This window comes from Thauera humireducens (assembly GCF_001051995.2).
In the GTDB taxonomy this organism is placed as follows: domain Bacteria; phylum Pseudomonadota; class Gammaproteobacteria; order Burkholderiales; family Rhodocyclaceae; genus Thauera; species Thauera humireducens.
Genome location: NZ_CP014646.1, coordinates 285,929 through 342,490 on the forward strand (window position 1 = coordinate 285,929; position 56,562 = coordinate 342,490).

Here is a 56,562-nt window from a genome sequence, read left to right on the forward strand (position 1 = left end):
CTGCCGAGGTCGCTGCCGAGGCAGTCGTTGACTCGACCTTCAGCAGCACCGCGCCCTCGGCGACCTTGTCGCCGACCGCGACCAGCACTTCCTTGACCACGCCGGCGGCCGAGGACGGCACGTCCATCGTCGCCTTGTCGGATTCGAGCGTGCAGATCGCGTCGTCTACATTGATGCTGTCGCCGACCTTTACGAACAGCTCGATGACCGGCACGGAATCGAAATCGCCGATGTCCGGAACCTTCACTTCAACTAGGCTCATGGCGATCTCCTTACAGCATCACGCGGCGGAAATCCGCCAGCAGTTGCGCGAGGTACACGTTGAAGCGGGTGGCCAGCGCGCCGTCGATGACGCGGTGGTCCGCCGTCAGCGACATCGGCAGCGTCAGGCGCGGCACGAATTGCTTGCCGTCCCACACCGGCTTCATCACCGACTTGTTGACGCCCAGGATGGCGACTTCCGGCGCATTGACGATCGGGGCGAAGTAGGTGCCACCGATGCCGCCCAGCGAGCTGATCGTGAAGCAGGCGCCGGACATGTCGGCCGGGCCGAGCTTGCCGTCGCGCGCCTTTTTGGCCAGCGCGCCGGTCTCAGAAGCGATCTCGAACACGCTCTTCTTGTCGGCGTCCTTCACCACCGGCACGACCAGGCCGTTCGGGGTGTCGGCCGCGAAGGCGATGTTGAAGTACTTCTTGTAGACCAGATTGTCGCCGTCGAGCGAGGTGTTGAACTCGGGGAACTCCTGCAGCGCACGCACCGAGGCCTTGATGATGAAGGCGAGCATGGTGAGCTTCTTGCCCGACTTCTCGTACTCCTTGTTCATCTGCACCCGGAAGGCTTCCAGGTCGGTGATGTCGGCATCCTCGTGGTAGGTCACCGCCGGGATCATCACCCAGTTGCGGGCGAGGTTCTGGCCGGAGATCTTCTTGATGCGCGACAGCGGCTTGACCTCGACCTCGCCGAACTTGGCGAAATCGACCTTGGGCCACGGCAACAGATCAAGGCCTCCGCCCAGGCTTGCGCCGGCGGCCGCAGCCGGGGTCTTGCCCGGGACCACGCCGGTCGTCATCGCGCCCTTGATGAAGGCGGCGACGTCTTCCTTGAGGATGCGACCCTTCGGACCGGTGGCCCTGACCTGACCGAGATCGACGCCCAGCTCGCGGGCGAAGGCGCGCACCGAGGGGCTGGCGTGCACCTTGCCGCCGACCTTGACGGCGGACGGCGCGGCAGCCGGCATCGCCGCCGGGGCGCTGGCAGCGGGGCTGCCGTCGGCCAGTGGGGCGGGCGAGGGTGCGGCAGCCGGGGCTGCTGCGGCGGCAACAGGGGCGACCGGAACGGCGGCAACGGCGGCGCCTGCGGTCTCGACCTTCAGCAGCACGCTGCCTTCGCCGACCTTGTCGCCGACCTTGACCAGCACTTCCTTGACCACACCAGCAGCCGACGAGGGCACGTCCATCGTGGCCTTGTCCGATTCCAGCGTGGCGATGGCGTCATCCACCTTGATGGTGTCGCCGACCTTCACGAACAGTTCGATGACGGGTACGGCGTCGAAGTCGCCGATGTCCGGCACCTTCACGTCGACCACGCCACCGGCGGCGGCCGGGGCCGCAGGGGCAGGCGCTGGGGCAGCTGCGGCGGCAACCGCAGGCGCCGTGGCTGGCGCAGGCGCGGCCGCGACCGGTGCCGGGGCTGCGGCGGCAGCACCCGACGCCTCGACCTTGATCAGCACGGTGCCTTCGGCAACCTTGTCGCCGATGCCGACCAGGATCTCCTTGACCACGCCGGCGGCGGACGAGGGCACGTCCATCGTCGCCTTGTCCGATTCCAGCGTCGCGATCGCGTCATCGACGGCGATGGTGTCGCCGACCTTCACGAACAGCTCGATCACCGGCACGGCGTCGAAGTCGCCGATGTCCGGAACCTTCACTTCAATGAGTTGGCTCATGTTCTTGTCTCCTTGCCTGCTCAGACCGACATCGGGTTCGGCTTGGCCGGGTCGAGGTTGTACTTGACCATCGCCGCGGCGACCTTGTCGCGGCCGATCACGCCGTCATCGGCCAGCGCCTTCAGTGCGGCCAGCGTGACCCATTGGCGATCCACCTCGAAGAAGTGGCGCAGCTGCTCGCGGGTGTCGGAGCGGCCGAAACCGTCGGTGCCCAGCGTGACGTAAGTGCGGTCGAGCTGCGAGCGGATCTGCTCGGGGAACATGCGGATGTAGTCGGTGGCGGCAACGATCGGACCTTCGAAGCCGGCCAGCTTCTGCTGCACGTGGGTCTTCTTCGGCTCTTCCATCGGGTGCAGCAGGTTCCAGCGCTCGATGTCGTGGCCGTTGCGGGCCAGTTCGTTGAAGCTGGGCGCGCCCCAGATGTCGGCCTCGACGCCCCAGTCGGCCTTCAGCAGTTCGGCGGCGGCGATCACTTCGCGGAAGATCGTGCCCGAGCCCATCAGCTGCACGCGCGGGGCCTTGGCCTCGGCGCCCTTGCGGAACAGGTACAGGCCCTTGAGGATGTCGCTCTCGGCCCCGGCCGGCATCTCGGGATGTTCGTAGTTCTCGTTCATCACCGTGATGTAGTAGTAGATGTCCTCCTGCTCGGCGAACATCCGGCGCATGCCGTCCTGCACGATCACCGCGACTTCGTACTGGAAGGTCGGGTCGTAGCTGACGCAGTTCGGGATCATGTTGGCCATCAGCAGGCTGTGGCCGTCCTCGTGCTGCAGGCCTTCGCCGTTCAGCGTGGTGCGGCCGGCGGTGCCGCCGATCATGAAGCCACGGGTGCGCTGGTCGGCTGCCGCCCAGCACAGGTCCATGGTGCGCTGCAGGCCGAACATCGAATAGAAGATGTAGAACGGCACCATCTGCACGCCATGCACGCTGTAGGCCGTGCCGGCGGCGATCCAGTCGGCCATCGCGCCGGCTTCGTTGATGCCTTCCTGCAGCACCTGGCCGGTCTGGCTTTCCTTGTAGAACATGAGCTGGTCATGGTCTTCCGGTACGTACTTCTGGCCTTCCTGGTTCCAGATGCCGTACTGGCGGAACATGCCTTCCATGCCGAAGGTGCGGCTCTCGTCCGGCACGATCGGCACGATGTGCTTGCCGATCTGCTTGTCCTTCAGCAGCGTGTTCATGATGCGCACGATGGCCATCGTCGTCGACAGCTCGCGACCCTCGCCCGAGGCCTTGAGCAGCGCGGCAAAGGCGTCCAGCGCGGGCACGGCCAGCGGCTCGGCCTTGGTGCGGCGCTGCGGCAGGAAGCCGCCCAGGTCCATGCGGCGCTGCATCATGTACTTGTATTCGGCCGAGCCTTCCTCGAACTTCAGGTAGGGCAGATCCTCCAGCTTGTCGTCCGGCACCGGCAGGCCGAAGCGGTCGCGGAAGCGGCGGATCGCGTCGACATCCATCTTCTTCTGCTGGTGCGAGATGTTCATCGCCTCGCCGGCCTGACCCATGCCGAAGCCCTTGATCGTCTTGGCGAGGATCAGCGTGGGCTGGCCCTTGTGCTCGGAGGCGGCCTTGTAGGCGGCGAAGATCTTGAACAGGTCGTGGCCGCCGCGGTTGAGCTGCCACACCTGGTCGTCGGTCCAGTCGGCCACCAGCGCCTTGAGTTCGGGCGTGTTGAAGAAGTGCTCGCGCACATAGGCGCCGTCCTTGGCCTTGAAGGTCTGGTACTCGCCGTCGCAGGCTTCCATCATGCGGCGCTTGAGGATGCCCTTCTTGTCGCGAGCGAACAGCGCGTCCCAGGCCGTACCCCAGATGACCTTGATGACGTTCCAGCCCGCGCCGCGGAACTCGGACTCGAGCTCCTGGATGATCTTGCCGTTGCCGCGCACCGGGCCGTCCAGGCGCTGCAGGTTGCAGTTGATGACGAAGACCAGGTTGTCGAGCTTTTCGCGCGCGGCCATGCCGATGGCGCCCAGCGATTCGACCTCGTCGGTCTCGCCGTCACCGAGGAAGGCCCACACCTTGCGCTTCTCGGCGCGGGCGGCGTCGATCATGCCGCGGCTGGCCATGTACTTCATGAAGCGCGCCTGGTAGATGGCGCACAGCGGGCCCAGGCCCATCGACACGGTGGGGAACTGCCAGAAGTCGGGCATCAGCCAGGGGTGCGGGTAGGACGAGATGCCCTTGCCGCCCACTTCCTGGCGGAAGTTGTCCATCTGCGCTTCGGTCAGGCGGCCCAGCATGAAGGCGCGGGCATAGACGCCAGGCACCGAGTGGCCCTGGAAATAGATCATGTCGCCGTCGTGCTGCTCGGAGGGCGCGTGCCAGAAGTGCGAGAAGCCGACGTCGTACAGGGCAGCCGCCGAGGCGAACGAGGCGATGTGGCCGCCGACGTTGGTGTTCTTGTTCGCGCGCACCACCATCGCCATCGCGTTCCAGCGGATGTAGGAGTGCAGCTTGATTTCCATGTCAGCGTCGCCGGGGTAGGGCGGCTGCTGTTCGGCCGGAATCGTGTTGATGTACTCGGTGGTGGCCGAGTAGGGGATGTTCACCCCTTCCTGGCGGGCGGTCGCGATCAGGGTCTCGATCAGGTAGTGGGCACGCTGCGGGCCTTCGTGTTCGACGACGGCCGCGAGTGCTTCGATCCATTCCTTCGTTTCCTGCGCATCCGTGTCGGTTTGCGGGAGAACGTTGCTGATTCCGGTCATGGTTTGTCTCCTCATGACGTTCGGTTGGCGAACCCTGCCTGGTGGGCAGGACACTGTTTGGTACGGACGCAGCCCTCCCGACAACCGGATGGCTGATTTTTCGAACTATAAAACGCCTTTTCGCTATGTGCAATATCTAAATCAGGGAGGTGCACGCGGACGGCGCAACGGGGCGTTCGCGGCGGCGCCGTGGAATGGAACAGAAACGGCGCGCTCACATGGATGAGGGCGCCGTCGTTTGGGCAGGGTCAGGACTTGGGAAAAGGATCGGCCGGGGGCGAGGGAGGGAGGGAGAGTCCCCCGGCCGATCAGGCAAACGTGGAAACCAGGGCCGTTCATGGCCACATCGCGCGCTGGCGGTCGGCCTCGTAGGCAAACACGACCTGGCCGTTGCGCACTTCGCCGACGTGGATCTGATGAGGCGAAGTGAGCGTCTCGTGCTGGTCGCGCAAGTAGGGACGCGCATAGGTCATGATGACGCCTCTCACCGGTTCGCGCAGATCCTCGAGCGCTGCGCGAATGCGGTCACCCTCGAGGCTGTTCGCCTGGCGGATGGCCGCCGCGAGCAGAAGCGCAGAATCATACCCCTGTGCGGCGGCAGGGGGGACGGGAATGCGCTGGGTGCCGGTCGCACGCTGCCAGGCGTCGAGGAAATTGCGCGCGGCGGGGGTGGCCGGGTCGGGGATGAAGGTCTGCGGCATGCGTGCGCCTTCTGCATTGGGGCCGGCGTTGTCGATGAAGTTGGACATCGCCAGGGTCCAGCTGCCGATGATCGGCACGCGCCAGTTGAGTCGTGCCAGCGTGTTGGCGATCTGCGCGAGCTCCGGGCCGATGCCGTAGGTGAGCACGGCCTCGGCGCCGGCATCGCGCGCGTGTTGCAGCGGCGCGGTCATGTCGGCCTGACGCAGCTGGAAGCGCTCGACCGCTACGGGCGAGATCCGGCTCCGCCGCAAGGCCTCGATGAGATCCTCGCTGCCCAGCACGCCGTAGTTGGTGGCGTCGTGAAAAATGGCGAGCCGTTGCAGGCCGCGGCGCGTCACCGCCTCGTCCACGATCACCTGGGCCTGCACGCTGTCGTTGGCGGACACGCGGAAGATGTAGTTGTCGGCGAACTCGGGGGGCAGGAACTGGCGCGTGATCAGGGTGCCGGTGGCCACCGAAGTGATCATCGGGATGCGCGCCAGTTGATAGTGGCGCTGGCTGGCCAGCGCGACGCCGGTGTTGACGATGCCGAGCGCGGCGACGATGCCCTCGCGCTGGATCAGCTCCTGTGCGATCTGCGCCCCGCGCTCGTTGCGCGCCTCGTCGTCGCGTTCGATCAACTGTATCGGGCGGTCGAGCAGCCCACCGGCGGCGTTGATCTGGCTGGCTGCAATGCGGATGCCTTCGCGCATCGAGATCCCCATCGGGCTCGAGCCGCCGGTGAAGGGGCCGCAGACGCCGATGCGGATGGGCTCGATGTCGGCGGCGCGGACCGAAACCGCGCGTCCGCCGAGTGCGCAGGCGGCGAGAAGGGGAAGGGCGGCAAGCACGCGGCGCCGGGTGGCGGAAGGCATCATGGTTCGACTGTAGGGGTTGGCAAGGGCGCTGAAATATTGGCGAAAACCCGACTGGCGGCGTACGGGTTAAACCGGATGACGGGCGGACAGGGGCTCGCCGACAATCGGTGGCCCGATATTGCGCCGCGTCATCAATCCACATCAGCGACCTGACTGGCCGTCATTTTCCCATGTCCGAACCTGCGTCCGCGCGCGGCAGTCCGCCGCGCTGGTATTGGGCCGCCCCTTATGTGGCGGTGGTGTTCTTCGCCCTGAGCATGCTGGCCCTGGTCTGGCTGCTGCAGCAGCGCGAACTCGAGACCGAGCGCGGCGCCATCGTGCGCGACCTGCAATGGGCCGAGCAGACCATGCGCCGGCAGATGCTGGGCACGGAGGAGTTCCTTGGCCAGCTCGCGCGCGATGTCGCTGCCGACGCGCTGGATCACGACGGCTTTCAGCTGCGGGCCAACCAGCACATCGCCAACAACAGCGAACTGGCGAACATCGCCTGGGTGGGGGCGGACCAGATCGTGCGCTGGACCGCGCCGTTCGACACCACCGACTGGCTCAGCGGCGAAGCGCTGGCCGGCGAGCAGATCCGCCTCATCGAACGGGCGCGCACTTCCGGCCGGCTTGCCTATGGCGACGCCTACCGCACGGCGCGCGGCGACACGGTGCTGGAGGTCTACACCCCGGTGCTGCGCGGCGGCGAGTTCCGCGGCGCGGTGGTGGGCGCCTATTCGGTCGAACGCATGGTGCGCCACCTGGTGCCGGCCTGGTTCGCGGACAAGTACCGCCTGGCGCTGCGCAGCGCACGCGGCGAGGTGCTGGCGGTCAGCTCGACGCTGCAGGCCATCGACGAGTCGCTGTCCTTCGAGCTCGCGCTCGATCCGCCCGGCAACGGACTCGCCCTGCGCGCTACCGCGCTGCGCACTGGCGGCGACCTGCCCAAGGCGCTGCCGGCGGTACTGATCCTTGGCCTGTCGGTACTGGTGCTGTGGAGCCTGTGGTCGCTGCGCATCCACGTGATGCGGCGCGTGCAGGTGGAGAAGGAGCGCGACCGGCTGTTCAACCTGTCGCTCGACATGCTGTGCGTGGTCGGCATCGACGGCACGTTCCGCCGCTGCAATCCGGCCTTCGAGCGCATCCTGGGTCATGCCCCCGACAGCCTGCCCGGCCAGTCACTGATCGATTTCGTGCATGCCGAGGACGTGGGGGCGACGCTCGAGGAGCTGCGCCGCCTGGCGGGCGGTGAGCCGGTGAAGTTCGAGAACCGCTGCCGCTGTGTCGACGGCAGCTACAAGTGGCTGGTGTGGAGCATCAACCCGGTGCGCGAGGAGCGTCTCGTGTATGCGGTCGCCCACGACATCACCGGACGCAAGGCCGCCGAGGAGGCGCTGCGCGCCGAGTCCGCCTTCCGCAAGGCGATGGAGGATTCGGTGCTCACCGGCCTGCGCGTCATCGACCTGACTGGCCGCATCGTCTATGTGAACTCCGCGTTCTGCCGCATGGTGGGCTGGAGCGAGGACGAGCTGGTCGGCATGACCGCGCCCTTCCCCTACTGGCCGCAGGAGACGCGGGCGGTGTGCGAGCGCAACCTGCATCTCACGCTGACCGGGCAGGCGCCGGCGAGCGGTTTCGAGATGCGCATCCAGCGCAAGAACGGCGAGTGCTTCGATGCACGCTTCTACCTGTCGCCGCTGATCGACACCAGCGGTCGCCAGACCGGCTGGATGGCGTCCATCACCGACATCACCGAACCCAAGCGCGTGCGCGCGGCGCTGGAGGCGGCGCACGAGCGCTTCGAGGCCGTGCTGGACGGGCTGGACGCCGCGGTGTTCGTGGCCGATGCGCGGACCGACGAGATCCTGTTCGCCAACCGCGCCTTCAAGCGCATCCACGGTTTCGATGCCGTCGGACGAACGGTGCGGGGTGTGGCCGTGCCCCAGCCCGAACGCGGCGACTACCGTGTCGACCCGCGCGGTCTGGCGCCGGCCGACCTGCCGCGCGAACTCTTCGACGGCGAACTGCAGCACCCGCTGTCGGGCCGCTGGTACCACGTGCGCGAGCAGGCTACGCGCTGGGTCGATGGGCGCGTGGTGCGCATGGGCATCGCCACCGACATCACCGACCGCAAGCAGACGGCCGAGGTGTCGCGTCAGCAGGAAGAGCGCCTGCAGCGCACCTCGCGCCTGATCACGATGGGCGAGATGGCCTCCACCCTGGCACATGAACTCAACCAGCCGCTGTCGGCCATCGCCAACTACTGCGCGGGGTGCGTGACGCGCATGCAGAGCGGCAAGTGGAAACCCGAGGACGTCCTGGCGGCGATGCAGAAAGCCAGCTTCCAGGCTGATCGTGCCGGCAAGATCATCCGCCGCGTGCGGGAGTTCGTGAAGAAGAGCGAGCCGCGCCGCAGTGCCGTCAGGCTCACCGACATCCTCGACGACGCGCTGGGCTTCGCCGACATCGACGCCCGCCGCACCGGCATCAAGCTGGTGGCCGACGTCGAGCCCGAGCTGCCGCCGGTGTTCGCCGATCGCATCATGATCGAGCAGGTCTTGCTGAACCTGATCCGCAACGGCCTCGACGCCATGGCCGAGACGCTGCCCGAGCAGCGGCTGCTGGTCGTGCGCGCACGCAGCTTCGGCGACGATGCGGTGGAAGTGGCGGTGATCGACCGCGGCCATGGCATCAGCGAGGAGGGGCGCCAGCGCCTGTTCACGCCCTTCTACACGACCAAGACCGAAGGCATGGGCATGGGGCTCAACATCTGCCGCTCGATCATCGAGTTCCACGATGGGCGACTGATCGTCGACGAGAACCCCGAAGGGGGTACCATATTCTCGTTTACCTTGCCGACGGAGTTTGCCAGTGAGCGAGTTGCCCGCAGCGCCTGATCAGACCATCCATGTCGTCGATGACGACGAAGCCCTGCGCGACTCCATGACCTGGATGCTCGAGGGCAATGGCTACCACGTGGCCGCATACGACTCCGCCGAGGCCTTTCTGGCCGTGTGCCGCCCCGACATGGCGGGGTGCGTGGTGCTGGATGTGCGCATGCCGGGCATGAGCGGGCTGGAACTGTTCGAGGAGCTGGGGCGCCGCCGCTGCAGCCTGCCGGTGGTCTTCATCACCGGCCATGGCGACGTGCCGATGGCCGTGTCGGCGCTGAAGAAGGGGGCGGTGGATTTCATCGAGAAACCGTTCAGCGAGCGCGACATGCTGCGCCTGATCGAGCAGTGCCTGCAGCTCGAGCGCGAGAATCGCGACAAGCGGCGGCTGGAGGCCGATACCGCACGCCGGCTGGAGCATCTCACCCAGCGCGAGCGCGAGGTGCTCGATCTCATCATCGTCGGCAAGCTCAACAAGCAGATCGCCGACGTGCTTGGCATCAGCATCAAGACCGTCGAGGTGCATCGCGCGCGCGTCATGGAGAAGATGGGCGCCAATTCGCTGGCCGAACTGGTGCAGCACGTGGTGACCGTGGAGCCGGGCGCGCTGCTCAGGTAGCCCCCCTCGGGCGTCCGTGCCCTGCCGATTCCGATGCCGTTTTTCCCGGAATGGGTTCGCTTGATTGGATCGATTCCGGGAATCGTGCAGTGTGATAATTTCCGGCAATGACCGGAATCAACGCACTCTTTCTCCTTGTGGGCCTGCTGCTGTTCATCAGCGTGCTGGCCAGCACCATCTCGGCCCGGCTTGGCCTGCCGCTGCTGCTGCTCTTTCTCGGCGTCGGCATGCTGGCGGGCGAGGACGGGCCGGGCGGCATCGTCTTCAACGACTATTTCATCGCGACCCTGATCAGCCAGCTGGCGCTGGCGGTGATCCTGCTCGACGGTGGTCTGCGCACGCGGGTGGCGAGCTTTCGCGTGGCGCTGAAACCCGCGGCGGTGCTGGCAACCTGGGGCGTGATCGGTACGGCCGGCCTGCTCGGCATCTTCGCGACCTGGCTGCTGGACGTTGACTGGCGGCTGGGCATGCTGCTGGCGGCCATCGTCGGCTCGACCGACGCCGCGGCGGTGTTCGCGCTGCTGCGCAACAGCGGGGTGAAGCTCAACGAGCGCGTGCAGGCGACGCTGGAGATCGAGTCGGGCGCCAACGACCCGATGGCGATCCTGCTGGTGGTTGCGCTGGTCGAGATGCTGCTGCACCCCGAGAAGGCGAGCGCGGCCGGCGTTGCCTGGATGCTGGTGAGCCAGATGGGGCTGGGGGCGCTGATCGGTCTCATCGCCGGATGGGTGCTGTCGCGCCTGATGGCCAGGCTGAGCCTGGCCGAAGGCCTGTATGCGCTGCTGATCCTGTCGGGCGGGCTGCTCATCTTCGCTGCAACCAACCTCCTGAATGGCAGTGGCTTCCTCGCGGTCTACCTGGCCGGCGTCGTGGTCGGCAACCGCCGCAGCCATGCCACCGAGCATGTGTTGCGCGTGATGGATGGACTGGCCTGGCTGTCGCAGGCGGTGATGTTCGTCGTACTGGGCCTGCTGGTGTCGCCGACCAACATGCTGGCCCATGCGTGGGAGGCGATGGCAATGGCGGTCTTCCTGACGCTGGTGGCCCGCCCGATCGCGGTGGCCATCGGCCTGTGGCCGTTCAACTACAAGCGCAACGAGCTGGCCTACGTCAGCTGGGTGGGGCTGCGGGGTGCGGTGCCGGTCACGCTGGCGATCTTTCCGGTGATGATGGGGGTGCCCGACTCGGACCTGCTGTTCAACGTGGCCTTCGCGGTCGTGTTGCTGTCGCTGCTGGTGCAGGGCGCGACGGTGCCGGTGGCGGCGCGCTGGCTCAAGGTCGATGTGCCGCCGCGGCCCGAACCCGTCGATATGCGCGAAGTGTGGGTGGGGGACAAGGCCGCGCTCGATCTGCTGGAGTATCGCGTCGAGGCGGGTTCGCGCGCGGAAGGTCGCCACCCCGACGATGTCGCCGCCGAAGCGGGCGGCATCAGCGTGCGCTGCGTGGCCCTGGTGCGTCGTGGCAAGCTGCAGCGAATGGGGCTCAACACGCGCATGCTGCCGGGGGATTCGCTGTGGCTGGTGGCGCCGGACGAGGTGTCGGGGGAGATCGCGCGCCTCTTCACCAGCAGCGGCGACGAACTGACGGCCAATGCCAGCTTCTTCGGCGAGTTCGTGGTCGATCCGTCGGCGCTCGCAGGTGATCTGGCGCTGACCTACGGCCTGAGCCTGGAGGACGACGAGCTTCGCATGTCGGTACGCGACATGATGCGGCGCAGGCTGGGGCGTCCGGCAGTGGTCGGTGATCGCCTGGTGGCGGGCGCTTTCGTGTTGACCGTGCGCGAGATGGGACCGGGTGGCGTGATCGCTGCCGTCGGCCTGAAGTGCCCGTCGCTGGCCGCACCCAGGCGCGACTAGGTCACGTGCCCGCGACGAGGGCGCGCTCCCGCGAGCCGGGGCGATGAATCAGGGCAGTACGCTGCCGGGGCGCCTTGCTGTAAAATCGTGCGCTTTTTCGAGGCTCTACCGATGACCGCTCGCATCATCGACGGCAACGCGCTTTCCGCGCAGGTCCGTGGCGAAATCGCTGGGCGCGCCGCAGCATTGACGGCGCGTGGAGTGCAACCCTGCCTGGCGGTCATCCTGGTCGGTGGGGATCCGGCGTCGGCGGTCTACGTGCGCAACAAGGTCGCCGGTTGCGAGAAGGCGGGCATCCGCTCGCTGCGCTTCGACTATCCGGAAAGCGCCACCCAGGACGAGGTGATGGCTAGGCTCGCCGAGCTCAACGCCGACCCCGCGGTGCACGGCATTCTGGTGCAGTTGCCGCTGCCGAAGCACCTCGACGAAACCGCGGTGCTCGAGGCCATCGACATCAAGAAGGACGTCGACGGCTTCCACGCCGAGAACGTCGGTCGCCTGTCGCAGGGCCGTGAAGCCTTCATTCCCTGCACGCCGCATGGCGTCATGAAGATGCTCGAGAGCACCGGCACGCCGGTGCAGGGCGCCGAGGCCGTGGTGATCGGCCGCTCGAACATCGTCGGCAAGCCGATGGCGATGCTGCTGACGAACGCCGGTGCCACCGTCACCGTGTGCCATTCGAAGACGAAGGACCTGGCCTTCCATACCCGCCGCGCCGACATCCTGGTGGCGGCCATCGGCAAGCCGCGCTTCGTCACCGGTGACATGGTCAAGCCGGGCGCCACCGTCATCGACGTGGGCATCAACCGGCTGCAGGATGGCCCCGACGCCGGCAAGCTGTGCGGTGACGTGGATTTCGAATCGGCCAAGGCCGTGGCCGGCGCCATCACCCCGGTGCCGGGTGGCGTGGGGCCGATGACCATCACCATGCTGCTCGAGAACACCGTGATTTCCGCCGAGCGCGCGGCGCGCGCCTGCGGCAAGTAAGGACAGCGAGATGAGCGAAACCAAACCCGTCGTCGGCATCATCATGGGCTCCAACTCCGACTGGCCCACGATGAAGGCGGCCGCGAAGATGCTGGAAGACTTCGGCGTGCCCTTCGAGGCCAAGGTCGTCTCCGCCCACCGCACGCCCGATCTGATGTTCGAGTACGCCGAGGCCGCGCGCGGCCGCGGGCTCAAGGCCATCATCGCCGGCGCGGGCGGCGCGGCGCATCTGCCGGGCATGGTCGCGGCCAAGACCACGCTGCCGGTGCTGGGGGTGCCGGTGCAGTCCAAGGCGCTGTCGGGGCAGGATTCGCTGCTGTCCATCGTGCAGATGCCCAAGGGCATTCCGGTCGCCACCTTCGCCATCGGCGAGGCGGGCGCGGCCAATGCCGGCCTGTTCGCGGTGGCGCTGCTGGCCACCGAGGATGCTGCGCTGGCGCAAAAGCTCGCCGACTTCCGTGCCCGCCAGACCCAGGCGGTGCTCGACATGACCCTGGATTGAGAGTCGCATCATGATCCTCCCGCCTGCCACCCTTGGCATGCTCGGCGGCGGCCAGCTCGGCCGCTTTTTCGTTTCGGCCGCACACGAGATGGGCTACAAGGTCTGGGTGCTCGATCCCGACCCGCACAGCCCCGCCGGCCTGATCGCCGACCGCCACCTGGTTGCTGCCTACGACGACTACGCCGCGCTCGATACGCTGGGCAACGGATGTGCCGCAGTGACGACCGAGTTCGAGAACGTCCCTGCAGACACGCTCGACTACCTCGCCAAGTTCATCCCGGTGCATCCGGCGGCGAGCGCGGTCGCGGTATGTCAGAACCGCATCGCGGAGAAGAGCTTCCTCGCCGACAACGGCCTGCCGCACGGTCCCTTCGCCGCCATCCGCAGCGAGGACGACGTGCGCAACGCCAACGCCGGCCTGTTCCCGGCCGTGCTCAAGGTGGCGCGCTTCGGCTACGACGGCAAGGGTCAGGCCCGCGTCGCCGACCGCGACGAGGCGGTGGCCGCCTTCCAGCACTTCAAGGGCGAGCCCTGCGTGCTGGAGAAGATGCTGACGCTGGACTACGAGGTGTCCGTGGTGCTGGCGCGCGACGAGGCGGGTAACGTGCGCTGTTTCCCGACCGGCGAGAACCGTCACCGCAACGGCATCCTCGACGTCACCATCGCGCCGGCGCAGGCTTCGGCCTGTCTGAGGGACAACGCGCAGGAGATTGCCGAGCGCATCGCCGACAAGCTCGGCTACGTCGGCACGCTGGGCGTGGAGTTCTTCGTCTGCCGCGGCGAGCTGTTCGTCAACGAGATGGCGCCGCGTCCGCACAACAGCGGTCATCACACCATCGACGCCTGCGACGTCAGCCAGTACGAACAGCAGGTGAGGGCGCTGTGCGGCCTGCCGCTGCCCACGCCGCGCCAGCATTCCGCCGCGGTCATGGTCAATCTGCTCGGCGAACTGTGGTACGAGGACGGAAAGGGTCACGGCGCCTACCGCGAGCCGGACTGGTCGCTGCTGCACGCCGTGCCCGGGCTGCGGCTGCACCTGTACGGCAAGCATCACGCCCGCCCGGGTCGCAAGATGGGCCACTTCGTGGTGACTGGCGACGATGCTGCCGCGGTGCTGGAGCACGCGCTGGCTGCGCGTGCCGCGATCGGCATCCGCGACGCGTGAGCGCACGGCGATGAGCGACACCGGGATCAAGCCGCGCGGCCGCATCGAACCGCCCACACTGGTCGCCATCCGCGAGGCGGCCGATCTGCTGCGCGCCGGCGACATCGTCGGCATGCCGACCGAAACGGTGTATGGCCTCGCCGCCGATGCGCTGAACCCAGAAGCGGTCCGCAAGATCTTTGCCGCAAAGGGGCGGCCGGCCGATCATCCGCTCATCGTCCATCTGCCCTCGGCCGACCACCTGCCACGCTGGGCGGCCAGCATCCCCAAGGACGCCATCGCGCTCGCGCGCGCCTTCTGGCCCGGCCCGCTGACACTGATCCTGAAGCGCACGCCCGAGGTGCCCCTTGAGGTCACCGGCGGCCAGGACACGGTCGGCCTGCGTGTGCCTTCGCATTCCATCGCGCTGGCCATGTTGCAGGTGTTCGATTCCGGCATCGCTGCGCCCAGCGCGAATCGCTTCGGCCGCATCAGCCCGACCTCCGCCGTGCATGTCCAGGAGGAACTGGGCGAGCGCGTGGCGATGATCGTCGACGGCGGCGCGTGCGCGGTCGGCATCGAATCGACCATCCTCGACTTCTCGCGCGATGTGCCGGAGATCCTGCGCCCCGGCGCGATCACGCCCGACGACATTGCCCGCGTCATCGGTCGCCGTCCGCGCGTGCGCGGCGAAACCGAGCCCGCAGCGGCCACCGAAGGCGCTGCCGCACCAGCGCCGCGCGTCTCGGGCGCGCTGGCGGCGCATTACGCCCCGCGCACGCCGCTGCGCCTGGTCGAGCCCGCGCTGCTCGCCGACGAGGCCGCCACGCTGGCGGGCGAGGGTAGCCGCGTCGCCGTGCTTGCGCACGCCACGCCCAATCCGCACGACGCCCGCCTCATCTGGCAGGCGATGCCGGCCGATCCCGCCGCCTACGCGCACGAGCTCTACGCCAACCTGCGCGCCGCGGACGCCCTCGACGCCGACTTCATCCTCATCGAAGCCCTGCCGGGCGGGCCCGGCTGGGCCGCCGTGGCCGACCGCCTCGGGCGCGCCGCGGTGGGCTCCGGCGCGGAGGACGATTGAGGTTGATCATGGCTGCGCCGAAGCGGAAAGGGGCTTCCCTTTCGCGCGCCGGCTCACTATAATTCGCGCTCTTTCAGGGCCGATAGCTCAGCTGGGAGAGCGCCGCGTTCGCAATGCGGAGGTCGAGGGTTCGATCCCCTTTCGGTCCACCATATGCAAGGGCTCGGATTTTCTCCGGGCCCTTTCCTTTTGGTGAGACCCCCGCGTGGCGCGGGGTTCCGACGACCCGTCCTGCGGGTGCTCGAGCGCCGAAACGCCTGCAACGGGCTACTTTCTCGGCCAGCGCCGTCTCTTTTCTCCGTTTGTCCTGCGGGTAGGCGCAAGGCGCGGCCTCGAAGAATCAGAGACTTACGCGCGGCAGTTCATCGTCAACCAAGGCTATCGGTCGGACGTTCAAACCGCCATGCTGGCTTGACGGGAACCTATACGTTACCATCAAGTCCATGAGCTACCAGATCAAAGAACTACTGCTGGACGATGGCGACAGCCCCTTTGCGCAGTGGTTCGGGTCGCTGGAGGCCGTTGCTGCTGCCAAGGTGCGGGTGGCCGTAAGCCGGATGGAGCAGGGCAACCTGTCCAACGTCGAGTGGTTTCGTGGCATTGGTGAGTACAAGATCGACTGGGGGCCGGGGTTGCGCATCTACCTGGCCAAGGACGGTCTGAAGATCATCATCCTGATCGGTGGCGGCACCAAGAAGCGCCAGCAGCAGGACATCGAGCAGGCTGTGGCGCTGTGGGAAGACTACAAGCGCCGCAAAGCATCAACCTCCAAGGGAGCGAAGTGAGATGGCACTGACCCGTGACTTCAAAGAGACCGTGGCCGCGCGTGTGCAAAGCGATCCAGCCTTTGCGCAGGCGCTTCTGGACGAGGCCATCACCCTGTTCGTCAACGGCGAACCGGAGTCGGCCAAGCTGATCCTGCGTGACCTGGTCAACGCCACGGTGGGTTTCGAGGCGCTGGCCGAGGAGATTCACAAACCTGCCAAGAGCCTGCACCGCATGTTGTCAAGGTCGGGCAACCCGACCATGAGCAACATTTCGGCCGTATTTGCCGCCATCAAGCGCGCGCTCAAGGTCGAGGTGCATACCCGGATCGTGATGGCCTGATCTCAAGCATCGAACCCTGCGAGCACCTCCCGCTGCGCTATCCAGTCACGCGGCAGCGGGTTGTGCTGGAACCACAGCAGGCTCATGCACCGGGGCTGTTTCCCGGCCAGGATGCGCTGGATGATAGCGGGCTCCAGCAGCGTCAGCCGGAGCAGTTCGTTGACCGTGGAGTGGTGCAGGCCCTCGCGCTTGGCGATCTCATTGCCGCTGCCGAGCACGCCGTCGTCGAGTAACTGCTGCCAGTAGAAGGCCCGGGTCAGCGCCACCATCAAGGGCGCGTCGTGCTGGATGTCTGCCGTGCCCGGTGTGGCGACGTCCCCATCTGGCCGCACCACCACCCTGCGGGCGCCACGCTTGCGAATCTTCAACGGGATGAAGGTCGACAGCTTGACCTCCCCACCGTTGCGGCGCTCGCGGGCGATCGGGGCACCCGTCGTCGTGATCCTGGGTTTCATAGGGATGCCTCCAGTTCCTGCAACTCGGCACCGATGGTTCCGGGCGCCAACTCGGCCGCCAAGTCCGGCCAGCCTTGATCCCGCCAGAAGACCTCCAAGCCGCCGTCGGCGATTACCACCCGCTCGATGAGCAGTTGCGCCAGCCGGCACTGCTCGGCGGGGAACAACTGCGGCCACATCGTGGCCAGCCGGCGCATGGGCAGCACCACCTCGGCTTCGGACATCTCCGGGTGGGTTTCCCGAATCCGATCCCACACCGACTGCACCACGTGCGGCGCTGACAGTGCGGCAACGATCTGTTCGACGACCAGCGCCTCTATCGGTCCAGCGGGCAAGGAGCCATGTTGGCTGGCCCAAGAGCCGAACCGACGGTGCTTGACCGGGGTGTAGTAGCGATAGGTCTTGTCCCGCTTGACCGTGTAACTGGGCACCAGCCGTTCGCCATCGGGCGTGAACAGCAGTCCGCGCAGCAGCACTGGCTCGCGCATCCGGGCATTGGTCTCGCGCCGCCGCTCGACGCCGTCGGTGGCGATCAGCGCATGCACCGCGTCCCACTGTGCCGGCGTGATGATGGCTGGGTGCTGGCCGGTGAAGCTCTGCCCTTTGTGAACGATCTCTCCGAGGTACACCCGGTTGTTCAGCATCTTGTAGATCGTCTGCTTGGTGAAGGACTTCCCACGCTTGGTTACCACGCCTTCCGAAGCGTAGGCCTTGACCATCAGCGTGGCCGAACGCATCGCGACGAAGTCCCCGAAGATGCGGCGCACCAAGGCCGCCTCGGTCTCGTTCACCACCAGCATCCGGTCGCGGACGTCGTAACCGAGTGGCAGCGGTCCGCCCATCCACATCCCCTTGGCCTTGCTCGCCGCGATCTTGTCCCGGATCCGCTCGCTGGTGACCTCGCGCTCGAACTGTGCGAAGGAGAGCAGGACGTTGAGCATCAGGCGGCCCATCGAGGTCGCCGAGTTGATCTGCTGGGTGACGGCGCTGAAGCTGACGCGGTGGCGATCGAAGACATCGACCATCCGCGCGAAATCGGCCAGCGAGCGACTGAGGCGGTCGATCTTGTAGACGACGATGATGTCGATCTTGCCCACTTGGATATCGGCCATCAGGCGACGCAGGGCGGGCCGCTCCATGTTGCCGCCGGAGTAACCGCCGTCGTCGTAGTCGTCGGTAACGGCAATCCAGCCCTCATGGCCCTGGCTCTTGATGAAGGCGTGGCCCGCTTCCTTCTGCGCATCGATGGAGTTGAAGGACTGGTCCAGTCGTTCGTCGCTGGAAACGCGGCAATACACCGCGCAGCGTCTCGGTGGAACCTGCAGGGGCGCATTCATTGCTCACTCCCCTTGCAGTCGCGCAGGCCGAAGAACTTCGGCCCATTCCAACGCGTGCCCGTGATGTGGCGTGCCGCCGCCGACAGGCTCTTGAAGAGGTGACCATCGAGGGCGTAGAGCCCCTCCGGGGTGACCGTCACGCGATACTCGCGCTCCTCCCATTCGCGGATCAGCGTCGTGCCGGGCATCAGCAGCGTCTGCGTGCCGCGCCCGACGTGGGTCTTGATCTTGGAGTGCTTGGCGCCGGCCTCGACCAGCATCTTGCGCACGTTGGTCGGCAGCGCCCCGTAGGCCTGTTCCTGGATGCGGTACGCCAGGCGCGACTCGACGTAGTTGCGATTGTGGTGGCTGGGCCGCCGCGGGAAGTGCTGATCCCACAGTGCCCAGAGCTCCGTCATCCGCATGGAGGGCAGGGCCGCCAACTGCGCCGCGATGGTGTGTTGCGGATCCGTCATGATCTCAGTCCTCCCACACGGCGGTGCCGCCCAGCGTGATCCACAGGCGCTCCTCGTTGGCGGTTGCCATCTCGCGCGTGGCCACGCCGCTGGCGCAGTGCGTGCCGGATTTGCCGGTGAACCAGTACGTGCGCCCGTCGTGCACCACGCGATAGGGGCCGATGTGATCGAAGTCGGCTTGGATGGTCATCACGCCGCGGGGACGGTGGTTGGTGTCGGTGACCTGTACGCGCAGGGCTTGGTGGGTGCTCATTGCTTTCTCCGAGAGTGGTTTGCGGACCTCCATGAACGCGCTGTGCCGAGCAGAAGCCAAGTCAAACCAGGCTCTGCCCGGCGAGTTTGGAACGCCGTCAGTTGTGGATCGTGACCACGGTCGCCGCAGCGAAAGGGATCTCCTGCGGGCGCTTGCTCGGCGGATTCGGATCGGGTGCGTAGATCGGGCGCTCGTCACTCGCAGCGCCGGGGTGATAGACGTACAGCACTCCGGGTGAAATGCCGTATTCCTTCAGGCGCTGCGAGATCTGCCGTGCCAACGCGTCGTCCAGTCCGTGGTACTGCCGGTTCAGATCGGCCAGATCCGAGAACGCGAGCCCCTCGATCAGGTTGGGCAGCAGATCCCCCTGGTTGGGCTTGCCGATCAGGGTCATGTCGTAACCCGTGTTGCGGTCACCCTGAATGCTGTAATGGGCCAGACGCAGGGAGCCTTTCAGCGTCGACTCGACGGTCCTCATCTCCTGCCAGGCCTGAACGAAGGCACGTGCCGCCGTCAGCATCCGTTCTGCGCTGGGCTGGAATACGCGCTTCATCTCCTCGTGGATGAAGACCTCATCGACGTCGCGGGCCATCTCGGCGGCAAGGTCGACGATGTACCCCTCCAGGGCCTTCGCGCGTGCCGGCGCCTCCAGTACGAGTTGGGCAGCGGCCCGGCGCTCTGCCTGCTCAGCAGCGATCTTCTCTGCATGCTCTTGGTCGAACTGCGCCAAGGCCTCACGGTCCCCCATGGCTTCGAGCACCTCGCGGCGTACCGACCAGATCAGCTCCGGCTCGGGCTTGGGGTCCCAACCATTGACGACGCGACGGGCGGCAATCAGCGCGTTGATCGCGGTTTGGTACTGCTGGTTGCGCGCTTGCAGTTGCTGCAGCATGGCCGCCAGCGCATCCAGATCTCGAATGTCGTCGGCGGGACTGGCCGGCACCGCAGGCACGTCTGGCACGGTCGGCGCGGGCGGTTCGGTGGCCGGCGCGGCGGGCTTGGCCGTCTTCTTGGAGGCGGTTTTGAGTTGAGAAATCAGATTCATGATGGCTCCAGGGGGGTGAGGTTTCAGGCTTGCAAGTCAGCGGGGTAGCGGGGGTCACCGGGGCGAACGGTCGTGCTGACCCAGATCTGCGGCCCGAGCTGCTTCCTGATCGTGACGGGGGCGCCGGGACGTGGATTGAGCGCACGGATGACGTGCCAACCGTCCGACGCCGCCGATGGGGCGACGGCGGTGGTAGCCGGTTGCGGCGTCTCGGCCGCAGGTTGGGGGTTCAGCCCGAGGGCCTTGCTCCAGACGGGGTGGAGGTTGTGATTACTCACGCGGGTCTCCGTAGCGAATGCCGCGCTCTGCGCCGCGCGGCGTGGCGTTGGGGGTCAAGTCGAAAACGGGCCGGGCAGGCGTGCCGGCGCACGCATCCCCCGCGCGCCGGGCGTTCGGCCGCGCAGAACCCTCGGTCGTCGGGGCCGATGAATGGAGCGGGGGGTTTGGTGGCGTAGGGGGGGTTATTCCCCCTTCCTCTCTATGTTTGGCAACTGCGAAATCGCTCGCGTAAGGCGTGGCAAACCCACCTTCTGCACCAAACCCCCCTACGGTCGGCTTCACTTGCCACTTCGAGACGCCGTGTGCGCGTCCACCCCGCTCGATGCGAAGCCCCTCGCAGATCCGCCCGGCCATGCGCTCGATCCAGCGCCCCAAGCGTCGCGAGTTGATGCGCCCGTGTTCGCCGGCGATCTCCATCAGCACGTCCTGCAGCCGCCCCCGGTCGCTGTCCGCGGGGATGCGGCCGCTGACCACCGGGTCGGTCGCGAGCGTGATCGCCTCAGCCACCGACTTCGGCTTGTCGCCGAAGAGGGCGTGCCAGCAACTCAGCAGGCTGCCGAGCTTGCGCGTCTCTGGATCCTCCTCGTAGGAGGAGTCGATGGCGTCGCACGGATCAGCAACATCGAGCAGTCCCGCCTGGCCCACCCAGAGCACCGTCTGGCGGACCAGGTCCGACCAGTCCTCGAAGCTGGCAGTCCGATCGGGTGTGATCGGTGTGCCCGTGCTGAGATAGCCGCACACGAGGACCAGCGCGTGACGCACGAGCGTCTGGCGGTGCTCGCGTACATAGCGCTCCGGGTCGAGGGCAAAGGCGCGGCGGTAGGGCTTGTCGCTGTGCGGATCGATGCGACAGGCGAGCAGGCGGCGATTGAGGTCGCCGACCAGCGCGACGTTGTTGCCCGTGGCCAGAAACAGCCCGGTTGCCGGCACCGAGATCGTCACCGAGGCCCCCAGCACGCGGTCGCCGTATTCGCGTGCGGTCAGGTAGGCGCACAGCGCGGCGCTATCGAGCTGGCCAGCGATGTTGTCGAAGATGAGTGCCGGTTTGCCTTCGCGTAGCGCGGCCAACAGCCGCTTGCGCAGTTCTTCTTCCTCCAAGGTGGGGGGCATCAGCGAGGCCGGATCCGCGCCGGCCAGAATCGACAGGCAGGTCGCCAGCAGCGACTTGCCGCTGCCCGCGCTCGGTGCAGTAAAGAGAAACCCCGGCGCGGTCGGCAGCACCGCACGCAGCGTGGCGGTGAGCAGGGCTGCGAGCATCACCCCGCGATCGATCGGCCCGACGAACGGAAAGTCCTTGAACGGAAACCAGAGCGCGTCGATGGCTGCGCGCAGTTGCTCGACGCTCGGGTGCAAGGGGATCGCGGGCTGCTCGGGCTCGTTCAGGATCAGCAGCAGCCCGGTTTGTGGGTCATGACCGTCGCGATCGAGCACGCGGGCATCGAGGGTCAGGACCGGCGCGGTCAGCACCGCCCGCAGCTTGGGGAGCCCGTAGCTGCCGCGCATCGCCAGCACGCGCTTGGCCAGATCCAGCGGGCAGTCGACGGCGTACCAGTTGCGGGCTCGCTGGCTCAGCCGCTCGAAGTTGATCAGCGCGCTCAGATGCACGGTCAGCCATTCGGCGGTCACCGGATAGACCGCGCCGCGCGCACTCACATGCACGAGCTCGCCGCCACGATCGAACACAGTACCGTCGAGCCGCATCAGGTCGAGCACGCTGCGCACCAACCGGTGCAACTCGCCGCCGACCAGGCGCAGGGTGCGCGCAGGACGGTGTAGGGTGTAGCGCGTGCCGCCGTGTGCGTGACTATAGATATAGGGGCGACCGGCATTGCGCAGGTTGATCCACGCGATGCGCGCATCGCGCTGGTAGTCGGGCTCCAGCGGATCGGCGCAGCGGCGGTTGTGATAGCGCTCCGGATCGTCGAGCATCGCGCCGACACTGACGCGCTCGCCGTCATCGAGCACAAGATCGAAGTCGCCCATCAGGCGCTTGTCGCGCACCGCGCGCAGTAGAAGCTTGCGACCGCTCTCGACATCCGCTTCCGGATGGCGGCTCTGCCAGCTCGTTAGACGTTCCTCGACCCAGGCTGCATGGGCAAGGCTCACTTCATTCTGAAGATCGGGCTCCTGTTGCAGGGCGTGCTTGCGCGCTGCGAGTTGGGCTTGCTCGGCAGCGCTGAGCTCGGCCAGGGTGGCGACCGTATCGATCGGCGATGCGTCATCGTTGAAGATCACCGGATCACACAGGCGCTGCACCAGGGGCGGTTCGCACTGCGCACCGCCGCAGAAGTCCAGCCGTTCGGGTTGCCACACGGCTGCATCGACGACGGTGCGTTCGAGCAAGGCGCCCGAGCGCGAGACATCGAAGCGGCCGTGACCCGCGAGCCACAGTCGATCGACCAGCACCTGGCCAGCGCGGGGGATGTCGGTCGCGTCGGCGACGACGATGTAGAGGCGTTGACCCGTGGTCCCGCGCAGGACTTCGCCCGTCTCGATGTTCTCGATGCACGACGACGCCGAAGGACGCCACAGGTGGGGCGCGAGTTGCAGTTGCGGCCACACGGCGTACAGGACCTCGCGCCACGCCTGCGGGGCGAGTGCTTCGCAGCCGGGGGCAGGGTCGTAATCGAGCATCATCAGGCCCGGGCTGGCAGGCCAGTCAAAGTGTTCGCGGGTGCGAGAGACGATCGGCTGCTCGGAAGGGCGATGGATGAGATTCGGGTGATGGGCCTCGCGCTTGGGGACGATGCGAACGGTTGCGAATCGGGTGATGCCGAAGGCTGCGGCGTTGGCAGGGGTGAGTGCAGTCAGGACCGAGGCGAGCTCGGCCAGGCGCGTCACCGCCACTTGCTGCGCCCGTCCGCTGACCAACACGCCACCCGACTCACAGGTCAGCGTGCCGTCAGCGGCGAGGCGAAAGGCCTTCGATAGCCGCCGCGGTTGCTGCGCGTGAAACACGGTGAAGCGGATCGGCTGTGCGCTCGGGACGGTCATGAGCACTCCTCGTCGGAGAGCCGCGCCTTGAACCAGTCGCCGGTAATCTGGATGCAGTAATACTCGCGCCCCGGTCCGGATGCGTTGCGATCGGGCACGATCCAGAGTTTCTCGACGGGGTCGTAGGTCCAGGCGCCGACGCCAAAGAGCGCATCCAGGAACCGCGGCATACCCCCGTTGGCCAGCGCGCGTTGTACCTCGCGCTTGAAGTACCGTACGCGACGACGAGAGGGGGAAGCGGGGCCGCTCACGAACGGGCCTCCTGATGCGTCCGCGCGACGAGCCCCTGGGCTTCGCACGCCTGGACGGCTTCGAGCGGATACAGCACGCGGCCGACGACGCGCAGGAAGCGCGGTCCAGTACCCCGGCGGCGCCAGCGCTCCAGGGTCTTCTCGCTGATCTGCCAGCGGGCCGCGAGCTGTTGCGGGGTGAGATGCATTGCTGTCCTCCTGAGGGCGGTGACCACTGATCGACCGGTCCCTCGATGGGGCTCGGCGATCCGTCGTGATGCTCATGGAGTGACAGTATGGGAGATTGAAAATCGAGGAAAAGGTCGCGTATTCAATGGATTGGTGCTGATGGGCGACCTTCTCCGCTGACCTCCGCTAAAACGCGTTATTTCTCGATCGGGCCCGAGCTCGGTGCTTGCATGCGTAGCGCGAGCCCCTTTCGTGTTCGCCTTCGCAGCCCGGCTCAAGGGTGGGTTTGTAGGATTAGGGGGGTGTTTCCATCCTTACGCGAGCGATTTGGCAGATGGCATTTATATAGAGCAAGGGGAAGTAAACCCACTTATTCCACCAAACCCACCTTGCGCGCTGGATGTAGGGATCTTCAGGTGCCGGCGAGCGACGCCCGCCACCCCACCCAGGCAAAAGGGGTCCTTCCTGGCCGAATCGCCATGCGGGGGCGCGAGCGCAGCATTTCGCCACCGTCCGACCAGAAAACAAGGTTTGCAGGGTTTGCGGTTCGCACCTGGCTGTGTGGGCCAGCGGGCCGAAAGCCCAGTCATTGCGGGTCTGTGCGGGATGGCGGCAACGCAGAAGGTGCGAACCTGGGTGCGTGCCCGGTTTGCAGGTTTGCACCCCGGCCGCACGAAAACCGCCAGGGTCGAAAACTCAATGCTGACGCGGGTTTGCAGCCGATTCGCTGGCTGGGTTGCAGAAATCGGCCCACGAGCCTTTGCGCACCGTCTGACGCATCAGACACAGGTTGTCGTAAATTTCCGTGAGGCGCGCACACGCGCACGCGTATGGAGAGTTACGTGGAGCTGTGTCCGATGCGTCAGACGCGCCGGTGTATCCGCAGGGCCTCAAGAAACTGGACACCCTTGGCGGCAGATCACACCACCCTGTACACCCGTTCGCCGCTGTCGTTGTGCGCCAGCACCACGTTCAGGCCGAGCTTCTTGCGCAGCATCCCGGAAATCGCCCCACGCACGGTGTGTGGCTGCCAGCCGGTGGCAAGCATCAGTTGGAGGCTGGTCGCCCCCTGCGGGCGGCGCAGCGCCATCACCAGCGCGGCCAGCTTGGTGCCAGGGCGAACCGGGATGCCCTCCAGGAGCTGGAGATCACCGATGGTGTCCACGGACTGGACGTCATCCTGCGGCACGGGAAGCTGTTGGCCGATGGCCGCGTAGCCTGCGTCGGTCATAACGTGGCCGCCGTCGGCAGGCTCAACCCACCCGCGCTGCAGCAGTGAGGTCAGCACCTTGACCCGTGCGCCGCCACGCAGGGTGCCTGGCGGGATCACTCGCCCATCAGGACGGCGGGCGGCAGTGCGGAGCAGCAGGCTTTGAGCCGGGGAGAGTTTGAGCAGGGTCTCCATGATGGCCTCCGTCACTTGGCCTGGCCGTCGAAGATCGCCAGCAGGGCATCCAGCGCCTGATCGACCCTACCGAGGTCACCCACGTGGCCCCAGTGGATGGCGTCATGGTCATGGCCGAAGTGGTCGTCGGCCAGCTGCTGCAGCCGGTCCAATTTGGCGTGAATGGCGGCGGTGCGGGCGAGGTAGGCGTCGAGGGCGGTGGGCTTGGTGTTCATCGCGGGGCTCCTTGATTGGTGGATGACGCCATCATTCACGCGCTGAACGATCAGGAAGCCAAGAAAAGATGATGCCCACGGCATCGAAAGATCGTCTGGCGGCCTTCAACCTGATAAATTGCAGCTTTTACGATTGAAACCGACTTTATGCCACCCGAACCCCTGCTGCCGGAGCGCTGCTATGACCGCTGAACCATGGGTGTCCGTAGATCAGATCGCCGAGCATCTGGGTGTCACGCGCGATTCGATCTACCGCTGGATCGGCCGCAAGGGCCTGCCCGCGCATCGTGTGGGGCGGTTGTGGAAATTCCAGTTGTCCGAGGTGGATGAATGGGTGCGCGCGGGCGGCGCGGATGACACCACGGGCAACGGGCCCCCAAATGCAGCCTCGTGATCGGCTAACCATAACAAGACACAGGACAAGAACTAATGCTGACACAAGACAATTTGGCGGATCTGCTCAATGCCCTCGGTTTCGAAAAGAAGGGCGCGATACATCGCAAGCTGTTCGGCGCAGCCATCCTCGAGGTGAACTTCACCAAGAAGGAAATCACATATCCCGAAGCTGCGGGCCTAGTCATCAATGAACGGCAAACCTGCAACTTCGAAGCCAACGAAAATTTCGTTGTGCTCGAATGTGTACACCGACTGCTGGAAAAGGGCTACAAACCTGAGCACATCGAACTGGAGCCCAAGTGGAAACTCGGGCGCGGTGCCAGTGGCGGGCGCGCCGACATCCTTATCAAGGACAACGATGGTCGCCCCTTGCTGATCATCGAATGCAAGACAGCCGGGACCGAGTTCAAGCGTGCTTGGAACAAAACCCTGCAGGACGGCGATCAATTATTCAGCTACGCGCAGCAAATCAGCGAAACCCAGTTCCTGTGCCTGTATACCTCGGACCTGGATGCAAGCACGGTCAGCTACACCAGCCACATCATTGCGCACCGCGACAACGAAAAATACCTGGCTGACAATCCGCTGTTCAAAAGCTTCAAGTCAGTTACCGATGTGAAAGAACGTCATGCCGTCTGGCGTGACACCTACAAGCTCGATTACACAACCAAGGGCATATTTGAAGAAAACATTCAGCCCTATCACATCGGCAAAGACAAATATTCGTTGGCCGATTTGCACGCCATCTCTGCAACCGACCAGCAGAAGAAGTACCACGAGTTCGCCACCATCCTGCGCCAGCACAACGTGTCGGGCCGTGAAAACGCCTTCGACAAGCTGGTCAACCTGTTTCTTTGCAAGCTGGTGGATGAAATTGAAAACCCATCCGACCTGAAGTTTTACTGGAAGGGTGTGGCCTACGACACCCATTTCGATCTGATGGACCGCCTGCAGCAGTTGTACCAAGCGGGTATGGGCAAGTTTCTCGGCGAAGACATCACCTACATCAACCAGGGTGACGTCAACAACGCACTTCGATTTATCAAGCAGAACCCGGATGCCACGCAGCGGGCGGTGTGGAATCTGTTCATTCAGCAGAAGTTTTTCACCAACAACGATTTCTCGCTGATCGATGTTCACAACGAAAAGTTGTTCTACCAGAACGCCGAGGTGCTACTGAAGATTCTGCAAATGTGGCAGGACATTCGCCTGACCGACCCGCATGGCCACAACCAGTTCCTGGGCGATATGTTCGAGGGCTTCCTCGACCAGGGCGTCAAGCAGAGCGAGGGGCAGTTCTTCACGCCCATGCCGATCTGCCGCTTCATCATGATGAGCCTGCCGCTGGCCTCACTCGTCCAGCGCAGCGCCACACCGCCCAAAGCCATCGATTACGCCTGCGGCGCGGGCCACTTTCTCACAGAGCTGGCCTTGCAGCTCAAGCCCCTGGTAGAAACGCATCAGCCAGCGGCAGACCTCGCGGCGTACCACAAGGCCATGTATGGCATCGAGAAGGAGTACCGCCTCTCCAAGGTCGCCAAGGTGTCGGCCTTCATGTACGGCCAGCAGGGGATCAACATCTGCTACGGCGACGGCCTGATCAACCAACACGAGGCATTTCCGGAGATCAAGGACGGAAGTTTTGACCTGCTGGTCGCCAACCCGCCTTACAGCGTGCGCGGCTTTCTGGAAACGCTGCCCGAAGAAGAACGCAAGGCCTACACCCTCACCGAGACCATCAACGATCTCGAAACCTCCAACAGCATCGAAACCTTTTTCATCGAGCGTGCCAAGCAGCTGCTGCGCGCCGACGGCGTCGCCGCGATCATCCTGCCGTCCAGCATCCTGTCCAACGGCGGCAGCGCCTACATCCGCACCCGCGAAATCCTGATCCAGTATTTCGACATCGTCGCCATTGCCGAATTCGGCAGCGGCACCTTCGGCAAAACGGGCACCAACACCGTCACTCTGTTCCTGCGCCGCAAGAAGACCGCGCCGGACACCGCCGCGCACTACCGCGAGCGCGTGGCGGAATGGTTCAAGGGCTGCGATGCCAGCAAGCGCAAGCAGGTCATCTACAAGGACGAGCATCTGATCGCCCGCTACGCGGCACACATCAATGTGCCGCTGGAGGACTACAAAACCCTGCTCAAAGGCGACCCTAACGGCGCATGGACCGCGCACCTGGAGGCGGTCTACCTCGAAAAATTCAACAGCAGCACCGAGGTCGCCAATCTCTACAAGGCCAAGTGGTTCAAGACGTTGAAGCCTGCAGAGCAGGACGCCGAAGTCGAAAAACGCTACCTGACTTTCGTCCAGGCCATCGAGCGCGACAAGCTCTACCACTTCGTGATGGCCTGCGACCAGCCCAACCCGGTTCTGATCATTCGCAGCCCGACAGAGACCAAGGCCATCAAGCAGTTCCTCGGCTACGAATGGAGTTCCGCCAAGGGCGACGAGGGCATCAAGCTGATCAAGGATGCCCACGGTCGGCACCTCACGCCGTTGTACGACGAAACCAATCGGGACAACGCAACGAAGTTGAATTACAGCATTGCGGCGAATTTCAACGGCACGCTGGCGGCCATACCGTCGGCATTGCTGGACGTGGCGCGAACCGCTCCGTTGGTGGAGATGCTGGATTTCTCTCGGGCCGTATTCGAAAAGCAGATCAACTTGGCGAACAAGGGCGGCGCAAAAATCGTATCCAAGTGGCCAATTTCCCCATTGAGTAGCGTGGCTGAAATACGAAAAGGCACATCAATTACCCAGAAAAAGGCTATCCCCGGCGTTTATAAAGTCATTGCGGGTGGTATGACTCACGCTTACACGCACAATGCTTTCAACCGCCCTGCTAACACGATCACCGTCAGTGCCTCAGGTGCCAGTGCAGGCTATGTGGCGTTCTGGAAGGAACCAATTTTCGCATCCGATTGCACCACGGTGCGTGGAGCAGATGATGGGCATACGGAATACCTCTTCCATGTATTAAAAAGTCGGCAAGCCGAAATTCAGGCGGCTTCAAGTGGTGCGGCGCAGCCTCATGTTTATCCGAAGGATCTTGAGGCTCTACAGATTCCACAGCCTGACCCAGCCACACTGAAGAAAATTGTTTCTGAATGCAGGTCGATTGACGAAGAGGTCCAATCCTCGCGCGACGGACTTGAGAATGCTTTGGCCCGCATTGACGCGGAAGTCGCCAATATTTATGGGTCTTCAGCTGCACATTCAGAAATCGAAAAAATCTCCATCGACATTCAGTACGGCCTAAACGAAGCCATGAACGAGGGCGGTGTCGGTTACAAGATCTTCCGCATGAACGAGATCATCCGTGGCCGGATGGTGGACAACGGCAGCATGAAGCGCGCCGACATCAGCGCCGAAGAGTTTGCCAAGTACAAGCTCAACAAGGGCGACCTGCTTTTCATTCGCTCCAACGGAAGTCTTGAACATATTGGCAAGGTCGGGCTGTTCGACCTGGATGGGGAATACTGCTACGCCTCGTATTTGGTGAGGATTGTTCCTGACTCTTCCAAGGCGCTGCCGAGATATCTGGGCTGCATCATGAACTCGGAAGTTTTTCGGAAGGGAATGGTTTCTTTGGCGGTGAAGTCAGGCGGCACCAACAACATCAATGCAACGAAGATGAAAAGCATCAAGGTGCCGGTGCTATCCCTCGCGGATCAAAAGAAATTCATCGCCAAGATCGAGGCGCTTGAAAAGCAGATTGCAGACGCCCAGGAGGTGATCGACGGCGCAGCCGCCCGCAAGCAGGCGATCCTGCAGAAGTATCTGTAAGGAGCGGCCAGGATGAGCGACTTCCAAAAGCAATACGCCCTGTGGGATGAATTCCTGTCGGTCTGGCCCGCATCACGGCTGGCCACGATGACCCTCGACGACTACAGCCAGGCGGGGTCGAAGGACAGCTTCACCTACTGGATCGAATCGCGCCTGGACGAGTTGGGCAGCATCTGGGGCGGCTCGTCGTTCAAGTTCGGCGTGTTCTCGCGCAAGGACACCGAGGGCAAGAAATCCGACTCCAAGCTTTCCTATTCGGATACCCACGGCTGGTATTCATCGCTGGGCAGCACGGCGGAAGAGGCGTTCGAGAAAGTACGCGGTTTTGTTGTGCAGGTAGCCGATTGGGCTGCCAAGGGCAATCTGGATGCCATCGAGTCCTTCGATCACCTGGGCGAGGCCTTCAAGTGGAAGATTGCCTTCCATTACCAGAACCGGCAGATGCCGGTGATCGTGGACGTCTTCAAGCGTGCGTCGCTGGCGGTATTCGTCGGCGGCACGGCCAGCCAGAGTATGGCCACCTTGCAGCAAGCCACGCTGGCCAAGCGGCCCGAGGGGCAGGGCATTCTGGAGTTTGGGCGGCAGGTGTGGGAGGCGTGGAGCCAGAAAAATCTGGCAATCTGGAAGCTCTCGCATGGTCTGAATGACTTTTCTGCCGACGAACGCAAGCACTACCTGCAGGCCGATCTAGGCGTGATGCACGGTGAGACCGCCAAGAGACAGGGCAAGGATTTTCAGGAAGTGCCAGTGGGCGATCTGTTTTATCTGTGTCATGGCAACGACAGCCTGCCACTGGTGGGCCAGTTCATCTCTGCGCCAGAGCCCTGCGACAAGGGTGACGGCTGGCTGCAGCGCCGTTATCGGGTGCTGAAGCAGAACATTAAGCAGGGCGGTTACCAGGGTAGTCAGAAGGGTTGGACACCTAATTACCGATCCACCTTCAAGCCAGTTCCGCCACACGATCTGCCGGAATTCGAATCCACCTTGCTCAAGCCGTTCTTCGGCACCGATCTAGCCGAATTGGCCGCGCTGGCCGGTGAGCCGACAGAGGCGGCCAGCCTGGGCGATGGCGTGGTACCGCCGCCCGGTGCAACGCTGCCTAAGGGAAATCCGCGCACCGCGACCTGCTTCAACCGCATCTACTACGGCCCGCCCGGCACTGGCAAAACCTACACGCTGATGCAGCTGCTCAAGCGCGATTACGAGCCGCAGGCCGCGTCCATCTCCCCCGAAGAATGGCGCACCCAGCTCATTGCCGAGAAGGTGGCGGTGCTGAAGTGGTGGGAAGGTGCAGCTGCCGCGCTGTATGACCTGGGCGGCAAGGCCAAGGTGGCGGACATCGCAGAGCATCGTTTCATTCGGGCCATTACTGCCGCCAACGGTGCAAACCGCAATGTGCGACAAACTTTGTGGCGCACCCTGCAGAACCACACCGTCGATGAATCCACCACGGTGAAAATGAAGAAGCGTTTAAGCCCTGCCGTGTTCGACAAGACGGTTGACTCGGTGTGGCAGTTCGCTGGGGACTGGCAGGATGCGTGCGCCGATTTGGTCACCTTGGTCGATCAGCTCAAAGCAGGCCAGCAGGATGCGGCCACGGTTCAGCGCTACAGCTTCGTGACCTTCCATCAATCCTACGGCTACGAGGAGTTCGTTGAGGGCTTGCGCCCCGTGCTGAATGGCGACGCTGATGCGGGTGAAGTGGAGTACGAAATTCGTCCCGGTGCGTTTAAGGAACTCTGCCGCAAGGCCCGGCAGGCGCCTGATCAGCGCTTTGCGATGGTCATCGACGAAATCAACCGGGGCAATATCAGCAAGATTTTCGGGGAGCTGATCACCCTAATTGAACCTGACAAGCGCGATCCGCTGGACGGCAGCAAGCCACCTATTGAATTGACCCTGGCCTACTCGGGCGATAAGTTTTCGGTACCTGCCAACGTAGACATCATCGGCACGATGAATACGGCGGATCGTTCACTGGCCTTGCTGGATACGGCGCTGCGCCGCCGCTTCGATTTTGTGCCACTGCTGCCCGACACGCGCGCTGTGAAAGTGCCCGATGAGCCGCACAGTGCGCCGCTGGCCGGCTTGGTGGTGACCACGGACGCGGGCGAGATCGACGTGCGCAGGTTGCTGAAACGCATCAACGAACGTATCGAGGCCCTGTACGACCGCGATCACTGCATCGGCCACGCCTACTTCACCCACCTGTGGAGCACGACGGATGGCGCGCAGCGGTTCGAGGCCTTGTCCGACACCTTTCGCAATCGCGTGATGCCCCTGTTGGAGGAATACTTCTTCGAGGACTGGCGCAAGATTCGACTGGTGCTGGGCGACAACCAAAAGCCCGATGCGGCCCAGTTCATCACCGAGAGCGATTCCCACGAGCAGGCATTGAATGATCTGTTTGGCGACGACCACGGGCTCGACAGCTACACCACCCAGCGCCGCCATCAACTCCAGGCCTCGGCGTTCGCCAACCCTGCTGCCTACCTCGGCATCTACCAGCCCTTGGCGTGAGGGGGGCCAATGGCGCACAACCCGATCTACGAATTCGATGCACTGGTGGCTGCCGCCGCCGGTGTCACCGATGGCGTGGGGCTGCGCACGGTGCCGCCGCAGGTGTTTGCCTGGCTGGAAGCGCAGGCGCTGCGCCTGGCCGAGGTGGGTGAAACGCCCTGGCTGCGCTTGACCCAGCGACGCGGGCGACGCGCCGTACAGGTGACCAATTTCGTAGGAGTGATACGGGCACCGGATGGCTATCAGATCGAGGTGCTGCCAAAAGTCGGCAAAGCCATTGGCGGTGGCGACGTTGAGGCGCGGCAGTTGCTGATCGAAATGCTGCGCTGCCTGGGCGGATTTCGCCACATCCAGACCGACAGCGCCAAGCTGTTCGCTACCCGCATGCCCTTGCTGGAAGTGTTCATCGCTGAATTCCTGCGCGCCGTGGAGCATCTCGTCAAACGCGGCCTGCGCAGCGATTACAGGGCGCAGCAAGACAACCTGTTTGCCCTGCGCGGTAAGCTGCAAATGGCAGCACACCTGCGACACAACCTGTGTCGGCGCGACCGATTCTTTGCCGAGTTCGACGAGTTCTCGCCCAACCGACCGGAGAACCGTTTGCTGCACGCGGCGCTCAAACGAGTGCTCGCATGGACAGCCTCGCAGGCCAACCAGCAACTGGCACGCGAGCTGTGCTTCGTGTTTGCCGACGTGCCGGCATCGGAACACCCCGCCACGGACTTTCAGCGAGTACGCTTGGATCGGGGCATGGCGCATTACGAGGGGGCGTTGGCTTGGTCGAGGTTGATCCTGGAGGATGAATCGCCGCTCACCGGGGCGGGAGGGCACCATGCGCCGTCCCTGCTGTTTCCGATGGAGGCGGTGTTCGAGGCCTTTGTCGCCAAGCACCTTGCACGGCAACTTGAGGGAGGCTTTACGCTGCGCACGCAGGCCCGCAGCCTGTCCTTGGTCAGGCACATCGAACAGAACTGGTTCCGCCTGAAACCCGATCTGTTGGTGCAGGCATCGAAGGCGAATCGTTTGGTGCTGGACACCAAGTGGAAGCTGATCGATGGCTCGCAGGCCACGGGTTCAGACAAATACGGCTTGGATCAGGGCGACTTCTACCAACTCCACGCCTATGGCCAGAACTACCTCGACGGCCAAGGGGACGTGGTGTTGATCTACCCGAAGACGGATGTCTTGAACAAGGCGCTGCCAGTGTTCGAGTTTCCGAAATCGTCTGGACTGCGGCTTTGGGTGCTGCCGTTCTGCCTGAAGGACAAGCGGCTGCTGTTGCCGCCGTGCGGCAGTCTCGATGCGCTGTTCGTCCGACGGGATTCGTCGTTGGCGAATGGGTGCGACGCAGCCGACGTGGCCCCTCAAGATGTCGCCTTGGCATGACCGATGAGTTGGCGGCTCTGCGTGCCGAGAACGCCCGCCTGATCGCGCTGCTCGAAGCGCAAGGCATCGAGTGGCGGTTACCGCAGCCGATCACCTGGGTGGCCCGGGAGCAAGAATCCTCCCGGCTGTCCACCGCCGAGAAGGTCGCACTGTTCCGCCGCCTTTTTCGGGGCCGAACCGATGTCTATCCGATTCGCTGGGAGAGCAAAACCACAGGCAAGGCCGGTTACGCCCCGGCCTGTGCCAACGAGTGGCGCGCCGGTGTCTGCGAGAAGCCGCGCATCAAGTGTGGCGACTGCAGCAACCGCCTGCTGATCCCGCTGTCTGACGCCGTGGTTTACGACCATCTGGCCGGTGGGCACACGGTCGGGGTGTACCCGCTTCTGGAGGACGACACTTGCTACTTTCTCGCGGTTGACTTCGATGAAGCCGATTGGCGGGACGATGCCTGCGCATTCCTGCAGTCCTGTGGCGAACTCGGCGTGCCCGCCGCTCTGGAGATTTCGCGCTCCGGTCAGGGTGCCCATGCCTGGGTGTTCTTCGCCAGTCGGGTGCCGGCACGTGATGCGCGGCGTTTGGGCACGGCCATCATCAGCCACACCTGCGCGCGCACGCGGCAGCTCCGGCTCACGTCCTACGACCGGCTTTTCCCGAACCAGGACACGATGCCCAAGGGAGGATTCGGCAATCTGATCGCCTTGCCGTTGCAGAAGGGGCCGAGGGAAAAGGGCTACAGCGTGTTCGTTGATGCCGAGTTGCGCCCCTATCCGGACCAATGGGCATTCCTGGCGTCCATCCAGCCGATGGCCGCACACGACATCGAGCCGACCATGCTGCGGGCCACGGGTGGCGTCCATCCGCTGGACGTCACCTTCATCGATGACGAAGATCTGGCCACGCCGTGGAAAAGCGGGGGCACGGCGTCGAAGAAGGTGGCGGGGACCATGCCCCGCTCGTTGACGGTGACCCTGGCCAACCTGATCTACTTCGAAAAGTCCCAACTGCCGCAGGCGCTGGCCAACCGGCTGATCCGACTGGCAGCGTTCCAGAATCCCGAGTTCTACAAGGCGCAGGCGATGAGGATGTCGGTGTGGGACAAGCCGCGCGTCATTGGCTGTGCCGAGAGCTACCCACAACACATCGCCCTGCCGCGCGGCTGCCAGGATGCTGCACTGTCCCTGTTGCGAGAGAACGGGATTACATCTGACCTGCAAGACGAACGCTTCGCCGGCCAGCCGCTGGATGTTTCGTTCGTCGGCAATCTGCGTATCGATCAGGAAGCCGCCATCGCTGGAATGCTTCCCCACGATGCCGGGGTGTTGTGCGCACCGACCGCCTTCGGAAAAACAGTGACGGCGGCTGCGATGATCGCCCGGCGGGGCGTCAACACCTTGGTGCTGGTGCATCGCACCGAACTGCTCAAGCAGTGGCAGGAGCGCCTGCAAGCCTTTCTGGGGGTCGCCAAAGGCGTGGTCGGCACCATCGGCGGCGGCAAGGCCAAACCCACTGGGAGGATCGACATCGCCGTGATGCAGTCCTTATCCCGCCAAGGCGAGGTGAACCCGCTGGTCGAGGACTACGGCCACGTGATCGTCGACGAATGCCACCACGTCGGCGCTGTCTCGTTCGACGCGATTCTCAAGCGGGCGAAGGCGAAGTACGTGTTGGGCCTGACGGCGACCCCGATCCGCCGCGACGGGCAGCAGCCGATCATCTTCATGCAGTGCGGGCCGATCCGATACACGGCTGCAAAGCCGGCTGGTGCGCCTCACGATCTGGAAGTGCTGCCGCGTTCACGCTTCACGCGTATCGACCTGCCCACCGATGCAGGCATTCAGGACGTGTTTCGGCATCTCGTCAATGACCAGGTTAGAACGGAAACCATCGCCGCCGAGGTGCGTGGTGCCGTCGGGCAGGGACGCAAGGTACTGGTGCTGACCGAACGCACGGAACACCTGGATGCGATCAAAGCGACCCTCGATGGGCTGGAACCGGTGCCTTTCGTGTTGCATGGTCGAATGTCCAGGAAGCAGCGAGCGGCGCTGGTGGCAGACCTCGATGCGCTGCCGCCCGATGCACCGCGCGTTCTCCTGTCCACCGGCAAGCTGGTCGGCGAGGGCTTCGACCACCCGCCTTTGGATACCTTGGTGCTTGCGATGCCCGTCTCGTGGAAGGGCACGCTGCAACAGTACGCTGGGCGTCTACACCGGGAGCACGCCAGCAAGACCGATGTGCGAATCATTGATTTCGTGGACACCGGCCATCCGGTCTTGCTGCGGATGTGGGATAAGCGGCAACGGGGCTACCGGGCGATGGGGTATCGCATCGAGGAGGAGCGCGAACTTGGCGAAATCAGCGAAATTTGTTCCGTGACAACGGCTTGCCCGTGATTCCTCGGGGCGAAATGAGCGAAATTACGTGCCAGCACTGGCATTTGTCTTCTGTGTGCGCAATAGTTGCGACAAATGACGCCATAGTCGACAATGCTGCCATCTGATCGCTCCTGGATGGTTCCTATGTCTGAACGCATCAATGCCCGCCTGTCGCAACCCCTGGCTGAATTCGTGGATCGAATGGTCGGCGAAGCGGGGCTTTACGAAACGCCCAGCGAATACGTGCGCGACCTGATCCGCCGCGACATGGAACGGCGTGACGGCCAGTTTGTGCAGGAGGCCATCCTTGCCGGGTACCGAGACTTGGCGGCAGGCAGCGTCTTTGCGTCCAGCGGCGACTTCAAGGCCGACATGGCGGTGCTCGACCGCAAGGAAGCCGATGGCTGGAAATGACGTGCCATCACCCGCCACGTTCCTGCTGACCCGGAATGCTGCGCTGGATTTGCGCCGCATCCACACGCGGTCGCGCCGTGAATGGGGCGACGACGTTGCCGACCAGTACCTCACCGATCTTTACGCGGTCATGGGCGTTGCTGCCGCCAACCCGGAGAAGGGCCGCTTGCGGCAGTACCGTTCGGCGCCGTTTTTGATGATTCCAGCGCGGCAGCACTTCGTGATCTACGACCTCGTGCCGCACGGCATCGCGGTGCTGACGGTTCAACATCAGGTGCGCGACATCGAATCCTTGATCGCGGACCTGACCCCGGCCTTCCACGCCGAAGTCGAGCGGCTGAAGCGCAAACCTGATTGCCCCCGCTCACGCCCGCAGAAGTGCGCATAAGCTCGGGAGGCTAGTCAGCACTTGGTCAACCGTCCGCCACCAGATACCCTAAGATAAAAGCCTGATTCGTCGGGCTTTTTTCTTTTGTGCTTCAGGTTCGTTCTATCTGATCAGTCATCCTTGCTCAGTTTCAGGGTGACGTACGGGTGACAGCCGGGTGACCGACGATCGGCACCAAGGCTCCCACAGCGGTTCACGTCAGGTCAAGCTGCGGCGAGTCCTTGCGGCCCCGTAGCTCCCTCGTTCTGAGGTCGAGCGACGCACTGATCACCATCGGCAACATCACCATCAAGCAGGACAAGGGTGGACGCGAGCTTGTCCCCAGCCGATGGGGACAGGGTTGTGGGTGTGCTTGTGGATAGCTCGGTCAAGTCGTTGAGGCCAAGCCTGATTCGAGCGCTGCCCAATTTTTGAGCGGCGGCAGAGGTCGAGTGCCCGTCGAGATCGGCGGTCTCGTGGTCGCAGCTGAGCCCGAGAGCGGTCAGTCGCCGTTTCGCCACGGCAGGGGCGGGCCAACCAATCGCGGTGCCTGGCCGTCGCCGATCGTTCCGAATCGGGCGGCTCCTTGTTCCCACTCCGTCTGTGCCTGCGCGATGTCTGCCTTGCTGAAGCCGACGAAGTTCCACCACATCAGCACTGGCGCCTCGAACGGCTCGCCTCCCAGGAACAACACCCGAGCGCCTGCGGGTAGCGAAAGCTGCAGTTCGCTGTGTCCCTTGCCGAGGTAGGCGAGCTCGTCGGCGCGGATGGTTTCGCCGTCGATCGTTGCGTCGCCCACGAGGGGCATCAGGCCGTACTCGAAACCGGGATCCAGTTGGAGCGTGAGTTCGCTCGGGCTGTCGCAGGCGATGTCGATGCCGACCAGCGGGGAGTGGATGCGCGCCGCTGCGGTTCGCTCACCGTAGCGGCCGGCGAGCAGGGTCAGTTCTGCGCTGCCTTCGCGCCAGCGCGGGAGTTCGGCGTAGTGATCGAAGGCGGGCGGGCAATCCTTGTGTTCCGGCGGCAGGGCGATCCACAGTTGTGCCGCGTGCAGCCGATCGCCGTCGCGCAGCGAATCCTCGGTGTGGGCGATGCCATGTCCAGCGGTCATCAGATTGACCTGGCCGGGGCGGATGATCTGCTCGTTGCCCAGGCTGTCGCGGTGCAGGACCTCGCCCTCGATCAGCCAGGTGAAGGTCTGCAGGCCGATGTGCGGGTGCGCGCCGACATGCATGCCTTTGCCAGGGTCGAAGTCCACCGGGCCGGCGTGGTCGAGGAAGCACCAGGCGCCGATCATCCGCTGCTGGCGATTGGGGAGCGTACGGCGCACGAGCATGCCGTCGCCGAGGTCGGCGCTGCGGGGTTGGATGCGGACGATCGGGTTCATGGTCGGTGTCCTTGAGGCTGGGCTTGCTGAGCGCTGCGGGAGATTCTAGCCGCTAAAGTTCTGTGGGTTCTTTGAGTGACCCTCGTCGCAGGGCGGCCTGCGGCCCACACGGCGCGACGCTTCATGCAATCCAGTCTAGATCGCCGCAGCGCAGCACTTGTTTGCTAACATCGCGCCATGCGCCGCACAAAAGCCACTTTCGTCAGCTATTACGCCTACCGCTCATCACGGCGGTAGGGTCGCGCGCGCCCCAGTCCGCCCGAGGCGGACTGGTTGAGCTGATTGGCGGTCTCCTCGGGCATTTTTGGCCCCTCTTTTCCAGGAGACTGCAATGCCCCACGAGCTTTCCGACATCTTCCACACGCTGGAAGTGCGCGGATTCATTCACCAATGTACGGACCCCGACGGCCTGCGCAAGACGCTTGCGGAAGGTGTGCGAAGCGCCTACATCGGTTTCGATGCCACCGCCGACAGCCTGCACGTTGGCCACCTCCAGGGCCTGATGCTCATGCGCTGGCTGCAGCGTGCAGGGCATCGGCCGATACTGCTCGTCGGTGGTGCCACGACCCGGATCGGTGACCCGAGCTTTCGCGACGCGAGTCGTCCCATGCTCGATGAGGCGACCATTGCGGCGAACATCCGCGGTATCAGCAGTACCTTCGCGCGCTACCTCGATGTGAGTGAGGGCCCGCACGGCGCTATCGTTGTCAATAACGCGGACTGGCTCGACGGGCTGGGCTACCTCGAGTTCCTTGGCCGGGTGGGGCGCCATTTCAGCGTCAATCGGTTGTTGAGCTTCGATGCCGTGAGAGCACGCCTCGAGCACTCGCTCAGCTTTCAGGAGTTCGGCTACACCTTGCTCCAGGCCTTCGATTTCACCGAGCTGGCCGAGCGCCACGATTGCACCTTGCAGATCGGAGGTGCTGACCAATGGGCGAACATCATCAACGGCGTGGAGTTGTCGCGGCGCCAGGGCGGACGCCAGCTCTACGGCTTGACGATGCCGCTGTTGGTCACTGCCGACGGGCGGAAGATGGGAAAGTCCGCCGGGGGCGCGGTCTGGCTCAACCCAGACCGCCTGGCTCCGTTCGACTTCTGGCAGTTCTGGCGCAACGTGGATGACCGGGATGTGGCGCGTTTCCTGGCGCTATTCACGGAGCTTCCGATGGATGAGGTTCGACGCCTGGGGAGCCTGCAGGGCGCGGAGCTCAATGAGGCGAAGATCCTTCTCGCTTCCGAAGTGACGCGGCTCGCACACGGTGAGGCAGCCGCCAAGGCGGCGGCGAGGACGGCGACGGGCGTATTCGGTGGCGGCGAAAGTGACGAGGGCTTGGCGACGCTTTGCATCGAACTCGGCCGCGTCAGGGACGGCGTGACGCTTGCAGAGCTGGCGGTGCAGGGCGGACTGACCTCATCCCGGAGTTCAGCGCGGCGCCTGGCCGTTGGCGGCGGCCTGCGCCTGAATGGTGAGCAGGTCGGGGAGGCGGATATCACCTTGCCTGTTGAGGGGCGGGAGTGGCGCCTGTCGGTGGGGCGCAAGCAGCATCTGCGCATTGTCGTGAGCAGCTGACAAGGGCGGGGCCGAAGCCTTCGTTTCGGACCCGCCGCCAACCGGCAACGGTCCGTCCTCGACGCCCGCGCCCCGGCCGCCGCACTTCATCCGCGTGGTGATGGCGTCGTCCTCTGCGTCGTTTCCGCCAATGCATGTCGCCCATGGGCTGGAGACCCCGTGGCGAGGACGCGCCGTGGGGGCTCGGTGACGCGGTTGCCTGCCCGGTCTCGGTGAGGGGTTCATCGTGGCGTGGATCTTTTCCCCAGCCGGTGGGGACAGGGGTGTGGGCGAGTCTGTGGATAAGGGGCGCGGCCCCTTGTTCTCCGTGAGGTTCCGGGGAGCGCCTCATATTTAGGCAGTGCGAGGCCGCAGGGTGCCTTTGGCCGCGGAGCCTATAATGCGCTCCCGTCACGATGATCCCGATGCCGCCATGCGCCACAACCTGAAGGTCCCGTTTGCCGAGAAAGACCAGGCCAAGAAGCTGGGTGCGCGCTGGGATGCCGCGCGCAAGCTCTGGTTCGTCGAAGGCGGCCTGGACTTGGCGCCGTTCTCGCGCTGGCAACCGACACCGCATGACCCCTCGGTGGCGGCACCTGTGTCCGCGCCCGCACCGCGACGTAGCGCCGCGGCGAAGCCGATGACCGAGGCCAAGGTCCAGGTGGGCAGCCGTTTCGTGGCGCTGCCGCGGGTGTGCGACTGCCTGCCGTGGGATGACTGCGACAAGTGCCGGCTGCAGTCGTGGCCCGAGCCCCAGCGGGGGCGTTGAGCATGGAAGTGGTGGCGGTGATCGACTTCGAGACCACTGGCCTGTCGCCCGCGCAGGGCGATCGGGCGACCGAAGTCGCGGCGGTGATCGTGGAGGGCGGTCGGGTTGTGGACCGCTACCAGAGCCTGATGAATGCCGGCGTGCGCATCCCGGCCTACATCGAGGCGCTCACGGGCATCTCCAACGCGATGATCCGCAGCGCGCCCCCGGCGGACGCGGTCATGCGCGAGGTGTCGGACTTTGTCGGCGGCATCCCCATCGTCGCCCACAACGCTTCGTTCGACGCCAGGTTCTGGGATGCGGAGCTCGAGCACATCCAGCGCGAGCGGAAGCAGGACTTCGTCTGCTCTCTGCTCCTGTCACGCCGCTTGCTGCCGCTCGCGCCCAGTCACAAGCTCGGCGCCCTGGTCGAGTACGCGAAGCTGCCGGTCGCCGGTCGTTACCACCGGGCGCTCGCCGATGCCGAGATGGCCGCGAGCCTGCTGCTTCGGCTCGAAGAGGAGTTGCGGCTGCGTCACCGGGTGCCCGAGGTGTCGGTCGACCTGCTGCGCCGGATACAGCGAGCGTCGAAGGCACAGTTGCCAAGGTGCCTCGCGGCTGCGCGCGGCGGCTGACGTGTCGTTCCAGCGGACGCCTGGAGCGGGCAGCCCTCACAGCCCGGACTGGCTTCGACGATAATTGCGGCCTTTGACGCAACTCCGGGGCGTGGCTGCCCCGTAACCCCAACACGGATTCCTACATGAGCAGCAAGATCAGAATCGCCATTGCCGGCTATGGCAACCTGGGCAGAGGGGTCGAATCGGCCCTGGCGTGCACCCCCGACATGGAACTCGTCGCCGTCTTCACGCGGCGCGATCCGGCCGGACTCGTACTGCAGAGCGGCGGCGTGCCGGTGCATGCGATGGCGCGCATCGAGGACTTCGTCGACGCCGTCGATGTGCTCATCCTGTGCGGCGGATCCAAGACCGACCTGCCCGAGCAAGGGCCCGCACTGGCGGCGCTGTTCAATACCGTCGACAGCTTCGATACCCACGCCAAAGTGCCGGAGTATTTTGCCGCGGTGGATGCGGCGGCGCGTGGCGGCAAGCGGGTCGCGGTGATTTCGGTGGGCTGGGATCCCGGTCTGTTCTCGATCAACCGCCTGTATGGCGAGGCGGTATTGCCCGACGGGGCGAGCTACACCTTCTGGGGCAAGGGGCTCAGTCAGGGGCATTCGGACGCGCTGCGCCGCGTGCCGGGCGTGCAGGGCGCGGTGCAATACACGATACCGTCGCAGGCGGCCATCGAGCGGGTTCGCAGCGGTTCGCGCCCCAGCCTGACGACGCGCGAAAAGCACACCCGCGAATGTCACGTGGTGCTCGAAGCCGGCGCCGATCCGAGCGCGGTCGAGCAGGCGATCCTGACGATGCCGGACTATTTTGCCGACTACGACACCAAGGTGAATTTCATCAGTGCGGAAGCGCTGCGGCGCGATCACGCGGCCATGCCACACGGCGGCTTCGTGATCCGCAGCGGCACCACCGGTGTGGCGTCCTCGCAGATCATGGAGTTCGGGCTCAAGCTCGACAGCAACCCCGAGTTCACCTCCAGCGTGCTCGTCGCCTATGCGCGCGCTGCCTTCCGCCTCGGCCAGCAGGGCGAGGTCGGCGCCAGGACCGTGTTCGACATCGCGCCGGGGCTGCTGTCGCCCAAGAGCGCGGCCGAACTGCGCAAGGAATTGCTCTAGGCCCTGGCGCAGGCAGGCCCGCTCAGGCGGGCTTGCGCGCCACCATGCCGATCAGCGCCGACCGTCCCACGTGTCCGCTGCCCTCGGCGATGGTGTCCTCGTACTCGACCAGTTCCTCGATCTCCCAGTCGGCGAACGCCTCGCGCAGGATGTCCTCTGTGTAGAGGTTCTCGGCTGCCGACGGGCCGCCCGTGCGGTATTCGAGCTGCTTGGGCGTATAGCCCTGCAGCAGGATGCGGCCACCGGGGCGAGCGAGCTGCTTCATCACCTCGAACTGGCGATCGCGCCATTCCGGGCCGACGAACTGGATGAAGATGCCGATCACCCAGTCGAAGGCGGCCTGCAACTCGGCCGGCGGCCAGCCAGGCGCGAGCATGTCGGCCTGGACGAAATTCACCTCGACCTTGCGCGCCGCGGCGAGGTGGCGGGCCTTCTCGATGGCGACGGCGGAGATCTCGATGCCGGTGACTTCCAGACCCTGCTCGGCCAGCCAGACCGAGTTGCGGCCTTCGCCGTCGGCGATGGAGATGGCGTTGCGGCCGTCCTGCAGCCGTTGTTCGCGACGAGCGAGAAAACGGTTCGGCTCGGTGCCGAACAGGTAGTCCTGGCCGGCGTCGCTGTAGCGCTTGCTCCAGATGCTGTTCTGGTCCATTGGGGCGGCTCCTTGTGAAATGTCAGCGGCGGTCAGGCCTCGGGCTGCAGCTTGTCCTGGGTGCGGGTGTCGAAGTCGCCGGCGTCGTGGCGCTCGTGCAGCTGGCTGTCGAGCGGACCCATCACGCGGTTGACCATGCGCCCGCGCTTCACCGCAGGGCGCGCGCCGATCTCGTCGGCCCAGCGGATGACGTTGCGGTAGTCCTGCACCTGCAGGAACTCGCCGGCGTCGTACAGCAGGCCCTTGGCCATGCCGCCATACCAGGGCCAGATCGCCATGTCGGCGATGGTGTATTCGTCGCCGGCCACGTAGCGGCTCTCGCCCAGGCGGCGGTCGAGTACATCCATCTGGCGCTTCGTTTCCATCGCGAAGCGGTCGATGGCGTACTCGATCTTGGTTGGTGCGTAGGCGTAGAAATGGCCCAGGCCGCCACCGACATAGGGCGCGCTGCCCACCTGCCAGAACAGCCAGGACAGGCACTCGGCGCGTCGGGCAGGGTCGGTCGGCACGAAGGCACCGAACTTCTCGGCCAGGTACAGCAGGATGGCGCCCGATTCGAACACCCGGATCGGCGCCGGGCCGCTGCAGTCGAGCAGGGCGGGGATCTTGGAGTTCGGGTTCACATCGACGAAGCCGCTGCCGAACTGGTCGCCCTCGTTGATGCGGATCAGCCAGGCGTCGTACTCGGCGCCGCTGTGTCCGGCGGCGAGCAGTTCCTCCAGCATCACCGTCACCTTCACGCCGTTGGGCGTGGCGAGCGAATACAGCTGCAGCGGATGTCTGCCGCGCGGCAACGTGCGCTCGTGCGTCGGGCCGGCGACGGGGCGGTTGATGCTGGCGAACTGGCCGCCGCTCGGCTTGGTCCAGGTCCAGACCTTGGGCGGGGTATACCCGGGGGTGTTCGACATCGCGTGGTCTCCGTGAGGGTTCGGACTCAAGTCTGCATCATAGAGCGATGAACCCCGCGACGCATCGGCGGTTCGCTGCGCGCTTAAGCGTGGATTAATCCGCGCTGCTTACCTTGGCGGCAACGCGTTTCCAAGGACCGTCATGTCTGGCGCACTACAACGTCGCTTCAAGCGTTTGTCCGATGGCCCGTCGGTCTCGCACGTGGTCACAGGGCATCCCCGTCGCCACGTCGCCGAGGCATTCATCCGGGCCACCTTCAGGCAGGCCTATGCGGCCGACGTGCCGGCGTTCGCGCCGAACCTCATGCTGCTCGAGCAGGACGCGCGTCCGCTCGCTGCGGTGGGCTGGCGCAGCGCGGCCGAAGAAGGGTTGTTCCTGGAGCGCTACCTCGATGCGCCCATCGAGCGCGAGATCGGACGACTGGCCGGGCAGGCCGTGCCGCGCGACCGCATCGTCGAGGTTGGCAACCTGGCGGCGGAGCGCCCGGGCAGCAGCGTGGACCTGATCCTGCTGCTCGCGGCGCATCTCGATCTGCTCGGCTTCGAGTGGGTGGTGTTCACCGCGACGACCGAGTTGATCGGCATCTTCCGCCGCCTCAGCCTGCCGCCGCTGGCCCTGGCCCAGGCCGACCCCGAGCGTCTCGGCGGTCAGGCCCTCGCCTGGGGGCGGTATTACGACACCCGGCCGGTGGTCGTCGCCGGCAGGATTCGCATGGCGCTGGAGAAGGGGAGCGAGCGTGGCTGAATTCTCCTGGCTCGACGTGCTTGCGTCCCACGACAAGGATGCGCCCCTGCTCGACTCCGGCCAGCGACGCTGGCGCGCGACCGAGATCGCGGACGAACTGCGCGCCCTGCAGCCGCGGCTGGCAGCGTCGAAGGTGGTTGCCGTGCTGGCCGACAACGGGCCGGCGTGGGTGATGGCCGATCTCGGTACCCAGCTGGCGGGCAAGGTGCATCTGCCGCTGCCGGCGTTCTTCACGCCGGCGCAGCTGCGCCATGCGCTCGAGCACAGCGCGGCGGACACGGTCCTTACCGACATGCCGGAACGCATCGGCGCGCTCGATCTCGGCTTCTGCCACACGGGGCGCTGGCAGGGCCTTTACTGGATGCGGCGGATCGTCCCGGCGGTGTCCCTGCCCGAGGGCACCGCGAAGATCTCCTATACGTCCGGCAGCACGGGCGCCCCGAAAGGCGTCTGCCTGTCGCGCGAGGGCCTGCTCGACACGGCCGGCGCCGTCGGCGAGGCGACGGCGGCGCTGGCGCTGCAGTGTCACCTCGCCGCCTTGCCGCTGGGGCTGCTGCTGGAGAACGTGGCGGGTGTCTATGCCGCGTTGCTGCGTGGCATTCCCGTCCATCTGCCGCCGCTCGGGACGATGGGCTGGCAAGGCGGCGCAGGCTTCGATCCGGCGCGGCTGGATGCGGTCGTGCGTGAAAGTGGCGCGGTGAGCCTCATCCTCGTTCCGGAACTGCTGAAGGTCTGGAGCCTGTGGCTCGCCGCCCGCGGGCTGATGGCGAGCGAGCGTCTGCGATTCGTCGCGGTGGGTGGCGCACGCGTTGCCCCCGGGCTGCTCGAGCTTGCGCGGGCGCGGGGCATTCCCGCCTATCAGGGCTACGGCTTCACCGAGGCCGGATCCGTCGTGAGCCTGAACCTGCCGGGTGACGATGGCGAGGATGCCGGTTCGCCCCTGCCGCATGTGCGGCTGTCTGTGCGCGAGGGCGAGGTCGTGGTGCATGCGCGTGCCTTCCTCGGCTACGTCGGCGGCGTGCGCGCCACTTCCGGCGCATTTTCGAGCGGCGACCTCGGACATCTGGATGAGCGCGGCCACCTGCATCTCGACGGCCGGCGCGGAAACCGACTGATCACCTCCTACGGACGCAACGTCTCGCCCGAATGGGTCGAGTCCCTGCTGCTGGCCGATGCCGGCGTGGCCCAGGCCGTCGTTGTCGGAGACGGCCGGCCGCAACTCGCTGCGCTGATCGTTCCGTCACCGGGCGCCGATCCGGCGGCGCTCGCGGCGCTGATCGACCGCGTCAATGCCGCCTTGCCCGACTACGCCCGCGTCCGGCACTGGTTGGCCGTGCAGCCGTTCACGGTCGACAACGGCCTGGCGACGGGCAACGGCCGCCCCGTGCGCACACGGGTCATCGAACACCATTCAATGCAGATCGACGCGCTTTACGCCGCCTCATCTAATGAAACGAACGCCAACGACAAGGAAGCCAATGATGTCTTTCCATGACCAGCTTCGCCTGGAGACCGACGAGGCGCGCCAGCATCTCGTTACCGCGCCGATCATCGTGGACTGCCTGGCGGGCCGGGTCAGCCGCGAGGCGTATGTCGCCTTCCTCACCCAGGCCTATCACCACGTCAGGCACACCGCACCGCTGCTGATGAGTCTGGGCGGCCGGCTGCCGGAACGGCAGGGCTGGATGCGCAAGGCGGTGGCCGAGTACATCGAGGAAGAGATCGGCCACGAGGAATGGATCCTCAACGATATCCGCGCCGCAGGCGGCGATGCGGAGGCCGTTCGCGCCGGTCGTCCCGATCTCCCGGCAGAGGTGATGGTGGCCTATGCCTACGACCTGATCAGCCGCCGCAATCCGGCAGCCTTCTTCGGCATGGTGTTCGTGCTCGAGGGGACCAGCGTCGCGCTTGCGCTTACCGCCGCCGATCGCATCCAGGCAGCGCTCGGTCTGCCGGACGCCGCCTTCTCGTACCTGCGCTCGCACGGCACGCTCGACCAGGCGCACACGCAGCACCTGGCGAGTCTGCTCGAACGCATGGAGCCCGAGGATCAGGCCGACGTGGTTCACGCCGCACGCGTGTTCTTCAAATTGTACGGCGATGTGTTCCGTGCGCTGCCGGGCGAGGGCGGATCATGCGACTGACCGATGCGCGCGTCGTCCTCACCGGCGCGACCGGAGGGCTGGGCGAGGCGCTGGCGCGCCAGCTGGCGATGGCCGGGGCGTCGCTGCTGCTTACCGCCCGCGACCCCGCGCGCCTCGAACGGCTTGCCAGCGCTGTGAATGGGCCATGCAGCGTGCTGGCCGCCGACCTCTCCGCCGCCGAGGGCGTCGATCGGCTCGCCGCCGCCGCCCGCCAATTCGGCGCCAACGTGCTGATCAACAATGCGGGCATCGGAGGCTTCGGCCTGCTCGAAGAACAGGGCTGGGGCGAGGTCGAACGCATCCTCACGACGAATCTCGCGGTGCCGGTCAGGCTGACTCAGGCCCTGCTGCCTTCGCTGCGCGCACAGCCCGCGGCGGTGGTTGTGAACATCGGCTCCGCGTTCGGCAGCATTCCGTTCGCGGGTTTCGCGGCCTACTCGGCCGCCAAGGCGGGGCTGCGCGCCTTCTCCCAGGGGCTGCGGCGCGAGCTGGCCGATACCGGAGTGCGTATCGTGCATGTGGCCCCGCGGGCGATCGACACCGCGCTCAACTCGCGGGCGGTCAGGCAGCTCAATGCCGAACTCGGCAACGCCAGTGACGCGCCTGAAGCCGTCGCCGGCGTCGTGATCGCCGCCATCGAGGACGAGTGCGCCGAGCGCGTTGTCGGCCAGCCCGAACGTCTCTTCGCCTGGCTCAACGGCTGTGCACCCGCGCTGGTCGATCGCGGCCTGCGCGGCAAGTTGTCCACCATCAAGCGGCATGCCGGCGATCGGACGATCGCCGCCGCCGGACTTTCGCAATCATGAGAAGGAGCTCTCCGATGACATCCACCGTCGTTCTGCGCCGAATGCTGTTCGCTGCGGCGCTCTCGTTCGGTCTGCCCGCCGCCGCCCAGCAGGCGGGCGCGCCCGAGGCGCTGGTCGCACCCATCCAGGTGCGCTGGGCCGAGATCAAATACCAGCAGCCTGCCAAGGAGCAGGCGCAGCTGTACCGCAGCCTTGCCGAACAGGCTCATCAGATGTCGGAGGCGCACCCCAACGAAGCGGCCGTGCTGATCTGGGAAGGGATCGTGCTGTTGAGCGAGGCCGGGGCGCGCGGCGGGCTCGGGGCCCTGTCGCTCGCCAAGGATGCGAAGGCCGTGCTGGAGGAAAGCCTCAAGCTCGACGAGCACGCGCTGGACGGCTCCGCCTACACCAGCCTGGCGACGCTCTATGCCAAGGTGCCCGGCTGGCCGCTGGGCTTCGGCGACAAGGCGCAGGCCGAGGCGCTGTTCAAGAAGTCGCTGGCCATCAACCCGGACGGGATTGACCCGAACTACTTCTATGGCGAGTATCTGATCGAGACAGGACGGATCTCCGAGGGGCGAGTGTTCCTGGAGCGGGCGCTCAACGCGCCTCCGCGCCCGGGGCGTGCGCTTGCGGATACGGGGCGCCAGGGCGAGATCCGTGCCCTGCTCGCACGTGCCGCCAGGGAAGGGAACTAATGTGAGGATCTTGCTGGTCGAAGACGACGCCCTGCTGGGTGACGGGATACGGGCGGGGCTGGAGCTCGACGCCTATGCCGTCGACTGGGTGCGCAACGGCGAGCAGGCGCTGCATGCCCTGGACAGTCACAGTTACGAAGCCTGCATTCTCGATCTCGGCCTGCCGGGGAAGGACGGAATCGCGGTGCTGAAGGAAGCGCGCAGCGCGGGCGACCGGACACCGGTGCTGGTGCTGACCGCGCGCGATACCCGCGAGGACAAGATCGGAGGGCTGGATGCGGGTGCGGACGACTACCTCACCAAGCCCTTCGACCTCGGCGAACTGCAGGCGCGACTCCGCGCGCTGATCCGCCGGGCCAGCGGTACGGCGCGACCCGTGCTCGAGCATCGCGGCGTCGTGCTCGACCCCTCGACCAAGCGCGTGACCGCCGATGGCTGTGAGGTGACGCTTTCGGCGCGCGAGTATGCCTTGCTCCAGGACCTGCTCAGCCATCCTGGTCACATCCGCAGCCGGGCGCAGCTCGAGGAGAGCCTCTACGCATGGGGGGACGAAACCGGCAGCAATACGGTCGAGGTCTATATTCACCACCTACGCAAGAAGCTTGGCGCCGATTTCATCCGCACCGTCCGGGGTTTCGGTTATCAGCTTGGGGTCGAGGGGTGAGGCGAGGGCGCCTGCAGGCCGGAATGCGGTCCCTGCGCTGGCGATTGCTGGCGGCGGTGTCCGTCGCGGTGTTGCTGCTGTGGTTGCTCACGGCCTGGTTCAGCTACACCAAGGCGCAGCACGAGGCCGAGGAGTTGATGGATGGCAGCCTCGCGCAGACGGGCCGGCTGCTTCTGGCGATCACCCAGCACAACGACGACGATCTGGGGAAGCTCGCGAGCCGCCTCGCCACGGTGCGGGGAGCAGCGGACAACGTCTATGAGCCCCCGCTCGAGTTCCAGCTCGGCCTGGGCGATGGCACCATCCTTGCGCGCTCGATCGGGGCGCCGGTTCTGCCTGTGCTCGGGGTGCCCGGCTACAGCGACATCCTGCGCAAGGACGGCTCGTGGCGCGTCCTCAACGTGGTGTCGGGCGACGGGCGGCATCGGGTGCAGGTTTCGCAGTCGATCGGCCTGAGGGACCGCGCCGCGCTCGAGGTAGCGGGGCAGACCGTTCTGCCGCTGGCGATCATCACCCCGGTGCTGCTGCTGCTGATCTATGTGTCGGTCGTGAAGGCGCTGGACCCGCTCAACCGGCTCGCGCGAGACGTGGCGGCGCGCAGCGCGGACAACCTGGCCGCCCTGTCCCGCGAGGACGTGCCCAACGAGGTCGGACCGCTGGTCGCGGCCATCAACCGATTGTTGCTGCGCGTGGCACGGGCGCTGGACAACGAGCGTCGCTTCACCGCCGACGCGGCGCACGAATTGCGGACGCCGCTGGCCGCGATCAAGGTGCAGACCCAGGTTGCGCGGCTCAGTCGCGATAGGGCGCAGACGGCGCGTGCGCTGGGGCAGATCGAGTGCGGTGTGGACCGCGCGACCCGCCTGGTCGAGCAACTCCTGCGCCTCGCGCGGCTCGATCCCCTGAACGTGCTGCCCGACCCGCAGCCGCTCGACCTGCTTTCGCTGACCGAAGGCACGCTGGCCAACGTCCTCGCCGCCAATCCGGCGCTGACGCAGACCGTTCGGCACGAACTGCCGCCACGGGCTCCGCGCGTGTATGGCGACGCCGACCTGCTGGGCATCGCCTTGCGCAACCTGATCGACAATGCGCTCCGCTACACGCCTGCCGGGAGCAGCATCGTGATCCGCGTGGAGGATGAGGAGGGCGGTCGCGTCTGCCTGTGTGTGCGGGACGATGGTCCGGGCGTGCCGGACGAGTTGATCACACGTCTCGGCGAGCGCTTCGTCCGGGGGCGCGACACGCTGGCCGAGGGCAGCGGGCTGGGCCTTGCGATCGTGTCACGCATCATGCAATTGCACGGCGGGCGCTTCTCGGCCCGGAACCTCGCGACGGGCGGGTTCGCCGCGTGCCTGTGCGGTCTCGTCAGAGCCGAGCCGGTATGAAAAAGCCCGGCACCTGGCCGGGCTTGCTGAAGGGCGTCGTCTTCGGGTTCAGCGCGAGTCGACGCGGTGGATCTTGTCCGCGTTCATCCTGGGCGACCACGGCAGGCCGCTGTTCTGCCAGCCGTTCTTGAGGCGGAAACCGGCCTGCGGGCCGTCCTTGATCGCGTCGCCCTGAAAGCCGTTGATGACGTAGCGTGCGTTGGGGAAGCCGCTCTCGCGCAGCAGGGCGGCGCTCGGTTCGCCGCGCTCGCTGCCCGAACGGCACATGGTGATGATCTCGGCATCGGCACTCAGACCGCGCCGGGCGAGTTCCAGCTTCACCTGATTGACGAAGTCCGGATTGCGGTAGAGGCGGAACACGCCCTTTTCGGCATTCCATTGCGTGCGGTCGACCAGCATGAAGGGCACGTTCGCGTGCACCGCATCGCTGAAGCCGACGAACATGATCTCGACCGGGTCGCGGACGTCGATGAACAGCACGTTCGGTTCGGCCTTCTGGATCTTGGCATAGGTCTCTGCCGCCGAGAGGCCTATGTCGGTCGCATGGGCGGTGAGGCTGGCGAAGCCGATGGCGGCAGCGATCAGGAGCTTCTTCATCTGATGGGTTCTCCGGTGATGGGTTGGGTTCAGGCCTTGCGGTGCAGGTAGGCAGCGATCGGCCAGGCCAGCGCGGCCGCGACCGCGCCGAAGGCGGCGGCGTAGAAGAACAGGTTCATCCAGTCCACCCAGTAGCCCATGTTGGCGAAGGACGACTTGGTCATGGCTGGGGTGATGAAGAAGGTGATCGCCGTGGCGATGAGGCCGGTGATGAAGGCCGGGGCGAGGGCCTTCGTCCAGCTGGCGCCAGGCCGGGTGGCGGCGAAGAGCATCAGCGCCAGCCACAGCACGACGGTGCCGACGACGGCGGGCAGGTACTGCATCCCGAGTTCGAACAGGATGTTCAGGGTCAGCCAGATCTCGTACATGTCGTCTCTCCCCTCAGACCCGGCCCTTGGCCACGGCCATGTAGGCGGGCTTGAGCAGGCGGTATTTCATGACCCAGGCGAAGTAGCTGTCCTGCAGCGGATCGATCATCGGCAGCGAGGTTGTCAGGTTGTTCTCGTAGTCGAACTCGACCAGCAGCGCCGAGCCTTCGCGCAGCAGCAGCGGGCAGGAGGTGTAGCCGTCGAACACCAGCGACGGTTCGCGGCCGGCGATCACCTCGATCAGGTGCTGTGCCACGATCGGCGCGCTCTTCTTGACCGTCGCGGCGGTCTTGCCCTTGGCGGTGCCGTTGATGTCGCCAATGCCGAAGACGTTGGGGAAGCGGCGGTGGCGCAGGGTCTTGGGGTCGACCTCCAGCCAGCCGCCGGCGGCAAAGCCGCCTTCCTTCCACGACAATGGGCTGTTCTTCACTGAGTCGGGTGCGCGCATCGGCGGCACGACGTGGATGAAGTCGTAGTCGATTTCGCTGCGTTCGCCTTCCGGGCTGGTCACGGTGGCGCGGCGCGCGCCGATGTCCACCGCCACCAGCTTGCTGTTGAAAGTGACCGAGATGTCCAGTTCGGCCCAGCGGCGCAGGACCTCCTCGTTGATGCGCGGCACGCTGAAGATGTTGCCCAGCGCGGAGTGGAAGTCGATCGTCGAGGCTTTGCGCGTGCCGGCTTGCTGCAGGCGGTCCGCGAGCATGAAGGTCATCTTCAGTGGCGCGCCAGCGCACTTCAACGGCGTCGCGGGCAGCGTCATCAGGGCGCGCCCGCCTTTCTGGCGGAGCGTGTCCATCGCCTGCCAGGTCGCTTCGGCCGCCGCCGGGCTGGGATAGACGCAGCCCAGGCCGTGGGTGCCGATCGCGGCGACGTCCATGCCTTCGATCTGGGCGAAGTCCAGATGCAGGCCGGTGGCCACCACCAGGTAGTCGTACTCGATGCGCTTGCCGCTGTCAGTGACGACCGCGTTGGCCTCAGGGTCGAACTCCGCCACCATCTCGCGCACCCATTCCACGCCGGCGGGCACGAGATCGGCGTTGCGGTCGCTGACCTTGCTCACCGGCCAGATGCCGGTCGCCACGAGGGTGTAGCCGGGCTGGTAGTTGTGGATCTCCTTGCGGTCGATGATCGTGATCTTTGCGCCGTCCAGCTCGCGCGACAGGCGGCTGGCAATGGCGAGGCCGCCCAGGCCGCTGCCGGCGATGACGATGCGGGCCGAGGTCTTCAATGAAGCCTGTGCTGATTGGGTGCCGATCGACAGACCAGCACCAGCGACGACCGGCAGGGCGGACGCGCCGAACAGCAGACGGCGGCGCGTGGTGTCCACCACCGACGCGGCAAATGGGACTTGTGGCTTGTGGGTCATGTCTCGCTCCTCTCCGGCTTGACGCCTGTTCAGGGGCCGATACCGGCTTCATCCGTTTTTTCTGAATCATATAAGCGCCTGATGAAATGGCCATGCCTGTCGCAGGGCTATGTGACCGAGGTCACACAGCCCTCCGTTGCATGGGATTCGTCGTTCCATGCACTCCGACTCTCCGAGATCTCGCCAGCAGGTGCCTTGCTTGCGCCGGTGACAGACAGAATGAGGACTGTCATGGTGGCGGTCATGTGGCGCGAATTCTGTCGTTGAGGCAGTCGTGGCAGCGCTGGAAGCGTGGGCTCCGGCGATGAACGGGCGTGGATGCTGGGAGTCCGTAGCTGGCACGGGCATTGCTGACTGGATCTGAAGAAGCGGAGTCGTGTCGTGGTCGACACCAAGATCGTCCCTCCCCTCTACGGTCATAACCCCCGTGGCGACGGCCCGATGAACTCCACCGGCTCCGCTTCTCTTTTCTTCTGCGCACTGCGCACCCCCCAATCGGAGACGCAGAACATGTCAGACACCCTGAAGCAGGATCGTCGTCGGCTCCTGATCGCCACTTCCGTTGCCGGCGCGGTCGGCGCCGCGGCCACTGCCGTGCCCTTCGTCGCCAGCCTGACGCCGTCCGAACGGGCCCGCGCCGCTGGCGCGCCGGTCGAGGCCGATGTCAGCAAGCTCGCCGCGGGCGAGATGATGACCGTCGAGTGGCGTGGCAAGCCGGTGTGGATCCTGCGCCGCACGGCTGAGATGCTGGCCAGCCTGGAAGGGCACGAGCCCCGGCTGGTCGACCCCGCGTCGGTCGAGCCGCAGCAACCGGATTACGCCGCCAATCGCCATCGCTCGATCAATCCCGAGTACCTGGTGGTGATCGGCATCTGCACCCACCTCGGCTGCTCGCCCTCGGAGAAGTTCGCGCCCGGCGCAGCCAGCGGCATCGGCGAGGACTGGCCGGGCGGCTTCCTGTGCCCCTGCCACGGTTCGATCTTCGATCTGGCCGGGCGCGTGTTCCTCAGCCAGCCGGCACCGACCAACCTCGAGATTCCGCCGCACAGGTGGCTGTCCGCGAGCCTGGTGCTGATCGGCGAGGACGGCGCCGCGGCCGCATGAACGGATAGCGCGAGCTGCGCTATCCGCCGTGCCCTTCAGCTCAGAATTCGAGCCTCACGCCGACCGCAAGGTTGCGGCCCTCGAGCGGCGCGGCGTTCTTGATGAACGAGGTGTGCGCGTAGGCCAGCTGGTTGCCGAGGTTGTTGCCCTTGACGTAAATCTGCCAGGGCGTCGTGTTGTAGCGGCCGCTGTAGCTCAGGCCGACATTGACCATGTTGTAGCCCGGCGTTTCGCGCTCGAACTCGGCGACGTCGTCCTGGCGACCGACGCGATAGACCTCGGCCTCGGCACGCCAGGCATTCCACTTGGCATCCAGCCGCAGGCCGACACGATGCGCCGGGATGCGCGGCAGGTTGCGGTCGCCGTCGCCCGCCTCGAGCCTGGCGCGAACGTAGTCGCCGAAGAGCGTCAGGCCGAAGGTGGCGTCGAGCTGCTGGCGGATGGCGCCCTCGATGCCGGTGAAGCGGGCGTCGCGCTGGGCGTACTCGATGAGCTGGAAGTCCTCATGGGCGTCGAGCGTGCGGGCGTGGATGTAGTCGTCGATGCGGTTGTGGAACACGCTGACGGAGAAGGTGGTCGGTCCGGCGAGCTTGCGCAGCGTCAGGTCGACGTTGTTGGCCGTCTCCGCCTTCAGCTTGGGGTTGCCGCGTTCCCAGGTGCTGGTCGCCATGTGCAGGCCGCGTGCGTAGAGCTCCTCTGCCGTCGGCAGGCGCTGGGTGCGCGACAGCGTCATGCCCAGGCTGTACTGCGGGGCGAAGTTCCACACCGCGCCGAGCGAAACCGAGTTGCCGCGGTGGCTGCGGTCGCGCTGGGTGCTGCTGTCAACGTCGATGTCCTGCCATTCGTGACGCAGGCCGGCTTCGAAACGCCAGTCGGACAGTGTGTATTCCTCGGTCAGGAAGGCCGCGTGCCGGGTCGTCACGGTGGGGGGCACGTAGGCTTCGTCGCCGTCGGCGCGGAAGTCGCGGCGGCCCGTCTGCAGGCCCAGCACGCCGCGCCAGCCGCCGAGCGGCGCATGTTCGAGTTCGACGCGGGCATCGCTGGCCTTGCTGCGGAAACGGGTGCCGACGCTGTCGATCCCCTCGGCCCGCTCGATCTCGTCGTGGCCGTAGTCGGTGTAGGACGCGCGCAGGCGGGCGCGGGTGAAGCCGGCGAAGGGCTCCAGCAGTTCGCCGCGCAGGTCCCAGCGTTCGCTGTCGAGCTTCACGTAAGGGGTGCCGCCGTGTTCGTCGTGTTCATGGTCGTGATCGTGCTCGTCTTCCGCGCCGTGGTGGCCGCAGTGGAGATGGTTGCCGTGCGGGTGGCAGGCTTCGTATTCATGGCTGTGCCCGGGTAGCCCGTATTCGTTCTGCTGACGGGTATAGGCGAGGCCGAGATAGCCGCGCGCGCCCACCCAGGACATGCCTAGGCTGCCGGTCTCGGTCTGGTTGTAGCTGCCGTCGACCCGGCTGTGGTCCCAGCCGCTGCCGACACGGTAGTCGCGCGCGTCGCGCTTGAGCCCTTCGGCATGGAAGGCGAGGTTGCCGCTGCCCGCCGTGACTTCGAACGCGCCGGCGACGCCGTTTGCGACACTGTCGGCACGCAGTTCCACGCTGCCTTCGACCCCGCGTTCGGGCACGGCGGTGGGGACGCGCTTGTCGAGCACGTTCACGACGCCGCCGAGTGCGCCGCCGCCATAGGCCAGCGCGGACGGGCCGCGCAACACCTCGATCTGTTCGCTAAGCATCGGTTCGAGCGCCACGGCGTGGTCGGGGCTGATCGTGGACGCGTCCATGATCTCGCTGCCGTCCGACAGCAGCTTAACGCGCGGCCCGTCCATGCCACGGATGATGGGCCGGCTGGCGCCGGCGCCGAAGTGGCTGGCGGCGATGCCGGGTTCACCAGCCAGCGTCTCGCCGAGCGTGGCGGCACGACGGCGCACGACTTCGTCGCCGGCGAGCACGCTGACCGGGGTGCTCATCTGATCGCTGCCGAGTGCGAGCGCGCTGGCAGAGACCGTGACCGGGGCAAGCGCGGTGTCGTCCGCGTACGCGACGGCGGACCCGAAAGCGAGGGCGAGGCTCAGCATGAGCGGGGTGGGTACGGTTTGAAGCCTGGACATCGGTGTTCTTCCTTCGTGTTCTGTTTGCGCAAGGCAAAGGCCGCCCTTCGTCCTGGCTAGCGCACCGGACGGAGAGGCGTCATGCAGGCCGGGTCACTGACCCGACGGTTTCAGCAGGGGATGGGGCGAAGGACCGATGACGGCGGCGCGCGGCAGCGTGGCCGCCGCGGACTGGAGGACGACGGGTCCGGCGGGAGGGCGATGGCCGGGAGCGTGGCGCCGTCGTCGTCGCAGGTGAAGGACGCCGGCGCGGCTGGAGGTAGATCGAGCGCGGCGAGCGCCAGGCATTCCAGGCAGACGGCGCCGGCGTGACGACCGTCTTCCTCGCCCGGCGATGCGCCGTTCGTCGTGGTGCTCGTGGCGGCCCGGTCTGGCTCTGCCAGATGGGACAGCGCATGTGCGTGCACCTCGATCTGCACGGCGAGCAGCGTGAGCGCCAGGACGAGCAGCAGCGCCCTGCCGGCAAGCACGTGTCCGTCGCCGATGCGGCGGGCGAGTCGGCGGGGGTGCGGAAGCGACAGGATGAAAGCACGCAGCCCGGCGCGGGGTCGGGCTGCGGGTGCGGCGCAGGACATCGCCGCATTCTAGAATGAGGCGGCATCTAAGGCAACAAAGTTGCAATAAACGGGTGGGATGCACGCCGAAGACCTGCAAGTCTGGTCGGGCGTGCCTCCCGGTGCTCCCGTCACCTGGTCACGCTTCAGCAACCTGAGGCGTGGCCGCAGTTCTCGCGGCTGCGGCATACTGCGCTTTCCCCTACAACACGGAGATTCGCCTCATGAAGCTCTACTACAAGCCCGGCGCCTGCTCGCTGTCACCCCACATCGTGCTCGAAGAGTGCGGCCTGCCGTACGAGACCGAAGCGGTCGATCTGAAGACCAAGGTGACGGCCGGCGGCGCCGACTTCACGCGGATCAACCCCAAGGGCTATGTGCCGGCGCTGCTGCTCGACGGCGGCGAACTGCTGACCGAAGGGCCGGCGATCGTGCAGTACCTTGCGGACCGCGTGCCGGAGAAGAGGCTCGCGCCGCCGAACGGCACGGTCGAGCGCTACCGCCTGCAGTCGTGGCTGACCTTCATCGGCACCGAACTGCATCGATCGTGCTCCCCCTTCTTCAACCCCGC

The 56,562-nt window shown here is 65.7% G+C and carries 51 protein-coding genes and 1 tRNA gene (2 of these 52 only partly in view); 30 read left to right on the top strand and 22 right to left on the bottom strand.

Features of this window, described 5'->3' with window-relative positions; translation table 11 throughout:
- The 4 genes from lpdA to AC731_RS01375 form a co-directional block, all read right to left on the bottom strand.
- A protein-coding gene (gene lpdA / locus AC731_RS01360; RefSeq protein WP_048708790.1) for a dihydrolipoyl dehydrogenase crosses the window boundary here: on the bottom strand, positions 1 to 262 show its 5' portion. 1,499 nt of this gene lie to the left of the window's left edge; only the first 262 of its 1,761 coding nucleotides appear in the window; its start codon is at positions 260 to 262; the stop codon falls past the left edge of the window.
- Between the two features lie 10 nt (positions 263 to 272).
- On the bottom strand, positions 273 to 1,946 hold the full coding sequence (gene aceF / locus AC731_RS01365) for a dihydrolipoyllysine-residue acetyltransferase (protein WP_048708792.1): 1,674 nt from the start codon (positions 1,944 to 1,946) through the stop codon (positions 273 to 275).
- Positions 1,947 to 1,966: 20 nt separating this feature from the next.
- Positions 1,967 to 4,648, bottom strand: a complete 2,682-nt coding sequence (gene aceE, locus AC731_RS01370; protein WP_048708793.1) for a pyruvate dehydrogenase (acetyl-transferring), homodimeric type — start codon at positions 4,646 to 4,648, stop codon at positions 1,967 to 1,969.
- A 335-nt stretch (positions 4,649 to 4,983) separates the two neighbouring features.
- Entirely contained in the window at positions 4,984 to 6,207 is a 1,224-nt protein-coding gene (locus AC731_RS01375) for an ABC transporter substrate-binding protein (RefSeq protein ID WP_038012474.1), read from the bottom strand.
- Between the two features lie 170 nt (positions 6,208 to 6,377).
- Between AC731_RS01375 and AC731_RS01380 the strand changes: the two genes are divergently transcribed.
- The 10 genes from AC731_RS01380 to AC731_RS01425 all read left to right on the top strand — a co-directional run bounded on the left by AC731_RS01380 (position 6,378) and on the right by AC731_RS01425 (position 16,379).
- Entirely contained in the window at positions 6,378 to 9,086 is a 2,709-nt protein-coding gene (locus AC731_RS01380) for a PAS domain S-box protein (protein WP_048708795.1), read from the top strand.
- Positions 9,061 to 9,699 carry a response regulator transcription factor gene (locus tag AC731_RS01385; RefSeq protein WP_004292448.1) on the top strand — a complete coding sequence of 213 codons (639 nt, stop codon included), beginning with the start codon at positions 9,061 to 9,063 and terminating at the stop codon, positions 9,697 to 9,699. Before AC731_RS01380 ends, AC731_RS01385 begins: the two co-directional genes overlap by 26 nt.
- 107 nt (positions 9,700 to 9,806) lie before the next feature.
- Positions 9,807 to 11,555 (top strand): potassium/proton antiporter, encoded by a 1,749-nt coding sequence (locus tag AC731_RS01390; protein ID WP_004292450.1) that lies wholly within the window; start codon positions 9,807 to 9,809, stop codon positions 11,553 to 11,555.
- Positions 11,556 to 11,666: 111 nt separating this feature from the next.
- Entirely contained in the window at positions 11,667 to 12,542 is an 876-nt protein-coding gene (folD, locus tag AC731_RS01395) for a bifunctional methylenetetrahydrofolate dehydrogenase/methenyltetrahydrofolate cyclohydrolase FolD (protein ID WP_004292452.1), read from the top strand.
- 10 nt (positions 12,543 to 12,552) lie between these two features.
- Positions 12,553 to 13,044, top strand: a complete 492-nt coding sequence (gene purE, locus AC731_RS01400) for a 5-(carboxyamino)imidazole ribonucleotide mutase (RefSeq protein ID WP_004292454.1) — start codon at positions 12,553 to 12,555, stop codon at positions 13,042 to 13,044.
- A gap of 10 nt (positions 13,045 to 13,054) precedes the next feature.
- Entirely contained in the window at positions 13,055 to 14,209 is a 1,155-nt protein-coding gene (locus tag AC731_RS01405) for a 5-(carboxyamino)imidazole ribonucleotide synthase (RefSeq protein ID WP_048708798.1), read from the top strand.
- Between the two features lie 10 nt (positions 14,210 to 14,219).
- Positions 14,220 to 15,272: an L-threonylcarbamoyladenylate synthase gene (locus tag AC731_RS01410; RefSeq protein ID WP_048710445.1), complete on the top strand. Its 1,053-nt coding sequence runs from the start codon at positions 14,220 to 14,222 to the stop codon at positions 15,270 to 15,272.
- Between the two features lie 76 nt (positions 15,273 to 15,348).
- Positions 15,349 to 15,424 (top strand) — tRNA-Ala (locus AC731_RS01415).
- 291 nt (positions 15,425 to 15,715) lie between these two features.
- The gene (locus AC731_RS01420; protein WP_048708800.1) at positions 15,716 to 16,057 is read left to right on the top strand and encodes a type II toxin-antitoxin system RelE/ParE family toxin; all 342 of its coding nucleotides are present in this window, start codon (positions 15,716 to 15,718) and stop codon (positions 16,055 to 16,057) included.
- A 1-nt stretch (position 16,058) separates the two neighbouring features.
- Complete coding sequence (locus tag AC731_RS01425; RefSeq protein WP_048708802.1) at positions 16,059 to 16,379, top strand: helix-turn-helix domain-containing transcriptional regulator; 321 nt, start codon at positions 16,059 to 16,061, stop codon at positions 16,377 to 16,379.
- A gap of 2 nt (positions 16,380 to 16,381) precedes the next feature.
- On the opposite strand, the gene AC731_RS01430 is transcribed toward AC731_RS01425, so the two are convergent.
- The 10 genes from AC731_RS01430 to AC731_RS01475 all read right to left on the bottom strand — a co-directional run bounded on the left by AC731_RS01430 (position 16,382) and on the right by AC731_RS01475 (position 25,236).
- On the bottom strand, positions 16,382 to 16,834 hold the full coding sequence (locus tag AC731_RS01430; RefSeq protein WP_048708803.1) for a hypothetical protein: 453 nt from the start codon (positions 16,832 to 16,834) through the stop codon (positions 16,382 to 16,384).
- Positions 16,831 to 18,171 (bottom strand): recombinase family protein, encoded by a 1,341-nt coding sequence (locus AC731_RS01435; RefSeq protein WP_048708805.1) that lies wholly within the window; start codon positions 18,169 to 18,171, stop codon positions 16,831 to 16,833. The genes AC731_RS01430 and AC731_RS01435 overlap by 4 nt, the downstream gene beginning before the upstream one ends.
- Positions 18,168 to 18,626 carry a DUF2924 domain-containing protein gene (locus tag AC731_RS01440; RefSeq protein ID WP_048708807.1) on the bottom strand — a complete coding sequence of 153 codons (459 nt, stop codon included), beginning with the start codon at positions 18,624 to 18,626 and terminating at the stop codon, positions 18,168 to 18,170. The genes AC731_RS01435 and AC731_RS01440 overlap by 4 nt, the downstream gene beginning before the upstream one ends.
- A gap of 4 nt (positions 18,627 to 18,630) precedes the next feature.
- Complete coding sequence (locus tag AC731_RS01445; protein WP_048708808.1) at positions 18,631 to 18,879, bottom strand: hypothetical protein; 249 nt, start codon at positions 18,877 to 18,879, stop codon at positions 18,631 to 18,633.
- A 97-nt stretch (positions 18,880 to 18,976) separates the two neighbouring features.
- Positions 18,977 to 19,924 carry a hypothetical protein gene (locus AC731_RS01450; protein WP_082794219.1) on the bottom strand — a complete coding sequence of 316 codons (948 nt, stop codon included), beginning with the start codon at positions 19,922 to 19,924 and terminating at the stop codon, positions 18,977 to 18,979.
- A 270-nt stretch (positions 19,925 to 20,194) separates the two neighbouring features.
- Positions 20,195 to 23,197, bottom strand: coding sequence for a hypothetical protein (locus AC731_RS01460; RefSeq protein ID WP_048708811.1), 3,003 nt, complete (start codon positions 23,195 to 23,197; stop codon positions 20,195 to 20,197).
- Positions 23,194 to 23,448 (bottom strand): hypothetical protein, encoded by a 255-nt coding sequence (locus tag AC731_RS19735; RefSeq protein WP_043746762.1) that lies wholly within the window; start codon positions 23,446 to 23,448, stop codon positions 23,194 to 23,196. The genes AC731_RS01460 and AC731_RS19735 overlap by 4 nt, the downstream gene beginning before the upstream one ends.
- A complete protein-coding gene (locus tag AC731_RS01465; protein ID WP_048708813.1) occupies positions 23,445 to 23,636 on the bottom strand; it encodes a helix-turn-helix transcriptional regulator in 192 nt (63 codons plus the stop codon). The genes AC731_RS19735 and AC731_RS01465 overlap by 4 nt, the downstream gene beginning before the upstream one ends.
- Before the next feature lie 899 nt (positions 23,637 to 24,535).
- Positions 24,536 to 25,021 carry a DUF3489 domain-containing protein gene (locus AC731_RS01470; RefSeq protein WP_048708815.1) on the bottom strand — a complete coding sequence of 162 codons (486 nt, stop codon included), beginning with the start codon at positions 25,019 to 25,021 and terminating at the stop codon, positions 24,536 to 24,538.
- Positions 25,022 to 25,032: 11 nt separating this feature from the next.
- Entirely contained in the window at positions 25,033 to 25,236 is a 204-nt protein-coding gene (locus AC731_RS01475; protein WP_048708816.1) for a hypothetical protein, read from the bottom strand.
- 181 nt (positions 25,237 to 25,417) lie between these two features.
- Here AC731_RS01475 and AC731_RS01480 point away from each other — a divergent pair, with 181 nt between their 5' ends.
- The 7 genes from AC731_RS01480 (at position 25,418) to AC731_RS01510 (ending at position 36,510) form a co-directional block, all read left to right on the top strand.
- Positions 25,418 to 25,630 carry a helix-turn-helix domain-containing protein gene (locus tag AC731_RS01480; RefSeq protein ID WP_048708818.1) on the top strand — a complete coding sequence of 71 codons (213 nt, stop codon included), beginning with the start codon at positions 25,418 to 25,420 and terminating at the stop codon, positions 25,628 to 25,630.
- Positions 25,631 to 25,665: 35 nt separating this feature from the next.
- Positions 25,666 to 29,430, top strand: a complete 3,765-nt coding sequence (locus AC731_RS01485; protein ID WP_048708821.1) for an N-6 DNA methylase — start codon at positions 25,666 to 25,668, stop codon at positions 29,428 to 29,430.
- Between the two features lie 12 nt (positions 29,431 to 29,442).
- A complete protein-coding gene (locus AC731_RS01490; protein WP_048708822.1) occupies positions 29,443 to 31,950 on the top strand; it encodes an McrB family protein in 2,508 nt (835 codons plus the stop codon).
- Between the two features lie 9 nt (positions 31,951 to 31,959).
- Positions 31,960 to 33,336 carry an McrC family protein gene (locus AC731_RS01495; protein WP_048708824.1) on the top strand — a complete coding sequence of 459 codons (1,377 nt, stop codon included), beginning with the start codon at positions 31,960 to 31,962 and terminating at the stop codon, positions 33,334 to 33,336.
- Complete coding sequence (locus tag AC731_RS01500) at positions 33,333 to 35,726, top strand: TOTE conflict system archaeo-eukaryotic primase domain-containing protein (RefSeq protein WP_048708825.1); 2,394 nt, start codon at positions 33,333 to 33,335, stop codon at positions 35,724 to 35,726. Before AC731_RS01495 ends, AC731_RS01500 begins: the two co-directional genes overlap by 4 nt.
- 126 nt (positions 35,727 to 35,852) lie before the next feature.
- The gene (locus AC731_RS01505) at positions 35,853 to 36,122 is read left to right on the top strand and encodes a ribbon-helix-helix domain-containing protein (protein WP_048708827.1); all 270 of its coding nucleotides are present in this window, start codon (positions 35,853 to 35,855) and stop codon (positions 36,120 to 36,122) included.
- Complete coding sequence (locus AC731_RS01510) at positions 36,109 to 36,510, top strand: type II toxin-antitoxin system RelE/ParE family toxin (protein WP_082794220.1); 402 nt, start codon at positions 36,109 to 36,111, stop codon at positions 36,508 to 36,510. Before AC731_RS01505 ends, AC731_RS01510 begins: the two co-directional genes overlap by 14 nt.
- Positions 36,511 to 36,991: 481 nt before the next feature.
- Here AC731_RS01510 and AC731_RS01515 read toward each other — a convergent pair whose 3' ends face one another.
- Positions 36,992 to 37,876, bottom strand: a complete 885-nt coding sequence (locus AC731_RS01515; RefSeq protein WP_048708830.1) for a pirin family protein — start codon at positions 37,874 to 37,876, stop codon at positions 36,992 to 36,994.
- Between the two features lie 331 nt (positions 37,877 to 38,207).
- On the opposite strand from AC731_RS01515, the gene tyrS reads away from it, so the two are divergent.
- The 4 genes from tyrS to AC731_RS01535 all read left to right on the top strand — a co-directional run bounded on the left by tyrS (position 38,208) and on the right by AC731_RS01535 (position 41,920).
- A complete protein-coding gene (gene tyrS / locus AC731_RS01520; RefSeq protein WP_048708832.1) occupies positions 38,208 to 39,446 on the top strand; it encodes a tyrosine--tRNA ligase in 1,239 nt (412 codons plus the stop codon).
- A gap of 412 nt (positions 39,447 to 39,858) precedes the next feature.
- Entirely contained in the window at positions 39,859 to 40,194 is a 336-nt protein-coding gene (locus AC731_RS01525) for a DUF5710 domain-containing protein (RefSeq protein WP_048710451.1), read from the top strand.
- Between the two features lie 2 nt (positions 40,195 to 40,196).
- Positions 40,197 to 40,808: a 3'-5' exonuclease gene (locus tag AC731_RS01530; RefSeq protein WP_048708834.1), complete on the top strand. Its 612-nt coding sequence runs from the start codon at positions 40,197 to 40,199 to the stop codon at positions 40,806 to 40,808.
- A gap of 125 nt (positions 40,809 to 40,933) precedes the next feature.
- Complete coding sequence (locus AC731_RS01535; protein WP_048708836.1) at positions 40,934 to 41,920, top strand: diaminopimelate dehydrogenase; 987 nt, start codon at positions 40,934 to 40,936, stop codon at positions 41,918 to 41,920.
- A 22-nt stretch (positions 41,921 to 41,942) separates the two neighbouring features.
- Here the strand turns inward: AC731_RS01535 and AC731_RS01540 are convergent, their stop codons facing one another.
- Together AC731_RS01540 and yghU are read right to left on the bottom strand one after the other, a co-directional pair.
- The gene (locus AC731_RS01540) at positions 41,943 to 42,572 is read right to left on the bottom strand and encodes an SAM-dependent methyltransferase (protein WP_048708837.1); all 630 of its coding nucleotides are present in this window, start codon (positions 42,570 to 42,572) and stop codon (positions 41,943 to 41,945) included.
- Between the two features lie 32 nt (positions 42,573 to 42,604).
- Positions 42,605 to 43,480, bottom strand: a complete 876-nt coding sequence (yghU, locus tag AC731_RS01545) for a glutathione-dependent disulfide-bond oxidoreductase (RefSeq protein ID WP_004292737.1) — start codon at positions 43,478 to 43,480, stop codon at positions 42,605 to 42,607.
- A 142-nt stretch (positions 43,481 to 43,622) separates the two neighbouring features.
- Here yghU and AC731_RS01550 point away from each other — a divergent pair, with 142 nt between their 5' ends.
- Genes AC731_RS01550 through AC731_RS01580 form a run of 7 tightly spaced genes read left to right on the top strand, consistent with a single transcriptional unit; the run spans position 43,623 to position 49,901 of the window.
- The gene (locus tag AC731_RS01550; protein ID WP_004292738.1) at positions 43,623 to 44,225 is read left to right on the top strand and encodes a thermostable hemolysin; all 603 of its coding nucleotides are present in this window, start codon (positions 43,623 to 43,625) and stop codon (positions 44,223 to 44,225) included.
- Entirely contained in the window at positions 44,218 to 45,720 is a 1,503-nt protein-coding gene (locus AC731_RS01555) for an AMP-binding protein (RefSeq protein ID WP_048708839.1), read from the top strand. The genes AC731_RS01550 and AC731_RS01555 overlap by 8 nt, the downstream gene beginning before the upstream one ends.
- Complete coding sequence (locus AC731_RS01560) at positions 45,704 to 46,369, top strand: TenA family transcriptional regulator (protein WP_232435142.1); 666 nt, start codon at positions 45,704 to 45,706, stop codon at positions 46,367 to 46,369. The genes AC731_RS01555 and AC731_RS01560 overlap by 17 nt, the downstream gene beginning before the upstream one ends.
- Entirely contained in the window at positions 46,360 to 47,175 is an 816-nt protein-coding gene (locus AC731_RS01565) for an SDR family oxidoreductase (protein ID WP_082794221.1), read from the top strand. Before AC731_RS01560 ends, AC731_RS01565 begins: the two co-directional genes overlap by 10 nt.
- A 14-nt stretch (positions 47,176 to 47,189) precedes the next feature.
- Positions 47,190 to 47,852, top strand: coding sequence for a tetratricopeptide repeat protein (locus AC731_RS01570; protein WP_237266583.1), 663 nt, complete (start codon positions 47,190 to 47,192; stop codon positions 47,850 to 47,852).
- A 1-nt stretch (position 47,853) separates the two neighbouring features.
- Positions 47,854 to 48,516, top strand: coding sequence for a response regulator (locus AC731_RS01575; RefSeq protein ID WP_038010696.1), 663 nt, complete (start codon positions 47,854 to 47,856; stop codon positions 48,514 to 48,516).
- A 23-nt stretch (positions 48,517 to 48,539) separates the two neighbouring features.
- Positions 48,540 to 49,901, top strand: coding sequence for an ATP-binding protein (locus AC731_RS01580; RefSeq protein WP_205626617.1), 1,362 nt, complete (start codon positions 48,540 to 48,542; stop codon positions 49,899 to 49,901).
- A 48-nt stretch (positions 49,902 to 49,949) separates the two neighbouring features.
- Here the strand turns inward: AC731_RS01580 and AC731_RS01585 are convergent, their stop codons facing one another.
- Genes AC731_RS01585 through AC731_RS01595 form a run of 3 tightly spaced genes read right to left on the bottom strand, consistent with a single transcriptional unit; the run spans position 49,950 to position 52,232 of the window.
- A complete protein-coding gene (locus AC731_RS01585) occupies positions 49,950 to 50,498 on the bottom strand; it encodes a rhodanese-like domain-containing protein (RefSeq protein WP_004252742.1) in 549 nt (182 codons plus the stop codon).
- Positions 50,499 to 50,527: 29 nt separating this feature from the next.
- Positions 50,528 to 50,866 carry a hypothetical protein gene (locus AC731_RS01590; protein WP_004291339.1) on the bottom strand — a complete coding sequence of 113 codons (339 nt, stop codon included), beginning with the start codon at positions 50,864 to 50,866 and terminating at the stop codon, positions 50,528 to 50,530.
- A gap of 13 nt (positions 50,867 to 50,879) precedes the next feature.
- Entirely contained in the window at positions 50,880 to 52,232 is a 1,353-nt protein-coding gene (locus AC731_RS01595; protein WP_048708853.1) for an NAD(P)/FAD-dependent oxidoreductase, read from the bottom strand.
- Positions 52,233 to 52,742: 510 nt separating this feature from the next.
- Here AC731_RS01595 and petA point away from each other — a divergent pair.
- A complete protein-coding gene (gene petA / locus AC731_RS01600; RefSeq protein WP_048710465.1) occupies positions 52,743 to 53,336 on the top strand; it encodes a ubiquinol-cytochrome c reductase iron-sulfur subunit in 594 nt (197 codons plus the stop codon).
- Between the two features lie 40 nt (positions 53,337 to 53,376).
- Here the strand turns inward: petA and AC731_RS01605 are convergent, their stop codons facing one another.
- On the bottom strand, positions 53,377 to 55,437 hold the full coding sequence (locus AC731_RS01605) for a TonB-dependent receptor domain-containing protein (protein WP_048708855.1): 2,061 nt from the start codon (positions 55,435 to 55,437) through the stop codon (positions 53,377 to 53,379).
- Between the two features lie 110 nt (positions 55,438 to 55,547).
- Positions 55,548 to 56,012, bottom strand: a complete 465-nt coding sequence (locus AC731_RS01610; RefSeq protein ID WP_048708857.1) for a hypothetical protein — start codon at positions 56,010 to 56,012, stop codon at positions 55,548 to 55,550.
- Positions 56,013 to 56,215: 203 nt separating this feature from the next.
- Between AC731_RS01610 and gstA the strand changes: the two genes are divergently transcribed.
- On the top strand, positions 56,216 to 56,562 hold the 5' portion of the coding sequence (gstA, locus tag AC731_RS01615) for a glutathione transferase GstA (RefSeq protein WP_004252758.1). The gene runs 259 nt beyond the window's last position; the window shows 347 of its 606 coding nt (coding positions 1–347); it begins with the start codon at positions 56,216 to 56,218; its stop codon lies beyond the right edge, outside the window.

Excerpts from the sequence above, each read along its gene's own strand:
- aceF (WP_048708792.1), bottom strand. The coding sequence starts at position 1,946 with ATGAGCCAACTCATTGAAGTGAAGGTTCCGGACATCGGCGACTTCGAC.
- aceE (WP_048708793.1), bottom strand. The coding sequence starts at position 4,648 with ATGACCGGAATCAGCAACGTTCTCCCGCAAACCGACACGGATGCGCAG.
- AC731_RS01375 (WP_038012474.1), bottom strand. The coding sequence starts at position 6,207 with ATGATGCCTTCCGCCACCCGGCGCCGCGTGCTTGCCGCCCTTCCCCTT.
- AC731_RS01380 (WP_048708795.1), top strand. The coding sequence starts at position 6,378 with ATGTCCGAACCTGCGTCCGCGCGCGGCAGTCCGCCGCGCTGGTATTGG.
- AC731_RS01390 (WP_004292450.1), top strand. The coding sequence starts at position 9,807 with ATGACCGGAATCAACGCACTCTTTCTCCTTGTGGGCCTGCTGCTGTTC.
- folD (WP_004292452.1), top strand. The coding sequence starts at position 11,667 with ATGACCGCTCGCATCATCGACGGCAACGCGCTTTCCGCGCAGGTCCGT.
- purE (WP_004292454.1), top strand. The coding sequence starts at position 12,553 with ATGAGCGAAACCAAACCCGTCGTCGGCATCATCATGGGCTCCAACTCC.
- AC731_RS01405 (WP_048708798.1), top strand. The coding sequence starts at position 13,055 with ATGATCCTCCCGCCTGCCACCCTTGGCATGCTCGGCGGCGGCCAGCTC.
- AC731_RS01410 (WP_048710445.1), top strand. The coding sequence starts at position 14,220 with ATGAGCGACACCGGGATCAAGCCGCGCGGCCGCATCGAACCGCCCACA.
- AC731_RS01420 (WP_048708800.1), top strand. The coding sequence starts at position 15,716 with ATGAGCTACCAGATCAAAGAACTACTGCTGGACGATGGCGACAGCCCC.
- AC731_RS01425 (WP_048708802.1), top strand. The coding sequence starts at position 16,059 with ATGGCACTGACCCGTGACTTCAAAGAGACCGTGGCCGCGCGTGTGCAA.
- AC731_RS01430 (WP_048708803.1), bottom strand. The coding sequence starts at position 16,834 with ATGAAACCCAGGATCACGACGACGGGTGCCCCGATCGCCCGCGAGCGC.
- AC731_RS01435 (WP_048708805.1), bottom strand. The coding sequence starts at position 18,171 with ATGAATGCGCCCCTGCAGGTTCCACCGAGACGCTGCGCGGTGTATTGC.
- AC731_RS01440 (WP_048708807.1), bottom strand. The coding sequence starts at position 18,626 with ATGACGGATCCGCAACACACCATCGCGGCGCAGTTGGCGGCCCTGCCC.
- AC731_RS01445 (WP_048708808.1), bottom strand. The coding sequence starts at position 18,879 with ATGAGCACCCACCAAGCCCTGCGCGTACAGGTCACCGACACCAACCAC.
- AC731_RS01450 (WP_082794219.1), bottom strand. The coding sequence starts at position 19,924 with ATGAATCTGATTTCTCAACTCAAAACCGCCTCCAAGAAGACGGCCAAG.
- AC731_RS01460 (WP_048708811.1), bottom strand. The coding sequence starts at position 23,197 with ATGACCGTCCCGAGCGCACAGCCGATCCGCTTCACCGTGTTTCACGCG.
- AC731_RS01465 (WP_048708813.1), bottom strand. The coding sequence starts at position 23,636 with ATGCATCTCACCCCGCAACAGCTCGCGGCCCGCTGGCAGATCAGCGAG.
- AC731_RS01470 (WP_048708815.1), bottom strand. The coding sequence starts at position 25,021 with ATGGAGACCCTGCTCAAACTCTCCCCGGCTCAAAGCCTGCTGCTCCGC.
- AC731_RS01475 (WP_048708816.1), bottom strand. The coding sequence starts at position 25,236 with ATGAACACCAAGCCCACCGCCCTCGACGCCTACCTCGCCCGCACCGCC.
- AC731_RS01480 (WP_048708818.1), top strand. The coding sequence starts at position 25,418 with ATGACCGCTGAACCATGGGTGTCCGTAGATCAGATCGCCGAGCATCTG.
- AC731_RS01485 (WP_048708821.1), top strand. The coding sequence starts at position 25,666 with ATGCTGACACAAGACAATTTGGCGGATCTGCTCAATGCCCTCGGTTTC.
- AC731_RS01490 (WP_048708822.1), top strand. The coding sequence starts at position 29,443 with ATGAGCGACTTCCAAAAGCAATACGCCCTGTGGGATGAATTCCTGTCG.
- AC731_RS01495 (WP_048708824.1), top strand. The coding sequence starts at position 31,960 with ATGGCGCACAACCCGATCTACGAATTCGATGCACTGGTGGCTGCCGCC.
- AC731_RS01500 (WP_048708825.1), top strand. The coding sequence starts at position 33,333 with ATGACCGATGAGTTGGCGGCTCTGCGTGCCGAGAACGCCCGCCTGATC.
- AC731_RS01505 (WP_048708827.1), top strand. The coding sequence starts at position 35,853 with ATGTCTGAACGCATCAATGCCCGCCTGTCGCAACCCCTGGCTGAATTC.
- AC731_RS01510 (WP_082794220.1), top strand. The coding sequence starts at position 36,109 with ATGGCTGGAAATGACGTGCCATCACCCGCCACGTTCCTGCTGACCCGG.
- AC731_RS01515 (WP_048708830.1), bottom strand. The coding sequence starts at position 37,876 with ATGAACCCGATCGTCCGCATCCAACCCCGCAGCGCCGACCTCGGCGAC.
- tyrS (WP_048708832.1), top strand. The coding sequence starts at position 38,208 with ATGCCCCACGAGCTTTCCGACATCTTCCACACGCTGGAAGTGCGCGGA.
- AC731_RS01525 (WP_048710451.1), top strand. The coding sequence starts at position 39,859 with ATGCGCCACAACCTGAAGGTCCCGTTTGCCGAGAAAGACCAGGCCAAG.
- AC731_RS01530 (WP_048708834.1), top strand. The coding sequence starts at position 40,197 with ATGGAAGTGGTGGCGGTGATCGACTTCGAGACCACTGGCCTGTCGCCC.
- AC731_RS01535 (WP_048708836.1), top strand. The coding sequence starts at position 40,934 with ATGAGCAGCAAGATCAGAATCGCCATTGCCGGCTATGGCAACCTGGGC.
- AC731_RS01540 (WP_048708837.1), bottom strand. The coding sequence starts at position 42,572 with ATGGACCAGAACAGCATCTGGAGCAAGCGCTACAGCGACGCCGGCCAG.
- yghU (WP_004292737.1), bottom strand. The coding sequence starts at position 43,480 with ATGTCGAACACCCCCGGGTATACCCCGCCCAAGGTCTGGACCTGGACC.
- AC731_RS01550 (WP_004292738.1), top strand. The coding sequence starts at position 43,623 with ATGTCTGGCGCACTACAACGTCGCTTCAAGCGTTTGTCCGATGGCCCG.
- AC731_RS01560 (WP_232435142.1), top strand. The coding sequence starts at position 45,704 with ATGATGTCTTTCCATGACCAGCTTCGCCTGGAGACCGACGAGGCGCGC.
- AC731_RS01565 (WP_082794221.1), top strand. The coding sequence starts at position 46,360 with ATGCGACTGACCGATGCGCGCGTCGTCCTCACCGGCGCGACCGGAGGG.
- AC731_RS01570 (WP_237266583.1), top strand. The coding sequence starts at position 47,190 with ATGACATCCACCGTCGTTCTGCGCCGAATGCTGTTCGCTGCGGCGCTC.
- AC731_RS01580 (WP_205626617.1), top strand. The coding sequence starts at position 48,540 with ATGCGGTCCCTGCGCTGGCGATTGCTGGCGGCGGTGTCCGTCGCGGTG.
- AC731_RS01585 (WP_004252742.1), bottom strand. The coding sequence starts at position 50,498 with ATGAAGAAGCTCCTGATCGCTGCCGCCATCGGCTTCGCCAGCCTCACC.
- AC731_RS01590 (WP_004291339.1), bottom strand. The coding sequence starts at position 50,866 with ATGTACGAGATCTGGCTGACCCTGAACATCCTGTTCGAACTCGGGATG.
- AC731_RS01595 (WP_048708853.1), bottom strand. The coding sequence starts at position 52,232 with ATGACCCACAAGCCACAAGTCCCATTTGCCGCGTCGGTGGTGGACACC.
- petA (WP_048710465.1), top strand. The coding sequence starts at position 52,743 with ATGTCAGACACCCTGAAGCAGGATCGTCGTCGGCTCCTGATCGCCACT.
- AC731_RS01605 (WP_048708855.1), bottom strand. The coding sequence starts at position 55,437 with ATGTCCAGGCTTCAAACCGTACCCACCCCGCTCATGCTGAGCCTCGCC.
- AC731_RS01610 (WP_048708857.1), bottom strand. The coding sequence starts at position 56,012 with ATGTCCTGCGCCGCACCCGCAGCCCGACCCCGCGCCGGGCTGCGTGCT.